We start from the raw sequence: 57,671 nt of genomic DNA on the forward strand, positions 1-57,671 counted from the left end.
CTCGCCAACTGGCACCTTTCGCTCTCTGAGGTGATAAAGACGGCGACGATCGGCGAGGGTGAACTGCTGATAGCAAAGCGACATGCCAAAATCTCCAAAGTGAAGCCATTGAAATTACTGGCATGTCGCACTTGGAAATAGAATGTACCTGGCAGCACATAAGGATCGCATAATAGATATTATGGAACCATAGCACGAACCTCAGACTCCCAAACCCGCTACCGCGACGCGGCAACGTAAGTCGACAACGGATGAACCCGAGCTAAAAAGGAAGCGTGTTGTTAGAGTGGTTGTTCACCATTCCCCGAGAAGTTCAAAGCCGATCAGGACGATGTCGGATGATCTATTGAGCAACTTCAGATAATAGCGGAGGCATCGATAGCGGAATTGCCTCGGAGTAACATCGTGAAATCTCGATTGTCGTCCCAACTTGTACTTTCAGCATTTGCACTGCTCGCCAGTTCGACGCTTGCTTCCGCGGGCGGCTGGCAGACCGACACGCAAGGCACATCCAATTGGCATGTGACGCCGCCAATCGGGCAGTGCAACGTCAGTCGGGCTAGGAACAGAGCAATACGCGCCGGCATTTACCGCAGCGAGATCGTCTATCGCGACGAGAACGTGCTGACCTTCAGAGGGCTGACCATTAACGGGGATCGCAAGGAGATCACCTTCGGAAATGAGTCAAGCTGCCCGGAACTGGAGTCGAGAGACATTCCATAGAGTGCCGGACAGACCATACAGTTAAAGCTGGGCAGTCATGCGGAAAGCGCCACAACTTCGGCGCTCAGCGCATACAAAGCCGCGCTGAGCACTCGAACCATCACTGCAAACCGTCCCACACCTAGGTGAACGCGTAAGGCTTGTAATCCGTATCGTAACCGAAGTAGCGCGGCCCCACCAAGGCGATCCCGGCCGGTGTCTGCCATTGCGGGTTACACGGGAAGGCGAGCGCCACGAGGCGCAATCCATACCGCAAGGAGTCTGCGGTCACGGGAGCCCCCGTCTCAGCCTCCAGCAGCGTGATGAGATCGGGCGTCGTGCAAATTATCTTGCCATCCCGCTCAGCCATCAGGAATTCGTTCTGGAAATCCAGCCTGAAGCCGTGGCCTTTCCAATCGTCGAGACCGTCGAAACGCGCACTGCCCCGGGCAAAGCCACCGATGGTGCGGCGATCGACATCCTTGACGCGGCCGTGGAAGATGATGCTCGCGCCGAGCAACCTGGTGATGGCAGCCACGGGATCGGCATGTGCTGTTCGGGTTTCCCGCAGTGTGCGGCCAAGGTTGACGCATAGCGACAGCGTCCCGCGCACAACCGCCTTCTTGGCCACCTCTCCGCTCATCGGATAGAAGGCGAGCAAGGCAGAACCGCCCATTTCGACAGTTGCGGCGCGCGCCAGACGTTCCGTCCAGCCGTTGCTCACTGTTTCCAGAACCAGTGAATTGCCCTTGTCGTCGCAAAGCACCATCGGCGTTGCCGAGACGCCGTGCAGCGTAAAGGTCTCCATCTGCAGCTCGGGATAGGCACGCCCCATGCCGTCACCATCGACGAGCGGCAGGCCGCTTGCTGCGGCGACAACGAAAGGCGTGGTCGAATTGATCCCACCTGCCTCGCCGCAAAGCACCGCGTCGATCTTTCGCCCCAGCACTTTCTCGAGCTGACGGAAGGCATTCATCAGTTCGTCGCCCTGGGGCAGCTTTTCGGTCATGACGGTCGGAGCGCCCATCATGCAGACGGGCACGACCAGCGCGTCGTCCGGCAGTTCATCGACATCGACAAGCTTTACGGGGCCATGCTTGCGGATCGCTTCCTGCGCCATCAGCTTGCCGACATAGGGATCGCCGCCGCCACCCGTGCCGAGAATGGCGCCGCCGATCGCGATGTCTTCGAGATCCTCTGCATGGATCGTTCTCAACGTCTTCATCATTCCCCCTATCGCGCAGTCTGGCGCGTAACGAGCGGCTCGAATGTCAGCTCCGGAAAACCGAAGGCTTTCGGCCCGACGATTTCGAGTGCGCGCGGCGTTTTCATCAAATCGTGCACCGGCAGGCCGATGACGGCGACGCGCTGGCCATAGCGCAGCATCTCCGTGGTGATCGGCTCACCGGTGTCGATTTCGAGATTCATGATCAGGTCGGGCACCATGATGACCGGCTTCTCGTCGATCCAGAGCACGAGGTTCTCGTTCTGGATGGCGATGCGGGCTTCCGAACCCGTCCAGTCGCCGGTCCCAGTAATGATGGCATGGCCGCGCGCAAAGCCGCCCTTCAGTTCGCGGCGGATATCGACGATCTTGCCGGTGAAGAAGAGCTTGGCGCCGGCGCTTTCAATCACACGCTCGACGACATTCTGACGCTTGGCGCGGGCATCGAGCACCGTGCGGCCGATTTCCAGTGCCTGGCTGACCGTGCCGGGGATGGCGGTGCGGCGGACGAAGTCGCCACGCATCGGCGCGGTGGCGAAGCCGGCCCCTGCCCCCATGGCGACAGCCGTGTCGCGGGCGAAACGCTCGAGCCAGAACATGTCGATGACGTCCTTGAAAACGACGACATTGCCCTTCTCATCGGCGATAGCCGCCGGCGAGACCGGTGCGCCGTAGATCATGTAAGTCGTCATCTGCACCTCGGGGAAGGCGCGACCCATGCCATCACCATCGACGACCGGCAGTCCGGCCATCGCGGCGGCAATGATCGGTTCGATGGAATTGGCGCCGCCGATTTCGGCGGAAATCACTGCCGAAACCTTGACACCCGCGGTCTCCTCGACCGCGCGCATCGCGCGATAGCATTCGCCGCCTTCCTCGATCTTCTCGACACCGACAACGGGCGCGCCGATGCCGCCGACCTCAGCGACCCAGCTGTCCTCTGCAAGCGCCTCCAGCGGTATCACCCGCACCTGTGCGCCTTTGCGTATCAATTCGCGGGCGCGCAGCATGCCGATATAGGGGTTGCCGCCACCGCCGGTCCCGAGCAGCGCTGCACCGATCGACAGCGGCAACAGGTCCTCTTCCCTAAGCAGGTAACCTTCAGCGGGCATTGAGCTCTCCCACAGCCTTGACGCGGATGCGGGTAGCATTGCCCGGCAGATAAGCGAGCGGCACATCCTCGACATCAACGATCTCGATGGAGTCGCGTGCAGCGCCTGCCGCAACCGCTGCTTCGATGGCACGGCTCTTGGCATCTTCGAGTGATTTCTCGCGCCCCATTTCGGCGAGTGCATAGACCCGGTCGACTTCACCCGAGACCTGCGCGATCGCCGCGCCGACGGCGTTGGCGACGCCGAAATGCGATGGTTTGATCACTTCGAGTCCTGCAATCGGCCGATTGACGAGGATGGAGCCACCGCCGACGACAATGACAGGCAAGGGATCGGGAGACAGGCGGGAGCGCTCCACGCAATCCTCGAGCATGTCGTGGATCTTTTGCAGTACGCGCTGCAGCAGATCGGCCGGAAGATGGGAAGCCTTGGCAGGATCGCCGAGTGTCGCGTTGCCGGCAGCAACGGTGATATCGGTCGTCGTCAGCGTCTTTCCGCCGAAGATGAGCGCTTCCGTCTGAATACGGTAGCCGACCGACACGGGACCGACCTTGATGCCGTTCTCCGTTTCGACGACATGCGAACCGCCGCCAAGGCCGATCGAGAAGACGTCGGGCATGCGGAAATTGGTGCGCACGCCACCCACTTCGACGGCGACCGTGGCCTGCCGTGGGAAACCTTTATACAGAGAGCCGACATCCGATGTCGTGCCGCCGATATCGACGACGATTGCATCGCTGACACCCGAGAGGAAGGCCGCACCGCGCATGGAATTGGTGGGACCCGAGGCGAAGGTCAGGACTGGGAATTTCTCGGCGAAGGCGGCATCCATCAGCGTGCCGTCATTCTGCGTCAGGAAGAACTTGCCCTTGATGCCGGTCTCCGCGATCGCCTTGCGGAAGGCATCGATTACATGGGCCGAGAGATCGCGCAGGCAGGCGTTCATGATTGCCGCATTCTCGCGTTCGAGCAGGCCGATGCGGCCGATCTCGCTGGACAGCGTAATATGAGCGCCTGGAAGTGCCTTTTCGAAGATCTCGCCAGCGCGCTTTTCAAAGTCAGTGCTCACAGGCGAGAAGACGGACGTGATGGCGATCGTGTCGATGCCCTTCGCCTTGATGTCGGCGGCGATCTTCAGCAGTTCTTCCTCGTCGAGCGGTGAGATCACCCGGCCGTCGAATTCATTGCCGCCATGAGCGAGATAGGCATGATTGCCGATTGCCTGCTTCAGATCCTCCGGCCAGTCGACCATCGGGGGCAGCGAGGCGGTGGCCGGCAGGCCAAGCCGCACGGCAGCCGTCTGGGCGAGATCACGACGCTGAACGACAGCGTTCGTGAAATGTGTCGTGCCGATCATGACGAAGTCGACCGCGGATGCCTCCATCCCTGAGGCTGCGAGCACGTCACGCAGCGCGTTGACGACACCGCTCATGACATCTGCTGTTGTCGCTGACTTCACGCCGGCAATCACGTCCGGTCCATTCATGATGACGGCGTCCGTATTGGTGCCGCCGACGTCAATACCAATTCTGATCATCAGTCCTAACCTCGTTGGTGACTTGCTTGTTGATCGACTTCCCTGAGCGCCAGCAATTTCTCGGCTGTCGGGATCTCCCCGTCGATCAATGGAATTTTCGGGCGCATCGCCTCCTCCTCCTTCGAAATGACGGGAACGGAGGCGAGGAGAAGCCGGGTATAATCGTGGGATGGGTTTTCGAAGACGGAGGATACCGCCCCCGTTTCGACGATCTGGCCACGATAGAGCACACCGACATTGCCGGCGAAATTACGCATCAGGCTGAGATCGTGGGAAATGAAGAGATAGGTGAGGTCCATACGCCCCGCGAGATCGGTCAGAAGATCGATGACCCGCGCCTGCACCGACACGTCGAGCGCCGAGGTCGGTTCGTCGAGCACCAGCAGTTTCGGCTCGACGGCGAGTGCCCGCGCAATTGCCACGCGCTGTTTCTGGCCACCGGAAAGCTCATGCGGATAACGCTCGGCGAAATTCGCCGGCAGTTGCACCATCTCCAGGAGTTCGGAAATGCGCTGGCGCCTGTTGCCGGAAAAGCCGTGCGCATCGAGCGGCACGGCGACGGACTGGCCGACGGTACGACGCGGATTGAGCGAGGAGCCTGGATTCTGGAAGACCATCTGCACATGCCGCGAATGGTGACGTCTCGTTTTCGCAAGGCCTTCGCCGTCAATCAGGATTTCGCCGGCATCCGGTTTTTCGAGCCCCATGATCATGCGGGCGATGGTCGACTTGCCGGAGCCGCTTTCGCCGGCGAGGCCGTAGACCTTCCCCTTCTCGATCGAGAAGGAAACGTCGTCAACCGCCCTCACCTCGCCGATCTGGCGGCCGAAGGCATTGCGAACGGGAAAGGATTTCGCAAGATTGCGGATCTCAAGCATCGGCGTGCTCATGCGGTGACCTCCCGCTGGAGCGCGTGCCACCCGTCAGCCGCGGAACGGCATCGATCAGGCTGCGGGTATAGGGATCGCGCGGATTGTCGAAGATACCGGCGGTCTCGCCGTGTTCGACAATGGCGCCCTTGTTCATGACATAGACATAGTTCGAGGTCTCGCGCACAACGCCGAGATTGTGGGTGATCATCAGCAGCGCCAGACCGCGCTCTTCAACAAGATCCTTCAGCAGCTTCAGGATTTGCGCCTGCGTGGTGACGTCCAGCGCGGTGCCCGGTTCATCGGCGATCAAAAGCTGCGGTTCACTCAAGAGCGCCATGGCGATCAGCACGCGCTGGCGCATGCCGCCTGACAGCATGATCGGGAAGGCCTGCGTAACGCGCTCGGGATCGCGCATGCGAACCTGTTCGAGCACCTGATGGACACGCACCATGCGCTCCCTGCGCGAGCGCGAGCGGCCGAGACGCTTATCCGCATATTTCAGGATCGTGCCCATCTGGTCGCCAACGGTGAAGACCGGATTGAGCGAACTCATCGGGTCCTGGAACACCATGGACATGGCGGTACCGCGCAGCCGCAGCCGGTCCTTCTCGGGCATGGTGAGCAGATCGGCGCCATCATAATAGATCTCGCCGGATGTGATGCGGGCGGGTGGCTGGCGTAGCAGGCCCATGATCGCCTTCATCGTCACCGTCTTGCCGGAGCCGCTTTCACCGACAAGGGCAACCTGCGATCGGGCCGGGACGTCGAGGCTGACGCCGTGCAGCACGCGGCTGGTGCGGCCATAGGTGGAGAACTCGACCGAGAGATTGCTGACACGCAGGAGAGGGAAACTCATCGGACCTCCTGGACGTCGAAGAGGTCTCGCAGGCCATCACCCAGGAGGTTGAAGCCCAGCGCGACGAAAAGAATGGCGGAGCCAGGCAGAACCGATTCCCACCAGTAATCCGGCAGGAAGGCGGCGCCTTGGGCAACCATCGTGCCGAGATCCGGCGTCGGCGGCTGGATGCCAAGGCCCAGGAAGGAGAGCGAGGCGCCGACGAGGATGACGAAGCCGCAATCGAGCGAGGTCTTCACGGCGATTGCCGAGACGCAGTTCGGCAGGATCTCGCGGAAGAGGATATGGAACTTGCTCGCACCGAGTGTCTCCGCCGCCTCGATGAATTCCTGGGCGCGGATCTGCTTGGTGATCGAATAGATCAGTCGTGTGTGCCATGTCCACCAGAGCGCCGATATGGCAAGCAGCGAATTGATGAGGTTTGGCGACAGCACCGCGGCGACGGCGAGCGCCATGACGAGCGGCGGGATGGCGAGCGCGATATCCGTCACGCGCATGATCAGCACCTCGACCCAGCCTCCAAAATAGCCGGCGAGAATGCCGAGGATGGTGCCGATCGGAACGGCCGTGCCGAGCACGACCAGCGCCAGAAGCAAGGAGATACGCATGCCGAAGATCACGCGACTGAAGATATCGCGGCCGACATTGTCCGTGCCGAACCAGAAGTCGCCTGATGGCGGCAGATGGCGGGCGCGAAAATTGACGGCAGCACCGACATGTTCGGGATGCGGCGTGATCCATGGCGCGAGGATCGCGGCGAGCACGCAGATGATGACGATCGCTGCACCGATGACGGCGGTCGGATTGCGCGAGAAGCGATACCAGTTCTGATAGGCATTCGAGAGGCGTTCGACCTCGATAACAGGCGTATCGGACATCAGCGCCTCCCCCGGATACGAATGCGCGGATCGACAATGCCGACCAGCACATCGATGACGAGATTGACGATGACGAAGAAGACGCCGGAGACGATCACCACGCCCATGACTGCGTTCAGGTCCTTCTGCATGATGGTGCGCACGCCATAGGCGGCCATGCCGGGCCAAGCGAAGACGAGTTCGACGACGAAGGCGTTGCCGATCAGCGATGCGAATTCGAGGCCGGAAATGGTGAGAGACGGAACGAAACTCGGCCGCAACATATATTTGAAGACCCGCACGCGCTCGGGAATGCCAAAGGCACGACTCGCCTCGATATAATCCTGGCTGGAGACGTCGATCATCGAGGAGCGCGTGATGCGGGCGATCTGACCCATGGTCGCCGCGGAGAGCGCGAGCGAGGGAAGAAGGAGATAACGCAGGCCCTCGCCGAAAACGTCCAGCCGCCCATGCAGCAGGGAATCGAGCGTGACGAGACCGGTAATATCGGCACTGAAGATCATGCCTGGCGGAAGGCGCCCGGTCGTCGGCAGGATATGCAGCACATAGCCGGCAAGGATCTGCAATACGAGCGCGAGGAAGAAGCTCGGCGTCACGGCGGAAAAGATCGCAATCAGCCGCACCAGATTATCTGGCCATTTGTCCTTCCAGCGCGCGGCAGCGACACCCAAAGGAACACCGAACAGGAAGGCGATGGTGATCGTGGCGAGCACCAGTTCAAAGGTCGCTGCAAAGGTCTCGCGGATATCGTTGCTGACCGGGCGCTTGGTCAGAAGCGACAGGCCTAGATCGCCGCCGACGAGCCCGGATACATAGATCCCGTATTGCTGGATCAGCGGCTTGTCGAAGCCGAGTGTCTGGCGAAATTGCTCGACCTGCTCATTGCTGGCACGCGGCCCGAGCGCCAATCTCACCGGATCCCCCGGCATGCCGCGAGCGATCGTGAAGATCACCACCGACAGTCCGAAAAGAACAAGCAGCGACCACAAGGCGCGCCTGACCAGGAAGAGGAGGAATTCCAATGTTCCAGCCCTGTTTCAATTCATGATGGAGGATGTGGACGGCCCTTTCGGACCATCCTTTCCGGGCAGTTCGTCATGAGGGTGACACTGCCCGAAACGCGCTCAGCCGTTACTTGCAGGTCCAGCGATAACGGGTGAACTTGTAGTCAAAGGACTGCATCGGCACGGCATGGAAGCCTTCCAGGCACTTGTCCATGGCATGCTGTACCGTCTGCGTTTCCAGGAAGACATCCGGCTGCAGATCGACGATCTTGTGCTGCAATTCCTTGTAGATCTCGGCCTGCTTGGCCTTGTCGGGCGTTTCGCGAGCCTGATCGATCAGGGCATCGATCGCCGGATCCTGCACCCATTCGGCTGAAGCCCAGGTGCCGGCCGCTTTCGAATGATATTGCGTGAAGAACATGGAATCCGGCGAAGGATAGGTCGGGCCGAAAAAGATCTGGTTGACGTTTGGCGTCGTTTCGACCTTGCCGGCAATTTCCGTCACTCGGTTCCAGGGATCGGCCTGCTGTGTCACCTTGAAGCCGAGCTGTTCGAGGTTCGACTGCATCAGCAGGCTGAGCTCTTCCTCGAACTTGGTGCCGGCAACATAGCCAAGCGTGATCGGAATCTCGCCGCCGGCATATTTCGACTGGGCAATTTCCGCCTTGGCAGCCTCGAGATCGTATTTCGGTGCCGGCAGGTCGCTCGCATAATAATCGGCAAAACCTGAAGGCAGGGGACCGTTCAGCTGACCGCCAGGCACGATGACGCTGCGGATCGTGTCGTAGTCGGTTGCATAGGCAAGTGCACGGCGAATATGGATATCGTCGGTCGGCGGTACCTTGGTATTGAGCTTCAGGTAGAAGCCGATCGTCGTATCTTCGCTGACGATGTTGAAGCGGCCCATCTCCTGCAGCGCCTTGTAGGTATCGGGCGCCTGGTATTGGCTGCTCATCGTGAGTTCGCCAGAGGCTGCAAGCGAGCGTACGGTCGCCTCGTCATTGGTGATGATCCAACGCACTTCGTCGATCGGGCCGTCATTGAAGCCCTTGTAGTATTTGGGATCGCGTTCGATCGTCATTGACGCGCCACGGTCCCAGTTCTTCAGGGTGTAGGGACCCGCACCGGCAGTCTTCGTCGAAAGATAGGTCTGGCCGTCATCACTGCCGGCATTGGCCTTGACCACATCGGCATTGACGATGAAGACGGCCGGGACCGTGCTGAGGAACGGCGCGAAGGCTTTCGAGAGGGTGAATTTAACGGTGTGCGGATCGACGGCCACGACCGAACCCGGCTTCAGCACGTCTGCGAAAAGGTTGGCCGGCCCGAGATTGATCTTCAAAAGCCGTTCGAAGGAATAGACGACGTCTGCGGCCTCGACGGGCGAACCATCGCTGAAATGCGCGTCGGAACGCAGTTTGAAGGTCACTTCCTTGGCATCCGGCGAGACCGTCCAGCTCTCGGCAAGCTCAGGCTGCAGGTTGCCGCTGGAATCGACGGTCACCAGACCGTCGTAGAGGTTCACGGCAGCCATATAGTCGGTGTAGTCAGAGATCTTGGCGGGATCAATCGTACCGAAGATCTGAACGGTATTCATGGTCACTGTTGTTTTGGCCGCGGCCGAGCCCGCAAAGCCGGCGGCAAGCACGGCCATAGCGGTAGAAGCAATCAGCTGTAATCTGCTCATGATATCTCCCGGTTCAAAAGTTCCCTGCGACCATTTTGATCGCTTTTGTTGGACCGCCTTGTACCCAGCGCTAAACGGTACGGTCTGCTCGGGAGGGACATCCAGCACTTGGGTTGCCGGTTTGCAGCGTTCCCATCGCTGACCCATCCGATTGTCCGCCAGAGGAGGTCTGAGAAGAAGATTGCATATGCAAAGCAACCTGCTCAACAGATGACGGGTCTAGGTTTTTGTTTAAATGGTCTAGGTTTTGTGTCCGCGGAGACGCCGATCTCGCCCGGATTCTGAATCAGCTGACAAAACCGAGCGCCCTTGCCGCGCTGATCGCCTCCTGCCGGTTGCGGCAGCCGAGTTTGCGATAGACATTGCCGAGATGGAATTTTACCGTCGCCTCGCTGAGGCCTAGGGTGCTGGCAATGAACTTGTTGGCAGCGCCTTCCGAAATCATCAGCAGGATCTTGCTCTCGCGCCGCGACAGGTCATTGCGCCCGCCCGCAGAGCGGCTCGACAACCTTCCACTGTCGCGCAGCTTGCGGATGATCTGCCTGATAGGCAGCGACGTCGCCAGGAAGCCACCGATGCGCTGGTTGTCGATCAACTCCTCCAGGAAAACACGCTCTTCCGAAAGCGGGGCGATTGCGCCAAGCCGGGCGCAATCCTCAAAGATCTTCTGCAGGATGGCACGGGCACGCGTCAGGTTGCGCTGGCGCTTGGCAATATAGGCGAGCCAAATCTGCCCACTCAGACGCTGGCGGTCAGTCAGATGCAGATTGCCAATAATGCCCTCGATCAGATCGTCAAGTCCAGGGCGTGCAGGCTGCTCGTACGTTATCTGGCGCAGCCATGCGAGCGCGAGCGCGATCTCGTCGCGATCATGCAGATGGACAAGCTCTCCGTCATTGCTCACCACCCGGTTCCGGTCGACGCGCGACGTGATTGCTGCAAGGCATTGCGACGCCTCCTGCCAGCGATTTGCATTCTGCAGGATGGCCGCTTCGCGGATTTCGATCATCGCCTGGAACTGGCGGTTGGACACCTGATAAACTCGCCAACGGTCGAGAAAGCTGCGCGCCGCGATCGTCGAGAAATGGTCTCCAAGTGCCTGGCTGCCGTAGTGCAACGCAAATTCCAGCAGGCTTGGCCAGATCTCGCTATGGGAGAAATCGTCGATCTCGAGGCTGAGAAACCGCGCAAGCGGTTCAGCCCGTCCGGTCTCGTATTCGACGCAGGCCTCAAGGAGCAATTGAAGACGCTGATCATTTCGGCTTTCGAATGGAAGCTCGCGAAGACTTTCCGCAGCCCGGAGCGAATGTTTGCGGGCCGCCAGCGCATCACCCATCAAGAGACGGATCAGCGCCTGATGGAGGCTGACATAAAAGCAGAGCATCGGGGCATTGGCGCGCTCGTAATGGTGCATTGCACGTTGCGCCACTTCCTCTGCCTCCGCAAAACGCCGGTTTCGGATGTAGAATTCGAGCACGGAATTGTAGAAGCTGCCGCGAAAAAGATGGTCGTCGAGCGGGAATTCGGCAACGAGCGCGAAGCAGGTTTCCAAGAGCTTTTCGGAGAAGAAATAGTCTTCATAGATGAGCATCAGCAGCCGGAATGCCCTGAATTCCCGAGAAAACACGGCATTCTGGGCAAAGACTGCCTCCGGATCGTTGGCCAGATCGCCGAAACGGTCGGCAAGCAGTCGACGCGCACGCGACACATCCCCGAGTTTCAATGCCTGCAGTGCGAGTGCAAGCACCAGGACTTCGCTTTGCAGCGCGTAGCTTCGCGGAAAACCGGCGAGAATTCGATCATAGGCTTCCGGTCCATGGAAATAGAGGAGGAAGATGCCTTTCGCCTCGGTGAAGACCTTGAGCGCGTTGTCGTATAGGCCAATGCGCTGGAATATCTCGATCGCTCGTATCGGATTGCCATGGCCTGCAAAACTGTCCGCAATCGCCTTGGCGTCTGCCAGCACCTTGATCCGCTCCGCTATCACGGCATCGAGCGCACGATCGATCTCGCTGGCGATCGCCTTTACGCGCAGGCCGTTCTCCGCGACGAGGGGAAGGAAATGGGATTGTTCGCGAAAATCCCCTTTGCCCGTATCCAGAACGATGCGGAGATCGACAAGGACTTCGGGTGGCGCGGATTGAAGAAGCTCGCTTTCGAGGAATGCGCTCAAGCGTTCAGCGCTCAATGTCGGATTGAATGCAATCAGGGGCCACCCGCCTGATGCGTGCATGATTTCAGCCACGCCCTCGGCAAAAATCTCTGTCGCTTCGTGCTGGTCGATCAGCAGAAAAGCTTGGTCCACGACATAGGCCTGACCATAGGCGATAGCCCGCGAGAGGCCTGGCAGCAGCGTATCGGGGCGCTTTGCGATAAAAATCCGCGCCCGAGCCGACAGAAAGGCTTCAGGTAAGGCGGCCGGCTTGCCATGGGGTGGGATATCCCAGATGCAGACCTGATCAGGTCGCCATGCGGGTGCCGTTTCATCGGCGTGAATCTCGGCGCCGAAATGAGCGGCAATCTCATTCAGAGCCGACGTCTTGCCCATGCCGGCGGGCGCGTCGAGAACGACGATCGGCTCGCGGCGCGCCAGAAGAGCATCGAAGACTCGAGGTCTGTGGACCAAATGCTGCACTCAATTCTCTGGGGTGAACATGCGTTCATCAACCCGCTTCACGCATGTCATAGCAGCAGTGAGGTACCGAATGAACTACCTCTTTCTCAGGAGTATTTTGACGATCTACGTGCTGGTCACTTTGCTGCAGAAACCGACCACGTCCTAACTTAGCCGGTATTTTGGGGCCGCACAAATCTTGTGCGTTTTATCTACGCCATTTCACGAATTGCCCATCAGATAGGCATCAGTATGCACTTTCACAGCGCTGAATAAAGCGCGACACACGCCAATCTTTGAAAATCAAACACATACGCGATCTGGCATAGCGCTTGCTTCGAGACAGGTAGAGTTGGTGGCTAGGGTTCCGGCGTTTTCAAAAAAGCGCGACTGGTCCGAGAGCTACTACCGGTGGGGGAGAAATCCTGTCGGGTGCACGGCGGGACAAAAGCCCGGGAGACCTCGTAAGCCAAGGGATTGGCGGCACGATGGTCATTGCCGATCCCTTTTGAAGAAAAGCAAAAGGGGAATTTCAATGCAGACTTTTTCGAAGATCCTTTCCGTAACCGCCCTTTCCGCTTCGCTGGCACTGGCTTTCAGTTCCATCGCCGAGGCCGAGCAGAAGACCGAATTCAAGGTAGCCTGGTCCATCTATGTCGGCTGGATGCCCTGGGGTTATGCGGCTGACCACGGCATCGTCAAGAAATGGGCCGACAAATACGACATCAAGATCGATGTCACCCAGTTCAACGACTACGTGGAGTCGATGAACCAGTATACGGCCGGCGCCTTCGATGCCGTGACGCTGACCAACATGGACGGCCTGTCGATCCCGGCCGCCGGCGGCGTCGATACGACCGCCGTCATCGTCGGCGACTTCTCGAATGGCAATGACGCCGTCATCCTGAAGGACAAGGCGAGCCTTGCCGATATCAAGGGCCAGAACGTCAATCTCGTCGAATTCTCCGTCTCGCACTATCTGCTCGCCCGAGCGCTCGAAAGCATCAAGCTGACGGAGCGCGACGTAAAGGTAGTCAACACGTCTGATGCCGACATGGTCGCTGCCTACAAGACCGCCGATGTCACCGCCGTTGTCACCTGGAACCCGCTGGTCTCGACCATCCTCGAAGATCCCACAGCCAAGAAGGTTTTTGACAGCTCGCAGGTGCCAGGCGAAATCATCGACCTGATGGTCGCCAATAGCGGCGTGCTCAAGGACAATCCGAATTTCGGCAAGGCGCTCGCCGGCATCTGGTACGAGACGGCTGCCCTGCTGCGAGCCGATACTGCCGAAGGCAAGGCGGCCCGCGAGGCCATGGGCTCCGCTTCGGGCACCGATCTCGCCGGCTTCGAAGCTCAGCTGGCCGCCACCAAGCTCTTCGACAAGCCGGCCGATGCCGTTGCCTTCACCGCCTCGCCCGGCCTGCCGAAGACCATGGATCTGGTGCGCACCTTCCTTTTCGAGAAGGGGTTGCTCGGCAATGGCGCGCCGTCCGCTGACGTCATCGGCATTGAAATGCCCGATGGCAAGGTACTGGGCGACACGGGCAATGTGAAGCTGCGCTTCACGGAGACCTACATGAAGGCAGCCGCCGACGGTTCGCTCTGATCGCAATGGCGGCGCGGCTTACCCGCGCCGCCTTCCCTTCACCAGCGGAGCATTTCCCATGCGTTGGATCAACACGAGGCCGAGCCGGGGCACGCAATTTGCCTTGATGCTGCTACCCTTCGTGCTGCTCGTTGTCGCCTATGCCTTTGGCTCGGCCGCACGACTGGCGGAAAATGCCAATGACAAGCTTCTGCCAAGCATTGCCGGCTTTGCCGATGCGATCAACCGTCTGGCCTTCGTCGCCGACCAGCGTACCGGCGAATTTCTGCTCTGGTCGGACACGGGCGCGAGCCTGATCCGCCTGCTCTCCGGCCTCGGCATCTCGACGGCAATTGCGCTCGCAATTGGCATGTTGATCGGCATGCTGCCCTATCTGAGGGCGTTGCTTTCCCCCTTTGTCGCCGTGATCTCCATGGTTCCGCCGTTGGCGCTTCTGCCAATCCTCTTCATCGTTATGGGTCTCGGAGAGACTTCGAAGATCGCCCTCATCGTCATTGGCGTCGCTCCGACGATGATCCGCGACCTGGCACTGAAGGCGCTGGAACTGCCTCGCGAACAGATCGTCAAGGCCGAGACGCTTGGCGGCTCCTCCTGGCAGATCGGCCTGCGCGTCGTGCTGCCGCAGATCCTGCCGCGGCTGATCACCTGCCTCAGGCTGCAACTCGGCCCAGCGTGGCTGTTCCTGATTGCGGCCGAGGCGATCTCCTCGGATTCCGGCCTCGGCTACCGCATCTTCCTCGTCCGCCGCTATCTCTCGATGGATATTATCTTTCCCTATGTCGTCTGGATCACCCTGCTCGCCGTGGTGATGAACACTTTGCTCGACCGTCTGCGCATTGCCGTCTTCCCCTGGTCGGAACTGGAGAAGCAGGCATGAGCGAACTCAGGATCGAAAGGGTCTGGAAGGAATATGGCGACCAGATCGTGCTCGAGGACGTATCGCTGACCGTTGCCTCGCGGGCCTTCGTCGCCCTTGTCGGGCCTTCCGGCTGCGGCAAGAGCACCTTCCTGCGCATGCTGCTTGGCCAGGAACGGCCGACGAAGGGTAAGATCCTGCTCGACGGCGTGCCGCTGCCACCGGAGCCGGGACCGGATCGCGGTGTCGTCTTCCAGCGCTATTCCGTCTTTCCGCATCTGACGGTGCTCGGCAACGTGTTGCTCGGCAAGGAGTTGTCCGCCGCGCGCTACAAGGCCAAGCTCTTTGGCGCGGCACGTCGCAACGCTATCGCGGAAGCGCGCCAGTTGATCGCGGAGGTCGGGCTTGCCGGTTCGGAGGGGAAATATCCGGCCCAGCTTTCCGGCGGCATGCAGCAGCGCCTTGCGCTCGCCCAGGCACTCATCATGAAGCCGAAGGTACTGTTGCTCGACGAGCCCTTCGGCGCGCTCGATCCCGGCATCCGCGCCGAAATTCACACGCTGATGAAGCGGCTCTGGCACGAAACGCAGATGACCGTCGTCATGGTTACCCATGACATGCGCGAGGCCTTCACACTCGCCAGCCGCGTCGTCGCCTTCGAACGCCGTCGCGACCGGCCGGAAGAGAAGGAGCGTTACGGCGCCACCATTACAAAGGACATTTCCATCTGGCCGCCGCGCCTTGCCGGCCAGTCAACGATCTTCAGCCCCGACCGGGACGGCCCGGTCGCTTCCCCGGGGCACAGCCGGGACGACCTGGCACCGTCAGGAGAGATGCAATGATGCATGTAAGACGCTCCCCCGAGGAGATCGCCGCCAATCGTGCGCGCTACGAGGAGCATCAGAAGAAGGGCCTGGAATTCGCCCCCAAGGCCCTGCCCGGCCCAAGCCCGCTGCCGGCGCCGGCCATCGATGCGAACACCGTCATCCACCAGGAGACCATCCCCGGTGGTTGGTACTGGTCGACGAAGCTTTTGCGTGGCGAGGCGATCCGCGTCGATCAGGCCGAAGGCAATTCCACCGTGGCGCTCGTCGCCTGGAATGCCGATGATACGAGCGAGCGGATCAATCTCGTCGATACCGCCAAGGTCCAGTGGACGACGGCGCTCGGCAAGGGGCGCGTGATCTTCTCCGACATGGGCCGCGTCATGTTCTCGATGATCGAGGACAGTTCCGGCGCCCACGACTGCCTGATGGGTGGCTCGACGGCCGCCTCGAACGCAGCGAAATATGCCGGCCAGAAGACCCGAAACACCCGCGACAACCTCGTCCTCGCTGCGGTCAAGCTCGGCCTCGACCGTCGCGATATTCCAGGCATCCTCAATCTCTTCGCGCCAGTGCGCCTTGCCGAGGCCGGTGGCTTTGGCTGGCAGGGCAAACGCTCCAACAGCGGCGATTACGTCGAGTTGCGTTCCGAAATGGACATGCTGGTCGGCTTATCCAATTGCCCGCATCCCCTCGATCCGGATCCGACCTACCAACCGAAGCCTGTTGTCATCACCCGCTACAAGGTGGCGGCTCCGGCTGCGGATGATCTTTGCCGCACGGCTACGGCCGAAGCCGTACGCGGCTTCGAAAACAACGCCCTGATGCAGGCTTGAGGAGAGAACGATGTCCGATTTCATCCAGACCTCCCCTGCCCGCAGCGTTCAAAATGCCGCCCAGGATCATTTCATCGCGGCCGAAGCGCCGTGGTCCGGCATCGTGCGCAAGGGCCAGACAATCCGCATCGAGGACAGCTACGGCCAGCAGGCGATCGACACGCTCTTCTATCGTGCCGATGATGTCTCCGAGCGCTATTCCAATCAGGATACGATGCGCATGCAGGGTGCCGCCTATATCGGCATCGGTACGAAAATCGTGTCGAACGAAGGCAATGTCATGCTGACCATGACGGCCGACAGTTGCGGCCGCCATGACACCTCGGCCGGCGCTTGCTCCTGCGAGAGCAACACCGTGCGCTTCGGCCATGGCACAAAATATCTCCACGCCTGCCGCGACAATTTCGTGCTTGAAGTCAGCAAGCACGGCATGGGCAAGCGCGATATCGTGCCGAACATCAACTTCTTCATGAACGTGCCGATCAAGCCGAATGGCGAGATGACAATCGTCGACGGCATTTCCGCGCCGGGTGACTATGTAGAACTCGTCGCCGAGATGGACGTGCTCTGCGTCATCTCCAACTGCCCGCAGATCAATAATCCCTGCAACGGTTTCGATCCGACGCCGATCCGGGTGCTGATCTGGGATGGCGAGGACTGACATGTTCAAGAAAGTCCTGATCGCCAACCGAGGCGAAATCGCCATCCGGGTCATCAAGACCCTGAGGCGCATGGGCATTGCGTCGGTCTCCGTCTATTCCGATGCCGACCGCTTCGCCAAACCCGCAATGGTGGCCGATGAAGCAATCCGCCTTGGGCCGGCACCGGCGAGCGAAAGCTATCTCAATGTCGATGCCGTCATCGCCGCCTGCAAGGCGACGGGGGCGGAAGCAGTGCATCCCGGCTATGGGTTTCTCTCGGAAAATATCGGTTTTGCCGAGCGGCTCGCCGCCGAAGGCATCGCCTTCATCGGCCCGCGGCCCGAACACCTCTCCGCGTTCGGCCTGAAGCATACGGCGCGCGAACTCGCCAAGGCGAGCGGCGTTCCACTCCTGCCCGGCACCGGCCTGCTCTCGAGCGCCGATGAAGCGCTCTCGGCGGCAGAAACGATCGGCTATCCCGTGATGCTGAAAAGTACGGCCGGCGGCGGCGGCATCGGTATGCAGCTCTGCGCTGATCCCGAAAGCCTGAAGGCATCCTTCGAAAGCGTGCAACGCACCGCGCGGGCAAGCTTCGGCGATGCGCGCGTCTATATCGAGCGTTTCGTGGCGGAGGCGCGGCATGTCGAGGTGCAGATCTTCGGCAATGGCAAAGGCAAGGTCATCGCGCTCGGCGAGCGCGACTGCTCGCTGCAGCGGCGAAACCAGAAGGTGGTCGAGGAAACCCCCGCTCCCGGTCTTTCGGCTGCAACCCGCGCTCGCCTGCACAAGGCAGCCATCGACCTCGGCTCGGCTGTCTCCTACGAATCCGCCGGTACCGTCGAATTTATCTATGATCCCATACGTGAGGAATTCTACTTCCTCGAGGTGAACACCCGCCTGCAGGTCGAACATCCCGTTACGGAAGCCGTGTTCGGCATCGACCTCGTCGAATGGATGATCCGCCAGACCGCCGGCGAGGACGTGCTTTCGGGCTCCGAGGCGCTACAGCCGGAGGGAGCAGCGATCGAAGTGCGCGTCTATGCCGAGATGCCGCATGCCGATTTCCGCCCGAGTGCCGGCCTGCTGACGGAGGTTGTCTTCCCCGAAGATGTCCGCCTCGATGGCTGGATCGAGACCGGCACAGAGGTGACGCCTTTCTACGATCCGATGCTCGCCAAGCTGATCGTTTCCGCCGAGGATCGTCCGGCGGCAATCGAGAAGCTGAGGGCAGCACTCTCTGGCACGTCGATATCGGGTATCGAGACCAATCTCGACTATCTTCGCGCCATCGCAGGCTCCGAGCTTCTCGCCAGCGGCAAGGTGGCCACCACAGCGTTGCGGGACTTTTCCTTCGTGCCTGACGTTATCGAGGTGATCGCCCCGGGCGCGCAGTCGAGCATTCAGGAATTGCCGGGCAGGCTCGGCCTTTGGCATGTCGGCGTGCCGCCGAGCGGTCCGATGGACGAGCGCTCATTCCGGCACGCCAACCGTCTCGTCGGCAATGGTGATATGGTCGCGGCACTGGAACTGACGGTCTCCGGCCCGGTGCTGAGTTTCCATACCGACACGGTGGTTGCCCTTGCCGGCGCGAGGATGGCGATGAGCGTCGACGGCGTGAAACTGCCGCATGACGAAGCCGCAACAATCCGCGCTGGCCAGATCCTCTCGATCGGCAGCATCGATGGGCCAGGGCAGCGAGCTTACCTCGCCGTGGCGGGCGGTTTTTCCGCTCCCGTCGTGCTGGGCTCCCGCGCCACCTTCGGGCTCGGCCAGTTCGGCGGCAACGCCACCGGCACGCTGAAGACCGGCCATGTGCTGCATCTTGCCCGTCAGGCCACCGCCGAACCGCCAAAGCCACCAATCGAACCAGCGGAATTGACGCGCGAATGGGAGGTCGGCGTTGTCTACGGTCCGCATGGCGCGCCTGATTTCTTTCAGGATGGCGATATCGAGACGCTGTTTTCGACGCGCTACGAGGTGCATTTCAACAGCGCCCGCACTGGCGTACGCCTCATCGGTCCCGCGCCGAAATGGGCGCGCAGCGACGGCGGCGAAGCCGGCCTTCATCCCTCCAACCTGCATGACAATGCCTATGCGATCGGCGCGATCGATTTCACCGGCGACATGCCGATCATCCTCGGACCGGACGGGCCAAGCCTCGGCGGCTTCGTCTGCCCGGCGGTGATCGCTCGCGACGAGCAATGGAAGATGGGCCAGTTCAAGCCGGGCGATCGCATCCGCTTCCATCCCGTCACGCGGTCTGAGGACCCGATTGCCGGGCCGATCGTGCATCGGGCGAAAGAAGAGACAGGCTCGCCTGTTATTGGCAAGAGCGACGGCGGACCTGTCTCTGTCGTCTACCGCCGCCAGGGTGATGACAATCTGCTGGTCGAATATGGACCGATGACGCTCGATATCGCCCTGCGGCTCAGGGTACATCTCTTGATGCAGGCCGTATCGCAGGCCCGCCTGCCCGGGATCATCGATCTCACGCCCGGCATCCGCTCGCTGCAGATCCACTATGACGGTACGGCATTGACCCGCAAACGCCTGCTCGGTTTGCTGGCGGAGATCGAGGCGAGCCTGCCGGCAGCCCAGGACGTCAAGGTGCCGAGCCGCATTGTGCATCTGCCACTTTCCTGGAACGATCCGGATGCGGAACTTGCCATGCGCAAGTATCAGGAACTCGTCCGTCCGAATGCGCCCTGGTGCCCGTCCAATATCGAGTTCATCCGCCGCATTAACGGGCTGGCAGACGAGCAGACCGTACGCGACGTCGTCTTCGATGCGAGCTATCTCGTGCTCGGCCTCGGCGACGTCTATCTTGGCGCGCCGGTCGCAACACCGGTCGATCCGCGCCACAGGCTGGTGACCACAAAGTACAATCCAGCCCGCACCTGGACGCCGGAAAATGCCGTCGGTATCGGTGGGGCCTATATGTGCATCTATGGCATGGAAGGCCCGGGCGGATACCAGCTTTTCGGCCGCACCATCCAGGTGTGGAACACCTGGCGGCAGACACCGGTCTTTGCCAAGGGCAAACCCTGGCTTTTAAACTTCTTCGATCAGATCCGCTTCTTCCCCGTCAGCCACCAGGAACTGACGGAGGCGCGCAATGCCTTCCCGCATGGCGGCTATCCTGTGAAGATCGAGGAAACGGAATTCTCCTACGCCGCATACGAGAAGGAATTGCAGGCGAATGCCGTCTCGATCGGGACCTTCAAGGCTCGCCAGCAGGCCGCCTTCGACGCCGAGCGCCAGCGCTGGAAGGAGGCAGGCCTCGACAGCTTCGTTACCGACGAAGGCACCGGTGAAAGCCCTGACGGAGATATCCCCGAAGGCTGCTTCGGCGTTGCCAGCGCCGTGCCCGGTAATATCTGGAAACTTCTGGTCGAGCCGGGTGCACCGGTCGCGGCTGGCGACACGCTTGCCATCATCGAATCCATGAAAATGGAAATCAACGTCACCGCACATGCGCCGGGCCGCGTTCGCGACCTGCGTGCCGGCCCCGGACGAAACGTCAAAGCGGGCGATATCATTGTTGTTCTGGAGGAATGCTGAACCATGCTGCCGACCATTCTTGATCTGACAAGCCTTCGCGCAGCCTATGAGGCAGGCAAAAGCCCGCTCGATGTCATCGAGACCGTCATTACGCGTCGGGCCGCCTCGAAGGATCCGGCAATCTTCATCACGCCGACGCCTGATGATACATTGCGGGCCGAAGCACGAGCTCTGATGGAACGTGCACCCGAGCCGAACAGCCTGCCGCTCTGGGGTATTCCCTTCGCGGTGAAGGATAACATCGACGTGGCGGAGCTGCCGACCACCGCCGCCTGCCCGGCTTTCGCTTATAATCCCGAGAAGGACGCAACTGTCGTCGCACGACTGCGGGCGGCAGGTGCGATCGTAATCGGCAAGACCAATCTCGACCAGTTCGCGACCGGCCTCAATGGCACACGCTCGCCCCATGGAGCGCCACGATCGGTCTTTGACGCCGACTATATTTCAGGCGGTTCGAGCTCGGGTTCGGCGGTGACGGTGGCATCTGGCCTCGCCACCTTCGCGCTTGGCACGGATACGGCCGGTTCAGGCCGCGTGCCGGCCGCCTTCAACAATCTTGTCGGCATCAAGCCGACCCCGGGCCTGCTGTCGAATACCGGCGCCGTGCCAGCCTGCAAGAGCGTCGACTGCATCACGATCTTCGCGCCGACGGTCGGCGACGGGGTCGCGATCCGCAAGATTGCCGAGGGCTTCGATGCCACCGATGCGTTTTCGCGGCGTGCCAAGCCGGCAACTCTTCCGGTTGCCGGTCTGCGGCTCGGCGTTCTCGACGGCGCGGAGCGGGAATTCTTCGGCGATGCCAATGTCGAAGCGCTCTATGATCAGGCAATCGAGCGCGCCAAAGCGCTCGGCGCGACGATCGTTCCCTTCGATTATGCGCCCTTCCGTGAGGCGGCTTCTCTCCTCTATGACGGCCCATGGGTTGCCGAGCGCCTAGCAGCCGTCGAGGACTTTCTGGCGAGTAACGCCGACGATTTCGATCCCACGGTTCGCAAGATCATCGAAGGCGCGAAAGGCAAGACGGCAGTCGAAGCCTTCAACGGCCGCTACAAGCTCGAAGATCTCAGGCGCCAGACGGAAGCCGAATGGGCAAAAGCCGATCTGCTGCTGCTGCCGACGGCACCGACGACCTACAAGGTTGCCGATATGCAGGCCGATCCGATCGTGCTCAACGGCCGGCTTGGCCGCTACACGAACTTCGTCAACCTGCTCGATTGCGCCGCGATCGCTGTTCCCGCCGGATTCGGCGACAACGGCCTGCCGGGTGGCGTGACGCTGATTGCGCCAGCCTTCACTGACGATGCGCTGGCTCCCCTTGCCGATGCGCTGCACCGCGCTGCCGCCGCCGGCATGGGCATCGATCGCGCTGCGGTTATCCCTGAGCAGAGCCGCGTCGCCTCATTGACAGACGATACTATCGCCATCGCCGTGGTCGGTGCACATCTGACAGGCATGCCGCTCAATCACGAACTGACCACATTGGGCGGCACGTTGGTAAGGGCCTGCCGCACAGCAGGTGATTATCGCCTCTTCGTGCTGCCTCATACGACCCCGCAGAAGCCCGGCCTCGTGCGCGAACCGGGACATGACGGTCTCGGACTAGAGATTGAGGTCTGGGCCTTGCCCCCAGAGGGCTTCGGCCGTTTCGTTGCCAAGATCCCTGCCCCGCTTGGTATCGGCAAGGTCACGCTGGAGGACGGTTCGAGCATATCGTGCTTCCTCTGCGAAGCCCATGCTGTGAAGGGGGCCGAGGAGATCACGGCTCTCGGTGGCTGGCGGAGCTATATGCGCAGCAAATCGGCCGCCTGAACCGGAGGGGTACGGCAGTGAAATTCATAGTTCGGCTGCTGATGAATGGACTCGTGGCGCGTGCGGGCGCGCTACGAGGTCGACCTGTCATCTTGGTCCGCAGCCCGCTCCATGGCCGAGACGGGTCGAAATGACGGCCGCCGACCTGACGATCAGGCTAGTTATTATCGTGCAGTGCACGAGCGCGCGATCCAATAAAACGCCCGGACCACATCCGCGACACTCGCTTCAATCCGGCCAGGCGTAAATCGTGGCTGGACGAGCGACGCCTTTGAGCGGAAAAATGCCGGCTTTCTCGAAACGGCCTGGCGCCTGCAAAACGAAATCGGCGGATGCCAGCAGGCTGTGGCCGATTTCGTCGGCCAGCTTCTCCATGCGCGCCGCCTCATTGACCGCCCTGCCGATGGCGGTGAAGTCAAGGCGGCGAACCGCTCCGACATTCCCATAGAACACTTCGCCGACGTGAAGGACGATATCCACAAGAAGCTCCGGCTCTCCCGCTTCCGCTCGCCTGCGATTGACATCAGCATTAGCGTTCATGGCAGTTCGCGCCGCCGATAATGCGCGGTCGCATGCCTCGGCCGGGTTGTCGATATCGGCAGGGAAGACGGCGAGCAGACTGTCGCCCATGAACTTCAGGATCTCGCCGCCCTCCTGCTCGACCGGCGCGCCGATCGCCTCGAAGTGTTCGTTGAGCCAGGCAACGATGCGCTCGGGCTGATGCTGTTCATTGAGCGAAGTGAACTTCTTGAGATCTGCAAGAAGGATCGCGGCATAGACCGCGGTGCCGTCGCCGCGCCTGATATGACCACTCAGGATACGTCCGCTGGTCCGCGTGCCCGTATAAACAGCCAGCACATCGCTCGCAACCCGTGTGGTAGCGATCCGGCAGCAGGCGAGTGACAGCGCCGGGACCAACCTCTCCAGATCGGCAATCAGCCTGTCCGAAAAGCCATCGGGGTCATCAACGGCGATCGAGAAGCTGACACCCGCCAGCGCCGTATCGCCGGGGAATGAAACGAGCTTCATCAGATAATCGGTAGCCCCGAGCTCCGCCAGCTCAGTCAGCAGTGGAATCGGCGGAACATCTGGTCCCGGCGGCAATCGCCAGCGGGCATATTGCAGATTGTTTTCCAGAAGGTAGGAGATGGGAGAGCGCCGGAACAATTCCTGACCTGCTTCATCATGCCCTTGTACTTCCGTCGAGAAGCCGGAAGAACGATACCACGCAAGCGAAAATCCCCGCTGCAGGGGATCGATCGACGGCATCGCTATCGACGCCCGAAGGATCGGATATCCGAGATCCGTCAGTCGTTCCGCAACGCCCTGCAAAATGGTCTCAATGGTATCTGTCGATAGTCCTTCGGCGATGATCCAGTCGATCAGTTCCTGCAAGCGAGGCATAGTCACGTCCTTCGGCCTCCGGATTTTTTGGAGGTCTGCCGTTCTACCGCAATTTTATGAATGGTCCATCAGTCGTGTCATTCCCGGGCTTCGGGCATCATCGTTGCAAAAAATCTAATGCGCGCCGATTGAAGCAAAATGCGTGGAACAAAATCGACGCTGCTGCGTAATTCCCCTCTGGGACGCAAAAGAACCTGTTATCGCGCTAACAAGAAGCACAACCCCACTTCGAGGAAGGAAAGGAACGTGTCTATGACCGTACGGACTGCTGATGTTGTGCCGCATGACGATCACGTGGTTACGGCCAAAGAGGCCCTGGAGGGACTTTACCTAAGGCTCGAAATGGAGGCGGAGGTCCGGCTCGTTGCCGCGGCATTGCGCGCCGGTTGGACGGCAGACGAAGCCCTTGACGCGATCGACCAGCTTCGAGCCGACGATATCACGCATTAAGGTTCCCTGACGCGGCGTTAGGCGTCGTGGCGGCTGAAAGTGCCGCCCCCGCTCCGCTCAGTTTGCCACCAGATGCCCCGGCGACACCTCACGGTATCCGAGCGGCTTGATCTTGTATTCGACGGGCCGGATCGGGCTCTTGATCTCGTCATTGGCGACAGCCCGCTTTTCGCGACGGCGATCGGGATCGGGGACCGGGACGGCTGCCATCAGCTTCTTGGTATAGTCATGCTGCGGATTGCCGAAGACGGCGGCGCGCGGGCCGATTTCGACGATTTCGCCGAGATACATGACCGCGACGCGGTGGCTGACGCGCTCGACGACGGCCATGTCGTGAGAAATAAACAGAAATGCGAGATTGAGGCTCTGCTGCAAGTCCAGCATCAGATTGATGACCTGCGCCTTGATCGACACGTCGAGTGCCGAGACACTCTCGTCGGCCACGATGACCTTCGGCTCCAATGCAAGTGCACGCGCGATGCAGATGCGCTGGCGCTGTCCACCGGAGAATTCATGCGGGAAGCGTGAGGCCATGTCGGGCGTCAGGCCGACCTTGACGAGGAGGTCCGCGACCCGCTCCTTGGCTTGCCTGGTCGACCCCATCCTGTGCTCGAGATAAGGCTCGGCAATGGCGTCGCCGACGCGGATGCGCGGATTGAGGCTGGCAAAGGGGTCCTGGAAGATCATCTGCACGGTCTTGCGCATCTCGCGCATGCCCGCCTTGCCGAGCGCCAGCACATCCTTGCCATCGGCAATGACAGAACCGCTCTGCGCCTCGATCAGCCGCATGATTGCGCGTCCGGTTGTCGACTTGCCGCAGCCGGATTCGCCGACGAGCGACAGCGTCTCACCGGCATGGAGATCGAAGGAAACGTTCTCGACCGCGTGGACGCGACCAGTCAGCTTGCCGAAGAGGCCGGAATGAATGTCGAAGCGCTTAGTGAGGTTTTTCACCTCGAGCACCGGGCGAGATGTTGCGGCGACCGTATCGGCCGTTTCGACCGGGATGTTTGATTCTCCCGTTGCCGTATTGACGACGGGGAAGCGCAGCGGCCGCTGGTAATTTTGCATCGAACCGAGCACCGGCACGGCCGACAGCAAGGCACGGGTGTAGGGATGTTTGCCGCGATGGAAGATATCGGGTGTCACTCCCGTTTCCACCTGCTCGCCGCGATACATGACGACGGTACGATCGGCGATCTCGGCAACCACGCCCATATCATGAGTGATGAACAGAACCGACGTCCCCTCCTCTTCCTGCAACATCTTGATCAGATCGAGGATCTGGCCCTGAATCGTCACGTCGAGTGCCGTCGTCGGTTCGTCGGCGATCAGGAGCTTCGGCCGTGAGGCAAGCGCCATGGCGATCATCACGCGCTGGCGCATGCCGCCGGAGAAGCGGTGGGGATATTCGTTAAAGCGCGAGACAGCCGAAGGAATGCGCACCTTTTCGAGCAAGCGGATCGTCTCGGCGCGTGCTTCTGTCTTCGACATCGGCCGGTGGCACAACAATGCCTCGGAAATCTGGTCGCCGATCGTGAAGAGCGGATTGAGGCTCGTCATCGGTTCCTGGAAGATCATCGCGACATCATTGCCGCGAACCTTGCGCATCTCGCCTTCCGGCAGCGCCAGAAGGTCGCGCCCGCCGAGTATGATCTTGCCTTCGATGCGACTCGAATCCGCCTGCAGAAGGCGCATGATCGATAGCGAAGTCACGCTCTTGCCGGAGCCGCTCTCGCCGACGATCGCGACCGTCTCTCCCGGTGCAACATCGAAGGAGACATTGCGAACGACCGGCTTCCAGGCGCCATCGACCAGAAACGATGTCGTCAGGTTCTGGACGGAGAGAACCGGCTCCGCCGTTGCGATGGATTGTGCCTGGATGCCTGTCATGATCGCTTCCTTAGAATTTGCGCCTTGTATCTCGGATCAATCCGGCCACTTCAGCACACCTTCAAAACGTCGCTTGCTTCGGTTTTCGATCGGCGTCGCGATGATCTCGTTGGAGGCGCGCGCCTTGTCGAGCTCCTCGGCCAGGCGGCTGGCGACGATCTTCTCCTGGCCCGGGTGCAGATTGCAGGGATCGAGGTAGAAGTAGCGATGCTCGACTTCATGATCGCGCACGATGATCGGCGGTGAGCCGCGGCCAAGCGCATCGGCGAGGTCCCAGGCGGTGATATGGGCCTCATCGGTATCGATGATCACGCGCATGCGATCGAGCGGGTTATTGGTCGGGTCCGGCTCGATCAGTGCGGTCACGCCGGGGCGACCATCGAGCGTCTGCTTCCAGAGGTTGAGATAACCAGTCTCACGCTCGCGAATACCGGCGTGGTCACGCTTTTCCCAGGCTTCGAGCGCTGCCATGACGCCGAAGATGCTTTCCTTGCCGACCTTCATGCCACGGCCGATGCCCATATTCTGCAGGAAGGCATTGCGCACCAGCTCCTTCTTGCCGGCGACGATGCCCGAGGTCGGGCCGCCCAGGAACTTGTGGCCGGAATAGAGCGCGACATCAGCCCCCTGCTCCAGGAATATCCTGAGATCATATTCCGAGGCTGCATCGACGATAACAGGAACGCCCTTGGCATGGGCAATCTCGACGAATTCCTTGAGGTTCAGCAGGCCGTAGTCAACCACGTGATGCGAAACGACATAGACGGCGGCGGCGGTCTTTTCGGTAATCGCATTCTCCATATGGAAGCGATGGGTGGATGTCGCCTGGCCGACCATCACAACCATGCCGCCGGCAAGCCGGATCGCCTGATCGACGGGTGCGCCGTAGCTCACAATATGGCCCATCTGGACGAGGACTTCATTCTTCTCCGGCACTACATCCGGCAGCTTTTCGATAGCGAGCAGGTTGTTGCCGGTGATGGCACCAGCGACGGCAAGCGAAATGCCTGCCGAGCAGGAGGCGGTCACGAAGCCCGCCTCGCCGCCGGTCAGCCGCGCGATAGTCGCGCTCGCCTTGCGCTGCAAATCGTTGACCTCAACGAACTGCGGCAGGATCGACGACATAGCGGCGATGGCCTCGGGAACGACGATCGAGGCGCCGAGGCTGGTCATTGTGCCGGAAACGTTGATGACCGGGCGAAGGCCGATCGATGTGCGGATGTCCTCAGACATGGGTGTCTCCAATTTCAATCTGTTGGGCAGGAGCAATCATGCGCATCCTCATTAATCCCTGAGCGCGACGATGGCCTCGATTTCGACGGTGATGTTTCCTGGCAGCGATCCGAAGCCGACGGCAGAGCGGGCATGCTGTCCGACCTCGTCGCCGAAGACATCGATGAAGAGATCCGAACAGCCGTTGATGACCGAGGGATGATCGACGAAATGCGGTACGGCATTGACCATGCCGAGCAGCTTGACAATACGCTTGACACGCGAAAGGTCGCCGAGCGCCTCATGCATGACGGAAAGCAGATTGATGCCGGTGAGCTTTGCATGCGCGTAGGCCGCTTCGACGCCGACCTCGGCGCCGACCTTGCCGACATGCATGAAGCCGTCCGGCTCCCGGGGGCCCTGCCCCGACAGGTAAAGCATGTTGCCCTCCTGCACATGGGTGACGAAATTAGCGATCGGCGGGGGTGGGGCCGGAAGCTTGATGCCGAGCGCTACTAGCCGCTCGTAGGGCGACGTGCTGGGCTGACCTGTGGTAACGGGCGGGCCGGCGGTGGCGGAAGACTGGTTCACGCAAACTCCTGTGATGCTATGTCTTGTGTTCTGGTCTTACCGGTAGGAATAACCGTGGCTGTGGCGCACCAGCTTGCGGGCACGCGGCACGTAGCGGCTGGAGGTGAATGCCTCGTTGCCCAGCACCGCATATCGCGGCTCGAAGAGCTTCTTCAGCACCGAGACGTCGCCATTGGAATCGGTGGCTTCGAGGTCGGAATCGACGAGATCGAAGATCGTGAACTCGGCGGTAGCACCAACACTCAGACGGTTTTCCATCGACAGCTTGATGACGGATGCCGGCGCATGGGTCACAGCATGGATCACCTTGTCGAAGGGCATGCCGACCGACAAGAGCTTCGACATGGTCGTTGCCAGATCCCAGACCGGGAAGTTCATCGAATGACCATGCAGGTCGGTCGAGATCGAATATGGCAACAGGCCACGGGCGATTGCCGCTTCCGCCACCTTGAAGGAGAAGGAGGCACCGCCATGGCCGATGTCGAGGCGGATGCCTTCAGACGCGCAGCGCTCAGCGAGATTGAAAAGGTCTTCGTCCTCCATGATGCTCGAACCGGCCTTGCCGTTGAAGCAGTGGGTGACGACATCGCCGGGGCCGAGGATTTCCAGCACTTCATCATAAAGCGCAGGCGGCTCGCCGACATGCACCATCATCGGCACCTTGAGTATCTTGGCGATTTTCTTGCCGAGCTTGACGGGAGTGACACCCCAGGAGCCGGTGATCACATGGCTGGCGCGCACCTTGATGCCGACGATGTGCTCGCTGTTTTCAGCGTAGCATTCGAGGATGCGGTCGAGGTCGATATCCCTGATGTCGCGCAGTTCCGCAACACGATTGCAGGCAACCAGGCCGATGGAACCGAGATTGAGGAAAGCCTTGATGCGTTCCTTCGACGGCTCGATGATATATTCGCGGAAACCGTGGAAATTGGCCTCACCAGCAGAACCGGCATCGACCAGCGTCGTCACACCACGCTCAACGCCGCATTCGGACGGGCGGATGGAGATGTCGGTGCCACCATGCCAGATATGCACATGCAGGTCGACCCAGCCGGGCGAGACGAAGGCACCCTTGCCGTCGACGCGCGCCACGTCATCGGCCACAGCCAGGGACGGGCCAAGCTTGGCAATCTTGCCATCGGCATCGACCAGAATGTCGATTGCCCCATCAGGCGTGCCGGCACCGAAGCCAACAGGCTTTACGTTGGTGAGGAGGAGCGGCTTGCCCACTTTTTCACCGGTCATTTAAAGGTCCTTTCGAAGTTTGGGATCGAGCATGTCGCGCAGACCGTCACCGACCATCTGGAGCGAAAGCACGGAGAGAATGATGGCGACGCCCGGAAACAGCGTCATCCAGTCGGCCTGACCGATATATTGCCGGCCAGCGGCAATCATCGTGCCCCAGGTCGGGATTTCCGGGCTGACGCCGAGGCCGAGGAAAGAAAGGCCGGCCTCGGCGAGCATGGCGCTGGCAAAGAGGAAAGTCGCCTGCACCATGATCGGCGAGAGCAGGTTCCTCAGCACATGACGCGTCATGATATGGAAGGTCGAGATCCCCAGCGCTTGTGCGGCCTCGACATAAGGCAACTCGCGGATAACAAGCGTCGAGGCGCGGACGATGCGGGCTAGACGCGGTGCATAGACGATCGACAGCGCAATGATGACAGTCGTCAGCGACGGGCCGAGAGCCGCGACAAGCGCAATCGCCAGCAGGATATCCGGGAAGGCCATCATCGCATCAATCAGGCGAGCGATCGGCGTGTCGAGTTTCTTGAAGAAGCCCGCAAGCAGTCCGAGCGTGACCCCGATCGCCGCCGAAAGTGCGACGACCGCGACGCCTACGAGGAGCGACAGGCGGCCGGCGAAGATGGTGCGCGACAGCACATCCCGGCCGAACTCGTCCGTGCCGAAGAAATAAGTCCCGCTCGGTGGCTTCAGACGGTTGATGATCGAGAGCTTCGACGGCGAATAGGGTGCAACCCATGGCGCCAGGATCGCCAGCAGCACGAAAATTGTGAGAATGAGCAAGCCAACGGCGACTGTCTTGCGCTTTAAAAACTGGCGGATGAATTTGCGGCCTTCACTTTCGGCCGGTTTGATCGCGATATCCGTCATCAGTAGCGCACCCTCGGGTCGACGAGCAGGTAGAGCATGTCGATCGCAAAATTGATCAGCACATAGAGCGCGGCGATCACCAGAAGCGCTCCCTGGATAACAGGATAGTCGCGACGCAGAACAGCCGAGACCACCAGATTGCCGACACCCGGGAGACCGAAGACCGTCTCGGTTACGACAGCGCCAGAGATCAGCACGGCGGCGGTGAGACCCAGAACAGTCAGAATCGGGATCAGTGCATTCTTCAGCGCGTGCTTGAGGATAACCCTGCGCTCGATCAGGCCTTTGGCGCGAGCCGTGCGGATATAATCATCACCAAGGACGTCGAGCATCGAGGCGCGGGTGAAGCGCAGGATGAGCGCCGAGGAGACAATGCCGAGCGCGAAGGCAGGCAGCGTCAGGTGATACATGCGATCGAGAAATGTCGAGCCAGGCCCGCCGTATCCGGAGACCGGAAACAGACCGAAACGCACGGCAAAGACCTGCATCAGAATGAGGCCGAGCCAGAAGCTCGGAATGCTCGCGGCAAACATCGCCAGCGTCGTTGCCGCCTGGTCGACGAAGGAGCCGCGGCGGTAGGCGGCGTAGATGCCGATCGGAAGCGCGATGAGGCTGGCGATAACAAGCGAGAAGATCGTCAGGAAAAAGGTCGGTTCGGCGCGATCGAACAGCGCAGACGTCACGGGCATGTTGAGGAAGATCGACTGTCCGAGATCGCCCTTCAGCAACTGGCCGATATAATAGAGATATTGCACGCCGATCGACCTATCGAGGCCAAGGCTGGCCCGCAGATCGGCGATGTCCTGCGGCGTCGCATCGGGGCCGAGCATGACGGCAGCCGGATCGCCGGGGGTAACGCGCACGATGACAAAGACGATGGTGACGACGAGGAACATCACGACAATCATGCCAAGCAGGCGCTGAAAAATGTAACGTATCATGAAGTCTGTCCCGGTGCCGGACGGGCACGATGGAAGAAGGATACCGGCGCAAGCGCACCGGTATCCTTCGATGGAGCGTTACTTTTTGACAGATGCGTTCCAGAAATACGGCCACGGAGCCGGATCGACACCTTCGAGCTTGGTCGATTTCGCCGAGACGGCATTGAAATCGCCGATCTTCATGTAGGGCAACTCGTCATACATGGCCTTCTGGACGTCGGCCCACAGTGCCACGCGCTTCTGCGGATCGACCTCTGAAGTGAAGGCATCGACGACGGTCTTGCGCGCCGGCGTATCCCACCAACCGGGCGAGCTTGGAGACAGCGACCCGATCAGCGCCGGTTCTGGCAGGAAGGGGCTGTGGGTGATGTAGATATCCCAGAGCTTCGGATCGGTGCGGCGCTGTGTCAGCGTTGCCCAGTCGACGACCTGCAGGTCGACGGCAAAGCCGGCTGTCTTCAGATATTCGGCCGCAACCTGCGCCATCTTGTAATGGAATTCGTACTGGCGGCTGGTCAGAATGCGGATCGGCTCGCCATTATAGCCGGCCTTCTTGGCTGCTTCGGCGGCGCCTTCTGGATCGGCGACATTGTAATTGCCTTCGACGCCTGCATTGGTATTCCAGACATACGGCTTGGGATAGATGTCGCCGTCGAGCGTGTAGAAATCCGTGCTGCCGAAGGCGGCGGCGAGCATGTCCTCCATGCTGAGCGCCTGGCGGATTGCTTTGCGAACCTCGACATTCTTGGCAAGGCCTTCCTTCGTGTTGAAGACGAAGACCGGATAGCCGAATGGCTTCAGGATGACCGGCTGCGACGCGCTCGATGCCTTCAGTTTATCGAAGGATTCGACCGGGATCGAGTCGACATAATCATACTGGCCGGAAACGGCCGCCTCGACGCGGGTGTTTGCATCCGGAACCGGTACGAAGCGGATTTCGTCGAGATACTGGTGGCGCGCGCCGCCGTAACCGTCGCTCTCGCCATCGCGCGACTTGTAGCCATCGAAACGGACGAGCTGGATGTACTGGTCCGCCTTGCGCTCCTTTAGCATATAGGGGCCGGTGCCGATGAATTCCTTCATCGGTTCATCCTGCTTTTCAGCAGGGATGATGATGGCGGCGGAGTTGTTGAAGGCGAGCAGCGAGGTCAATGGCGCATAAGGCTGCTTCAGCGCGATCTTGACGGTCGCCGGATCGACGGCAGTGATGGAATCGATGAAGCCTGCGACCTGTTTGCCCCGCGAGGCGATCTTCATCCAGCGGCTCAGCGAGGCGACGACGTCTTCAGACGTCATGTCGGAGTTATCGTGGAACTTGATGCCGGTGCGCAGCTTGATCGTATAGGTCTTACCATCGGCGCTGATTTCCGGCAGGCTTTCAGCCAGAAGCGGCGTGACATTCCACTTCTTGTCGAAGGTGTAAAGTGTTTCGAAAATATGCTGCGTGACGATGCCGACGAGGTCGGCAGTCGAGGACATCGGGTCAAGCGTCGGCGGTTCGCCGATCGTTGCGACGTTGATAACACCACCCTTTTCCTGGGCCAGCAAAGTTGTCGGCAATGCGACCAGCGCAGTGCCGAGAAGGAATGCGACAAGTGTCTTCATTTTATGCTCCCGGTTTAATGTTCCACAATTATGTTATGTCGGTTTTTATAATAGAATAGCGACGGAAGTGGCCCTGTCAATCGGGAAAGCGGCTCCATCGGCAGAAATGAATAGGCGCGCGGGCGGAACCGTAATCGTCGCAATTTCATGCTGTTTCGCAACGGCACAGGCGAGTCCGCCATTGCGTGCGACGCGCTTGATCTGCTCGAGCCGTAGCCCAAGACGATTGAGTTCATGGGAGATTTGTGCGGCCGATCACTGCCAACAACGAGCCCGATCTTGGCGTCGCGCCTCGATCTTATGGAGGCGCAATCTGGAATTAAATGGGCCGCGGGTCGCGCATCCATCTCGCTCTTTAAGCGTTTCGGCATTCACTCAGAGGAAGGTAGGCCATGTCGGACTTAAGTCCGTGTTGGCCAGCGCGCAAAAAAGCTAGAACGCGATTGTGTTGCTTTTTATCGAGGACATTGAGGTGCACCGAAGGCGGACATCGGTATCCTTTCTCTAAAACGGTGCATGGATGGACATCATTCTTGGCGCATCGATTTTCTATAGAGGCGTTGCAAAAATCCAAAGTAACCGCCACTCGCCGAACTGAACAATCAAAGTTCTGAACTTTAAATTCCAGAAAAACGAAATATGTCATCTGCTGGAGAAGTCATGAAGAAAGCGCTTATAGCAGGCGGAGCTGGTTTTCTCGGATCACATTTGTGCGATAGGCTTTTAAATCGCACCGACATCGAAAAGCTGGTTGTTGTTGACAATCTTTGGACTGGCCGTGAGGCGAATATTTCCCACATCCAGGATCCCCGCTTCCATTTCGTGCAGTCCGACGTGGAAGAGCTTCAGACTTCGGACAAGTTTGACGAAGTATACCACCTTGCCTCCCCGGCCTCGCCGCCGTGGTACATGAAAGAACCCAAGAGAACTATCTCGGCAAATCTCATTGGAGCCTTTCGTCTTCTGGACCTTCTGAAAAAAGGAGGCCGCTTCTGTTTCACCTCTTCCTCAGAAGTCTACGGCGATCCGCTGGTCTCGCCGCAGCCTGAGTCTTATAAGGGCCAGGTCGATTGCACCGGGCCACGCTCGTCCTATGACGAAAGCAAACGCTGCACAGAGTCCTTGCTGTTCGAAATGCAGCGCACGCAGGGTCTGGACCTTAAAATCGTTCGACCCTTCAACGTATATGGACCAAGGACACGGCCGGACGACGGCCGAGCCGTCTCTAACTTCGTCGCCCAGGCCCTGACCGGCCGCCCCATTACTGTGTTCGGGGATGGCCTGCAGTCCCGAAGCTGGGGTTACGTCGATGACATCATTGATGGCTTTGCACGCTACTTCTGGATGAACGAAACGGATTACAGGGGTCCGCTTAACGTCGGGAACGATCGGGAGATCTCAGTCCTGGAAGTGGCTCAGTATGTCTCGCGCCTGATGGGCGGGATTCCGATCGTCTTCGAGCCTTCGCCGCCGCACGATCCGACAAACAGACGGCCAGATCTGAGGAATGCGAACTACGTGATGCCCGAATGGTCGTGCGCGATCAGCTATGAGGAAGGCGTTGCAAAGACTCTGGAATGGTTCAGGCAGGAGATGAAAATAAATGCGACAGAGGCTGCCCAGGCGGGCTCCCGCCGGCTGGCCTAGGCAGGACGCTGAACAGTTCCCCGGCATCTGGCGCAGAGTGTAATAATGAGTGACGCCATACCGCGTGACATGAAAGACAACGTCTTTCCCGTGCCCATCCGATACCTCGATCTTTCGTCGGATGACGTCAGTGCGAATGCCCCGGCGATCGGCGCCGGGCTCGTCGTCTTCGTCTCCGCAGGCCTTCCCGTCGGTCAGGCCTATATCGAGGGGTCAGAAAACCCTGGCGCCCTGGCTGCGCGCGCAGTGTCGCCGGAGAGCATCGAACACGCTCGGAATGTGATGCACGCGCCGATCAGGAACCGCGACGTCAGCCTCCTGATCTGCACCAAGGATCGGCCGGACGAACTGGCCAGATGTCTCGCGTCAATCCCCAGGCAGTCCCTGCCTCCAGTTGAGGTAATCGTCGTCGACAACGCCTCAGCCGGTGATGGAACGCGCCGCGTGGTGGAGGCGGCCGGCGCGACCTATGTGCGCGAGAATAGGGTCGGGCTGGACTTCGCTCGCAATGCCGCCGTGCGCGCGGCAAGTACCGAGTTCGTGGCCTTCACGGATGACGACGTGGTCCTGCATGAACATTGGCTGGAAAACCTGATGAAGGCCTTTGACCGGCCCGAGATTGGATGCGTTACCGGCCTTGTCCTTCCCGGAGAGCTCTCCACGCCCGCGCAACTGATATTCGAAACCCATTGGGGATTTGGCAGAGGCTATAAACGTCAGGACTTCGGTCAAGACTTCTATCGTCAGAGCGCACCATACGGGGCGCCTGCCTGGCTGATCGGCGCTGGTGCAAGCCAAGTATTCCGCCGCCAGGTATTCGACGATATCGGATTGTTCGACGTGCGGCTGGATATGGGTGCGGCAGGGTGTTCGGGCGATTCCGAATTCTGGAATCGACTTCTCCATCACGGCGGCACCTGTCGCTACGAGCCGACCGCGGTTTCCTGGCATTTCCATCGCAAGGAGATGAAGGGGCTCGCCAAGCAGATTCGCCAATATATGAGCGGCCATGTGGCGGCCCTGCTGATCCAGTACCAGAATACCGGAAACCGAGGCAATCTGCGGCGCATCCTCTTAGCCATGCCCCGGTATTATCTTCGAAAGTTGAGGAAACGGCTGCCGAGGGGAGCAACCTCGGACAACTTCTTTCTGAAGGAGGAAATACTGGGATGCCTGAACGGTGCCTGGTATGTCCTTCGCCGCTGGAAGATGCCGGCATGGTAACCGCATCAAAGCCGGACATATCGTTCCTTATCCCCGCCTACAACGCGGCAGAAACTCTGGCCGACTGCTTGGGCAGCTTGCAAAAACAGTCGGTGTCGAACTGGCAGGCGGTGGTCGTCGATGACGGTTCGAAAGACGATACCTGGGAAGTGCTCGAGGGCTTTGCGCAAGCGGATAGCAGGATCCTGATCCACCGTCAGCCGAATGCCGGCGCATCCGCGGCGCGTAACGCGGCCGCCGGATTTGCAACCGCTCCCCTGCTTTGCATGCTTGATGCGGATGACTGGCTGGACCCTGTTTTCATCCAAAGCATGCTGCCAGTTGCCGCCGATGGCCAGCAACCGATCATTGCCTATTGCAGCCATCGCCGTGTCACGCCTGATGGCCGGATGCTGGGTGTCGAAATACCCCCTGACCTCGCAGGCGACAGGGCAAAGCGGGAATTCTCGTCCTTCTGTGCCCTGGCCATTCATACGGTGGTCTTTCCCAGAGACCTTTTCATCCGGCTGGGCGGCTTGGATGTCGAACTGCAGACTTGCGAGGAATGGGATCTCTGGCTCCGTATGGCTTTTGCGGGAGTTTCGTTCCAGCAGGTCGAAAGGTGCCTTGCCTTTTATCGCATGAAGACCGGCTCTCTCTCTGGTGATCCGCTGAAAATGCTGAGGGATGCAATCCGTGTCACCCGCAGGGCGCAAGCGCTGCGCCTGAAAGAGGGGCTGTCGCCGGATGATGAGGACGCCCGATGGACGGCGCCTGCGCTCGGTCAATTGCGAATGCTCGCCTGGGCCACCTCAGTCAACCTCTGTGCGGGAGACGAACTTGCCGCGCTTGCAGAGCTTCTGCCCGAATTTCCCAACGCTTCCGGCTATGAGAATTTCCTGACTGAAGTGATATTGCACGGATTGCAGATCGGCCTGAAAGCAGCGCGCCCGGCCGATCTCGTCGATTTGCTGGAGCGTTGGAAGCCGGCATTCCTCGATCTCGTACAATTGCTAGAGCGGCACTCCCTGCCCGGAACCGGGCGCCGGGTGGAAGAGCTCGTTGTCTGGTCAATCTCGGCACCCGACATGTCTCGCTCCTTCGCGCTCGGCCATCTGCAGGTGGCTGCCATCGACATCGACAAGCTGGCCTGGATCACCAAGATTGATGGGGCCGATACGCTGCTGCTGCACGTCTTTGCTAGAGGGCTATATATCGGATCGCATGTCGGCCCCTTGTGGGGAGATCTCTCGGTTCGCACTCAAGTTCGCCTCATTATCGATGAATTGCAGGCCGAAGATCGGTTACCCACACCTTTAACGTTCTCCTATGCCCGCTCCTGGACGGCCGGAGCCGTTCGCAATATGAGGGCTTTCGGCAAAATTGTGCGACAGCGCAGCGGGCGACGGCGGCAGATCAAACATCTCTTCAAAAAGGTACATCTGACCGCGCTCGTCGAAACTGCAGCTAGAAGACGAGGGAATAATGACGCATGCTTGCTGGAGACGGAATCCGACTATCAGCAACGGCTTGCCACCCCTGTCGTCGCGAGGACCGACGAGTCCTCTGAAGCGAGAGGCGAACAAACGGCCCTGCCTGAGGCAACGACGAAAAAGGAATATTGGGAACGTTTTTTCGAGCGCCCGGATCCCTGGAACTATGTCTCGGTATACGAACAGGTCAAATACGAGCAGACGCTGAGCCTCATTCCGGATGGGGTCGAAAAAGCCCTGGAGCTTGCCTGCGCGGAAGGGCTGTTCACGGTAAAGCTTGCGCAAAAGGTCGGCTTCGTGATGGCTGCGGACATTTCCAACCGCGCTGTGGAAAGGGCAGCCGAGAGATGCCGCGATCTTCCAAACGTGGAGCTTCGCGTCCTGGATTTCGTAGAAAACGAACTTCCGCCCGAACAGGATCTGATCATCTGTTCTGAGGTCCTCTACTTCATAGACGACGAGGCAAGCCTGGAGCAGGTATGCCGGAAAATCGCGGCCTCCTTGAAACCGGGCGGCTATCTTGTCACGGCCCACGCCCATCTCCGGCGCGACGAGCCCGGCAGAACCGGTTTCGATTGGAACAATCCCTTTGGCATGGGCACGATCAGGAAGGTCCTGTCAACCTTGCCTGATCTCGTTCTGGAAGAAACGATCGAGACGGAGCTTTATGCCATCCATCGGTTCGCAAAGCGCAATGCGGCAATACCGGTCGTGCATATCGAGCCCCATGGTGTACCGCTCGATGCGAACGTCGCCAAATACATTATCTGGGGGCCCGCCGGCGTCGACAGCGAGACCGCAAGGACGAATGAGGTCGTCACCTCGGTTCCGGTGCTCATGTATCACAGAATCGCACTCGACGGACCGGACTCGCTCCATCGCTTTCGGGTCGCACCGGAAGCCTTCCGTAAACAGATGCAGTTCCTCCGGCGGCAGGGCTATTATGCGCTGACGGCCGAGAGCCTGACCAACCTGTTGCGTGAGGGCAAGCCCATCCAGGGGCGACCCGTCGTTCTGACCTTTGACGATGCCTATCTCGATTTTCTCACCGATGCCTTCCCGATCCTGGCTGAAAGCGGGTTCAGCGCAGACGTCTTCGTGGTAACGGATAAGGTGGGCGGCAGGTCGGATTGGGATGCCGGTTACGGGGATACGGCACCGCTGATGTCCTGGGCCGATATCCAGAGCTTGCACCGACAAGGAATCCGTTTCGGGTCCCATCTTGCGTCTCACAGGCCGGCAAGTTCGCTGGACAATGCTACATTGATGGGCGAAGCGGTCCTTTCGCGCGATGCGCTGGAAAGCCGGCTGGGCGAGGCCGTGATGTCCATCGCCCTTCCCTTCGGTTCCACCGATTTCCGCGTTCCTGGCATTCTTGCTCAAGCCGGTTACGAGATCGGCTTTTCAACAAAACCCGCGAGGACGAGCTTCTCGGACCACCCCTTATCCCTGCCACGCCTTGAAGTTCGCGGGGACCGTCCTCTCCAGGCCTTCGCCGAGCTGATGAGCCAACCCGACGCCTTCATTGGATAGCAAACCATGAACGTCGATTCGCTCCCCTTGGTCACGGTCGTTATTCCTGCCTATAACGCTGCGAAAACACTCGCGAATACACTTCGCAGCGTATCGAACCAGACCCATGAATGCCTCGAAATTCTCGTGGTCGACGATGGTTCTGAGGACGGAACCTACGAACTGGCCAGCGAATATCGCCTCCAAGATTCGCGCATCAGGGTCCTGAGACAAGAAAACGGCGGCGTGGCACGCGCCCGCAACCTGGCAATCCGCGAAGCGGCCGGCAGCTATATTGCCCCGATCGATGCCGACGATCTCTGGCATCCCTGCAAAATCGAATTGCAGCTCCGAGCGCTTGCGGGCCTCCCCGACGGGCATGGGGTCGCCTACAACTGGTACGCGGCCATCGATGTGAATGACGTGATTTTCGCCCATTCAAAACCTGTGCTTTACCAGGGCTACGTCTTCGAAACCATGGTTCGGGAGAATTTTATCGGTAACGGCAGCACGCCGCTCATGCCGCGTGCGGATGTCCTGGCATGTGGTGGCTACGATCCGTCACTGCGCGATCAGAAGGCGGAGGGATGCGAAGATCAGAAGCTTTATCTGGCGCTGGCCGAAAGGCTGCCTTTCGCCCCGGTCCCTGATTTTCTGACGGGATATCGTTTTACTCAGGGAAACATGTCGAGCAATGCCTGTCGCATGCTGAGATCTCACGCCCTGGTGATGGCAGAGGTCAAAAAACGCCACCCGCATCTTGCCGCCGCCGCCACTACCGCCGAATTCGATACGGCACGGTGGTATTTCCACAAGGCGCTTTCCAGCAAAGACCATGATCAGGTCAGAAAACTGGCGCCGATGATGGCTGGGCGCTTCCCTCTGAGGCTCGCCATTCATGGTGCAGGTCTTGTCTGGCGCTCAGTCGAAGGCCGCGGACGACGATTGGCAAATCGATTGTCAGGACGCGTGACCGGAAAGCGGCCTGCCGCGCCGATGCGGGAAGCAATGACAGTCATCGCTTTCCCCGAGAATGGCTCGTCATTCCGTGACCGTTTTGAAGCGGCGGCTGTTGGACAGACTGGCGTGTTCATGGAACCGCGCGGAGGTGGTGCATGATGACACTGCAAAAATCCGTTTCCGCCAAGCCGACAGGCGCCTTCAATCTGATCGTCGCAGCCCGCTTCCGCGAGCTTCTGAAACTCGTGCCGTCGCTTCGGCTCAAGACGTCGGGGATGGTCGTGGTCGGGATCCTGAGCGGTCTGATGGAAATGGTCGGGATCACCTTCCTGGTGAGCCTCGTTTTTGTTCTCGGCCAGCAGGGCTCCTCTTCCAGTACTGCAATCGCCGGACTTCCTGCATTTTTCGGTGGGTTTGAAACCGCGATATCGAAATCGATGCTGGTCACCATCCTGATCTGCGCGATCATCCTCAGGATCGTTCTGGGTTTCGCCAATTCGATCATCGCGAGCACCGTCAGCCATCAAATCAGTGGCAGCATTCGGCATCGTCTTTATTCAAAAATCCTGACGATCCCATTTCAGCGCTTTCAGCATTACGAACGCAGCGACCTCATGAATGTCATCGCGACGGAATCCTATGCGGTCGCTTCGGCTCACGCGAGCCTGGTTCGCCTTGGTATCAATCTCGGGACCATCGTCATCTTCGGTGCCGGAATGCTCGTGATGGCATGGCCGATCGCCGTGCTCGGGCTTATTTTCGGCGTTGTCCATAATCTGACCCTCGGCCTGTTTGCCGAAGCATATCGGCGTACAGGCGCGGCCGCCATTTCGGCAGTGGAGGACCTGACACAACTAACCTGGACCACGCTGCAGACCTTAAAGGCTGTGAAAAGCTTCGGCCTGGAAAAGCGCCACGAAAGCATTTTCGATGCGCTTTCCACGGATGTCGGGAAAACCTGGTCCCATTCCGACCGGATGAGTGCGGCAACCTCGCTTTTGAGCGAGGTGCTGACATTCGGGGTTATCCTGACGATTATCCTGTCTTCGCAATTTCTGCCGGTAGACTTCCGAGCAGCATTGTCGGCGACCATCCTTCTTTACAGGCTTCAACCGTATATCAAGGAGTTTGATTCCCAGATCCTTGGCCTGCATGCCCTGGAGGCACCTCTACAGAACGTGCTGGCGATAATTTCCGAGGCGGACGATGCCAGACAGGTCGCCTGCGGAGAAAAACTCCAACATCTGCAGAAGGAAATCGCTTTCCATGATGTCTCCTTCTCATATGAAGGCAGCAGCGTTTCTGCCGTCAGCCGAGCCAGCTTCTCCATCAGGACAGGAGAGACGACCGCGCTGACCGGGCCAAGCGGCTCCGGCAAGACAACCATCCTCAACATGCTGCTCGATCTCATCCAGCCGAGTGAGGGGCGCATAACCTTCGACGGCAGGGATCTTTCGACCATCGAACGATCGAGCTGGCTGCGGCTATTCTCGATTTCGGGCCAGGACGTCGAATTGATGGAAGGTACGGTCCTCGACAACATCCGGTTCCGCCGCGAAATTTCCGAGGAAGATGTCCGCTGGGCGGCAGATGTGGCTTGCGCGACTGAGTTCATCGAGAAACTGCCTTCCGGCTTCGATGAATGGCTGGGCGATGAGGCGATAAGGCTTTCGGGCGGCCAGCGGCAGCGCATTGGCCTGGCGCGTGCACTCGCCGGCCGGCCTGAGATACTGCTCCTCGACGAAGCCACCAACGCGCTTGACGAGGCGACCGAGGCACGGGTGCTTTCCCTTCTGCTCAGGGAATATCAGAGCCGAACACTGATCATCGTCAGCCATAGATCGTCCGTCGCCAGCCTGATGAAGCATCAGATCTGTCTCGTCTCGCCAGCGGTATAAGGAATAATCAATGGATAGAGGAGACGCTTTTTACTCCACCCAGCCCTTGGTTTCGGTGGTCATTCCGGCCTTCAACGCTTCCGCGTATATTGAGCGCACGCTTCGATCCGCTGCGCGCCAGACCTATGCCGCCCTGGAGATCATTGTTGTCAATGACGGCTCCACGGATGACACGGCACAACTGGTCGAGCAGATAGCGATGATGGATTCACGCATCCGCCTCCTGTCCACACCAAACCGCGGTGTCGCTGCCGCAAGGAATACTGGAATCAGCGCATCATCAGGTCGATTTGTAGCATTCCTCGACGCCGACGATCTCTGGCATCCGACGAAAATCGAGAAGCAGGTCAACGCTCTCAATCGCTTATCGCCGCGATGGGCTGCGGTCTATGTGCTGCATTATATCGTCGATCAGGACGACGAGATCATTGGGCTCGGCGGATCCAAAATCGCAAGGGGCTATATCTATGCCCGGCATCTGAATTTCAAATATATAGGTAACGGAAGCGCGCTTCTCGTGCGACGGGACGTTGCGCTTGAGATCGGTGGGTTTGATAGCTCATACGCAGCTGCAGGTATTGGAGGCTGCGAAGACGTCGATTTCGAACTCAGGCTTGCCGCACGTTATTGCATGGAAGTCGTTCCCGAACGCCTGGTGGGATACAGAAAATATCCCGGCAACATGTCGTCCAATTACACGCGAATGGCTCAAGGTCTTCTGGAAGTAATCAAGCGCTCGATCGCCGCAAATCCGCAGCTTCCGAGATACGCAGCCAGAAGCGCTATCGCGCTTACTCAAAAATATGCATTCCGGCAGTACAGAAAGGCGGGGAATCTGCATCTGTCAATGGTGACCGCTTGGCGGATTTTTCAAAACCCGCGTTTTATGCTCAGTCTCGTAAGGCAAGCCATCCTGCTTGTCATGAAGCAGCGCCATGCTCCCAAGCCAGGAATGGTGCATGACATGTTGAGCAAATCGAAATTCGACGAACAGATCATCCCTTCGCCTGTAGAAGGCCCGGAAGAGACCCTGTCGTCACGACGTCATCTGATGCGACTGACTGTTGTGGATGCCAGGCTGAGTTCAATCCGTGAGAGCGATGAGCGGGTAGACTTCCCCAGCGGTGAAATCGCCACAAGACCGCCTGACCCCTAATGACCATCGGGCGGAACGTCGGCTTTGGGCGTGACGTCCACGATGTTCTTGCGATGGAAGATGAAGAGGCCCGCGAGAACGATGATGACGGAACCGATCAAAATCTGACTGTCCGGCAATTCGCCGAAGAAAACATAGCCAAGCACGATTGCCCAGAGCAGCAGGCTGTATTGCAGCGGCGCAAGCAGGGAGGCCGGGGCAAGCTTCAGCGCGCGCGTGATCATCATATGGGCGCTCCCCGCGACGATGCCTAGCGCCAGCATCGCGACGAAGTCGAGGGCGGACATGGCCCGCCAGTCGCCCACGCTTAGGATTAGACCGGTGACGAGGGCACCGACCGTCTGCCATGTCACAAGCGTGGCGTCACCTGTTTGTCGCAGCCGACGGCCGAGGATCAGCGTCAGCGCGAAGGAAAGGCTGCCGATCAGGCCGAAGATCGACGGCCAGGATAACATCTCCGTCGAGGGTCTCAGCGCTATCACGACGCCGATAAAGCCTATGATGACGGCGAGCCAGCGGCGCCAGCCGATCGTTTCGCCGAGGAAGAAGTGCGAAAGGGCGGCTACATAGATGGGGCCGGCCATGTAGAAGGTCATGACGTCGGCGAGCGGAAGGTAGGCGACCGCGGCATAGAAAAACGCGACATCCCCTGTCGTCAGGATCACCCGCAGGATCTGCAGGGGCACACGCTCGACCTGAAATAGCGAGCGAGGTCCTTGCCTGGCAATCATCGGCGCAAGGATCAGAAAGGAGCCGAGCGAACGGATCACCAGGACCTGACCGACCGCGAAGCTCGCCACCAGCCATTTGCCCATGGCGTCGTTGAGCGAAAACAGGAAATCGCCGAAAAGCATCAGCAGCACGCCGAAGAGTACCGTGTTTTCCGCGGTGCGGCTGATGCGCAAATTCATGATTCGTCCCAATTGGTTAGGCTTTCCTTCTGCCATAGAACTTCATCCTGGCGCCGTCGATTGCTGGCAGGCGATTTTCATCACCGATCTCCTATCACGCCGGGGAATTCGACACCTGTCCGACGCCGTCAACAGCATCGATCTCCGCGACACAGCCGTTAAAGTGATACTTTAAGAACCGGCGAAACAATCGGTATCAATTGTCGGCGCGATCACATTGAAAAGACTGCACACTTCTCCCCTTCCTCACATGGTCGTCTTGTGGCAATGGTGATACTCAACCTACATAAAGACATCATGAAAGCGATTTCAGGCACCAATCTCGAGCAGGCCAAGTCACACAACAGGCGTGTCGTGATTGAGGCTATCCGTACCAACGGTCCGCTGTCGCGCGCCGCGATCGCCCGTATGACCGCGCTGACGGCGCAGACGGTCTCGAACATCGTCGAGGAATTGCAGCGTTCTCACCTGCTCGTGCCAGCGAAAGCGCAGAAGCTTGCGCGTGGCCAGCCGATCATTCCCTACTCGATCAACCCGCACGGTGCCTATTCGATCGGCCTCGAACTTGGCCGCCAGCGTGCCAGCGGTGTGCTGACCGATCTCTCGGGCGCCGTCTGTGCGCGCATCGAGCGTCATGTAGAACATCCCGATCCCGAACAGGCGATGCCTGTCCTCGGTTCTATTGTCGAGGATCTGCAGCAAGCTTTCTCCTTCGATCGCAACAGGCTGCTCGGTGTCGGCATGGCCCTACCCGGCCGCTATGCGGAGGGAGGTGTCACGTCGCTCAGCCCGCAGAACCTGCCCGGTTGGCAGGACTTCCCTGTCGGCTATGAGCTGGAACGGCGCGTCAAGGTGCCGGTGCTTGTCGAGAATGACGCAACGGCGGCTGCCATCGGCGAGCGCCTGCATGGTGTTGCCCGCGGCTTCAGTAGCTTCGTCTATCTTTTTCTTGCAGGCGGCGGCGGCATCGGCGCCGGCATGTTTCTCGATGGGCACCTCTACAAGGGCAGCCGGCAGAATGCCGGCGAGATCGGCCACATCATCGTCGAGCCGCATGGCCGGCTCTGCAGCTGCGGCAAGCGCGGGTGCCTCGATCGTTACGTGTCGCCGACTGTCGCATATGAATTCATGGGCATTGCGAATGCTGAAGAGCTTTTGCCAGATGAACTCGATGCGCTGATCGCCAAAGGCGGCGAAGGTCTGGATGCCTGGCTGGACCAGGCCGTCCAGCCGCTGCGGCAGACCGTCGATTTTCTGGAACTGGCCTTTGATCCGCAGACCATCGTGCTTGGGGGCAGCATATCGACATCGCTGATGCAGCGGCTCGCCGAGCGGCTGGAGCCGCTGCACATTCCGATCGACCCCAACCAGAAGCGGACCATTCCTCGCGTCATGATCGGCATGACCGGCAAGGATACGGCAATTCTCGGCGCCGCCGCCCTGCCGATATTTTCCGAAACCAATCCGCGCTTCGACGTTCTGCAAAAGCCGCTCGGCTGAGCCGAGGCTCATTGGTCAGGTCGCCGCCACAGCTCCGATCGAAAAGAAGATGTTTACGCAGCGGTCATCGAAAGTATCGATGACCGCCCTATCGGCGCCCTCAGGAGGCAGACGGCCTCGCATCGGCTTGGTGCGGACGACGGGCCAGAGGTCGCGCAAAGATGACCACGTTCCCGAGAAGTGTCAGCGCCAGGCCGATGAGGCCTAGACCGCTCCAGTGGTAACCCTCGAAAACAGTCGATAGCGACAGGGCGACGATTGGGAACAGGACGGTGGCATAGGCAGCGCGTGAGGAGCCGATGCGCGACACCAGCATGAGATAGGTGGTGAAGCCGATCACCGATCCGATCGCCGCGAGATAGAGCAGTGCGGCAAGATAAGTGATGTTGGGCGGCGCCACGATCGGCGTTTTCGTCACGGCAATGAGGAAGAGGAGAATGATCGCGCCATAGGTCATGCCCCAGGCATTGGCGGCAAGCGGTGAGATTCCGGCCGCGCTGTTTCGACGCGATGCCATGTTGCCCAGCGAGAAGAACAGCGTGCCAAGCGCCGCGAGCCCGATCCCTTTCAACGTGCCCATATCGAAATCGACGACAACGTCCTGCCCGAAAAGGAGGAGAAGGCCGGTTGCTCCGAGCGCGGCTGCGAGAAGCGTGCGGCCTGTAATGCGGTCGCCGAAGAAGAGGCGTGCATTGACGGCATTGTAGATCGTTGCGAGCGAGAAGATCACGGAGATCAGTCCGGACGGGATAGAGGCGGCTGCGTTGTAGAAGCAGATGAAATTGAGGCTGAACAGGCAGAGCGCTTGCGCAAGAATGAAAGGCTGATCGCGCAAGGCGGGGAGCTTGAGCCGCCGCATGACGGCCAGGATGGTGACGAGGATCATCGCTGCGACCGCAAATCTGTAAAAGACCGAGACCAAGACCGACACGGGGCCGACCTGCATCGCAATGGCGATCCATGTCGTCCCCCATATAAGGACGGTCGCGATGAAGAGAGCGGCATTTGCCATGGAGTGATCCTCGTTTTCCCGACCGATAGGCGAACCGTGAGCAGGCCTCTTGCAGATTCTTGCTATGAAATCGATCTGCCCGGACTTCCGGCTCGCCATGCGGGTCGTCCGCCGGTACTATGCACACGGCATGGTCAGGTGTGGGGAAGAATTGGTGAAATATAATCACCTGTCGGTTTTCAGGTTTTTGTCCGCATCTCCCACTGCGCGGATGTCACAGTCTATGGATTTGGGGTTCGGGCGATCAGCTGCCATCTGGAGCAATGCACACGACAGGATGAGCTATCAGCGGCCGAACGGTCATACGTTCAGTCTCTATCTCAGGGGCGGCGCCGGAACGCGTCGTCTGGATGGCAGCCCTGCAGCGCGTGGCCGTCCGGGAGTCCTGTGCATCATGCCACAGGAGCACTCCTCCGAATGGGAAATCACCGACTTCTCCCAATTCGTCCATCTGTATGTTCCCGACGATCAGATGCGCCGGATGTTTGCGGAGATGTTTGACCGCGATGCTCGGCTTATGGCCCTTCCCGAAGTGACCTTCGCAGATGCACCCGCCTTGGCGCGTACGCTTCTTCAGATGACGAAAGCGATGGTGGCGGGCAGTCATCTGCAGGCTGAAGAAGCGATGACACAGACGATCAACGATTTCTTCGTTGATCCGCGTTATGGAGGGATGCGTCCCTGCACGATCAGCGGCGGGCTCGCTCCTCATGTGCGGCGCCGGAGTCTGGAGTATATCGAGGCCCATCTCGATGAGGCAATCCGCTTGCAGGATCTGGCGGCGATCGGGCAGCTCAGCGCCTTTCATTTTCAGCGGATGTTCCGAGCAAGTTATGGTGTGTCCCCGCATGGCTGGGTGGCCCACCGGCGTGTCGAGCGCGCCAAATCGTTGCTATGCGGCACGGACCCAATCGTGCAGATCGCTTCGGCCTGCGGTTTCAGCAGCCAGAGCCACATGACACGGGCATTTAAGCTGGGCACAGGCGTCACACCCTCTGCCTACCGGCAACGACAGTGAAGTCCCTTCGCTTGACAAGTGTTCGTTGTGGCGAGACGGCAGCCTTGATCTCTGACGGATAACGCCGGCGCTGGTACTTCCGCTGTTTTCGGCCGGGTACCCATAGCTATCGACGCGGATGCCTGCGCACTTCTCTTTTCCGAAACCAATCCGCGCCTCGACGCCTGCAAAAGCCGCTCGGCTAAACCGAGCGCTCTTCGGCCTTCCAGACCTCACTTCACCGCGATGACGACCTTGCCTTTCGCGCGGCCCGTTTCCACATAGTCCAGCGCCTCGTTGGTTTTCTCGAACGGGAAGACCCGATCGATGACGGGGCGAATAGCGCCTGTCTCTATCAGCGAGGTGATCTTGCCGAGCTGAGCGCCGTTTGCGGTCATGAAGAGGAAAGAATAGCCGATCCCCCGGCGTTTTGCTTTCCGCCTAATGCCGAAGCTCAAAAGGCGCATGACTTGCTGCAGCAGCCAGCCCGAGCCGTTCTCCTTGGCGAAATCGGGATCGGGCGGACCTGATATCGAGATCAGCCTGCCGCCCGGCTTCAGGACGGCGAGCGACTTTTCCAGCGTATCCTTGCCGAGGCTGTTCAGCACGACGTCATAGCCCTTCAGCACCTTTTCGAAGTCGTCCTTCTTGTAATCGACCACCACGTCGGCGCCGAGGCTTTTCACCAGATCGATGTTTGCCGTGCTCGTGGTCGTCGCAACATGGGCGCCGAGATGTTTGGCAAGCTGGATGGCAACCGTGCCGACGCCGCCGGAGCCCGCATGGATCAGTATCCTCTGTCCCTTCTGCAGTTTGGCACGCTCGACCAGAACCTGCCATGCGGTCAGCGCCACCAGCGGAATCGACGCGGCCTCTTCCATGTTGAGATTGGCGGGCTTCAGTGCGACATCGGCCGCATCGATGGCGATATACTCGGCGAACGTCCCGATGCGATCCCGGCCAGGCCGCGCGTAAACCTCGTCGCCCGGCTTGAACTGCCGGACATTCGCCCCGACCCGGACCACGACGCCCGCGACATCATTGCCGAGCACCAGCGGAAGCCGATAGGGCAGAATGAGCTTGAATTCCCCGTCCCGGATCTTGGCATCCAGCAGGTTCACGCTGACGGCATGGATCTCGACCATCACGTCGTTTTCATGCAGTTGCGGTTCGGGGCTGTCGCCGAGCCTGAGGGCGCCGCCTTTCTTGTAGCGATCGATCAGGAATGCTTTCATTGGACGAACTTTCGTTTCTGTGGTGAGCCGACACAGCGACAAGGAAGGCTCAGTCGGGAAGCTTGTTGAATTTCCTGAGGTTCCTGTCGACGAAGGACTCGGGCAGAAAGCGGCGGATAAAGCGCACCTGTCCGGCGGCTTTTCCGGCCGTGTAGCGTCTCTTTGGCGATGGCGCGTTAGCGGCTCGGACGACAATTGCGGCCACCACTTCTGGTGCATCGCCCTTCGAGACGATTTCGCGCATCAGTTTTTCGGCGTCGGCGCGTACCTCATCATAGATGGCAAGCGGCCGGTCCGGCCGCGTGATGTTCTCCTCGAAGGAGGTGCGGGTGACGCCCGGTTCGACGAGCACCACGCGGACGCCTTGCGTGCGCACTTCGTGATCAAGGGATTCCGAATAGCCTTCGATCGCGTGCTTGGTTGCTGCGTAGAGCGCGTTGAAGGGTGCCGGGATCAGCCCGAGGATCGAGCTCAGGTTGACGATCCGGCCGCTACGTTGCCGCCGCATCACCGGCAGCACCGCATTCGTCATCCGTATGGTGCCGAAGACGTTGACGTCGAATACGGATTTCGCCTGCGCCGTCGTCGATTCCTCGGCGCCACCAAGCAGGCCGATCCCGGCATTGTTGACGAGAAGATCGATCCGCCCTGCCCGGCTCAGAACCTCGTCAACGACGCCCTGCACGGATTGATCGTCGATGACATCGCAGATCAGCATCGTGATCCCGTCGGCGGTATCGGGCATCGACCTTCGGCTGGTGCCGAACACACGGTAACCGTCGCGCCGCAGCGCTTTCGTCGTCACCAGCCCGATGCCGGAGGACGCCCCGGTGACCAGGGCAATGCCGCGTTCTCTCTTGCTCATCTCTGCCTTCGTTTTGTCATGGAACATCGATGCGCTTTCTGTTACTATTAAATTGATAGCAAGTCACTACTAAAAAGATATCGACATGAAAAAACTTTCGGATCAGCCCTGCCTGATCGCTCGCAGCCTGGCCCTCGTGGGCGATGCGTGGAGCATGCTGATCATGCGCGACGCCCATGCCGGGTTGACCCGTTTTGATGATTTTCGAAAAAGCCTCGGCATTGCCCCGACGATGCTGACGGGGCGGCTGTCATCGCTGACGGAGGAAGGGCTGCTGGAAAAACGTCGCTATTCCGAGCGCCCGCCGCGCGACGAATATGTGCTGACAGAGGCCGGCCGCGACTTTTTACCAGTTCTGTTTGCGATCGGCGCATGGGGCCGCAAGCACCGCGGCGGCGGCGAAGTCACCCGCTTCTTCGATGCTGAAACCGGAACCGAGATCGATCCCGTCACCATCGATCGCGCAACCGGCGCTCCTGTTGGAACCCGCCCCATTCGCATTGCCGAACCCGGATGCGCCGCTCCACCGCAGGATCAACAGGACTGACTGCCGACGCAGGCTTGCTTCGGTGGGTCTGCGACGCTCAAGCTCGCAGCTTGAGAGCAATGTCCGTATCCATTGCCATCACCGTCTCCGGTGATGGCAAAAAATGATCCTCAATCCTAACCCGAGCTTACGACTGCTGCAGCCCGTAGAGCAGCGGCATCAGCCCAGCGAGCGCCCTGAAACGCTCCCACGACTTGGACGACGGTTTCGTCCAGCCCGTTTCGGCAAGCGCGGACAGGCGAGGAAAGACCAGCCGATCGAAGACGGCGCGATCGGTCATCGGTTCGGACCAGATGCAGGCCTGAATGCCGCGAAGTTTCTGCTTCTGGGTTTCCGTCCAGCCGCCGACCGGGTCGAACGTATAGATCTTCTCAGCATCCGACGTGCCGGCCCAACTGGCGCCCGGCTCATCCCAGTCGGGCCGCAGCGCCATGTCGAGATAATAGACCTGCCCCGGGCAGACGACGATCTCATAGCCACGATTGGCAAGTTCGGCCGCGACTTCGACATTACGCCAGCTGCAAAGATAGCTCTTCGATTTGTCGATGACGTCGCCATGCGCCGCTTCTTCCCAGCCGCCGGTAATGCAGCCCTTGGAGGCGAGGAAGTTCTGAATGCGCTTCAGGAACTCTGCCTGCAGGAAGGCCGCACCCGAACCATGGATATCATCAGCGCCATGCGTATTGGTGATGACGTTCAGGCGCTTGGCATGCGCATCGGCAACCTCATCACCGGCGAGGGAACGCAGCTCCAAGAGCGCCTCCGGCGAGCCCGACCATGCGCCGAGCGGCACTTCGTCGGCGCCGATGTGGATGGTCTTGAAGGGGAAAAGCTCGATGAGTTCCGAAAAGATCGTTTCGATGACCTCATAGGTCTTTTCTCGGGCGGGATTGATGCAATTGTCCGGGAAGCCCTGAACCGAATAGTAGCTGCCGGCCTCTTGCGGATCGCGCAGTTCCGGTACGGCCTGCAGCATGGCGTAGCAATGGCCTGGTATGTCGATCTCCGGCACGATTTCGATGCCGAACCCTTGTGCGTAGGCGACAATCTCGCGAATGGCAGCCTTGGTATAGTAGCCGCCGGTGCGGGCCGGGCTGGAGCCGAGCAGCGGCGGCAGGGCAAGACCGTGACCGCGCCACGCACCGATTTCGGTCAGTGCCGGATAGGCATCGATCTCGACGCGCCAGGCTTCGTCATCGGAGAGGTGCCAATGGAAACGGTTGAGCTTGTTCCAAGCTAGCACCGCCATCAGCTTCTTGATTTCTGCCTCGCTATAGAACTGGCGGGCAACATCGAGATGCAGCCCGCGCCAGCCCATCGACGGCTCATCCACAATCTCGCCCGAGGCGGGGAACTGGAAGGTTCTCGGATGCAGGCGCGCACCGCGCCAGATCTGCCCGAGCGTCACAAGGCCGTAGAGAAAACCGGCGCGACTGCTCGCCTCGATGGTGATCGCCTCGCCTTCGAAGCTCAGCCGATAGGCTTCGGGGCCGAAACCGGCAGTCTTCTTCAAGCTGACGCTTGAAGCGCCTTCCGCGGCAGTGCGGATGATGCCCTCGACAGCGAAGAGATGGTCGACCAGCGCCTTGAAGCTGTCGGCAGCCGCTTTTGCGTCCGGATCGTCGGCCTGCAGCGAAAACCCGGCCGGCAAGGGCTGGCGCGAGCCGACGGCGACGTGGTTCGGCCAGGGAATGATTGAAACCTGAACGGGCACAGTGGCAGGTACCGGAAAGATCTCCGCGCCACGCTTCAATGGTGCATTGCTGGCGGAAGACCGCGTCGGCTCGAGCCCAAGCGAAACTGTGCTGCCGTCGGCAAAGGCCAGATAGGCGCTCGTTGCACCATCCGTCCAATGACGGAACTGCCAGCTCAATGCATGGACGGAAATCGTCCAGGTCTCGCCCCTATCGAGAACGAAGCCTTCCGGAGGATGAAATTCGGTGAAATTTGACAGCCTTTTTGAAACCGTCGCACCCTCGACGCGACCGGCGGGATCGACCCGCCCGGGGCCGCTGACACAGAGTGAGAAGCCGGATAGCGGCTCGGCATTGAGGTTCTTGAGCTGCAGGACATAGGAAAAATCCTTGCCCTCGGCCGGCGGATTCCAGACTGTTTCGAGCCGCAGGGCCTGAGGTCGCGGTGTGGACATGATCGTTTCTTTCTATTCGTATTGTCGAAATCAGGACTTCAGCATGCCGGCATAGATGCCGGGAGCGGAATCGGGGATCGCAGTTGCGCCGACGGCTTTTTCGTAGAAGGCGGATGGGCCGACATCCCCGATGATCGCGTAGCCATAGCCCATGGTTTTCAGGTCATTGAGGCTGGCAAAGAGCAGCGCCCTGCCGATGCCAAGCCCGCGCAGGCTCTCGTCGACACCGGTCGGTCCGAAGAAGTCGGGTGCGGTCGCCTCGTGGCAGGAAAAGCCGACAAGCTTGCCTTCGCGCGTGGCGATGAAACAGGTCGGCGGCTGGCGCGTCATCGCAACCGTTGCCTCGCTTGCCCAGGCTTCGCCGAAATGCTCGTCGATCCAGCGGACAATCAGCTTCAGTTCGGGGGGCAGTGCCCGGCGGATGGTGACACCTGCCTTTGCCATGGCGTCGGGTGACTTTGTGTCCTGCGGAAGGGTCGACAGGTTGACGAGATAATCCATGAAAGACGTCCTGTTAGCTCGGCGCGCCGAGCGCGCGCATGAAATGATTGGGACCGATCTGCTCGATCACGGTGGATTCCGGGCGGCTGAGTGACCGGACGCGCTCTGCCTGTTCGAGGAAGCGCGCGCTGCCGCCGGTCACGAAGGGCCGTCCGCCGTCAGGCACTGCGGAGAGCAGCAACTGGGTATAGGGATGACGCGGACTGGAGAGCACCGTTTCGGTGTCGCCCCATTCGACCATCTGACCGGCAAACATCACGACGATCTCCTCGGCCACGTGGGCCGCCGTCGCGATGTCATGGGTGATATAGAGCATCGCCAGTTCGTTCTCCTGCTTCACCCAGGCGAGCAGATCGAGAATATCCTTGCGGATGGAAACATCGAGCATCGAGGTCGGCTCGTCAGCGACAAGCACGCTCGGCGACACCGCAAGCGCCCGGGCAATGTTGACGCGCTGCCGCTGGCCGCCCGACAGCTCATGCGGAAACTTCTGTTTCGACACGGCCGGGTCTAGGCCGACGCTTTCCAGCAATCCCGTAATGCCATTCTCAAGGGCGGTCCGCGACGTGTTCTGGCTGTGAAGCTGCAGCGGCCGGGAAAGATGATGGCTGACGGTGAAGGCGGGGTTGAGCGACGAGAACGGATCCTGAAAGACCATCTGCACGTCCCTGCGATAAAGACGCTCGTCTTTTGCCGTCCCCTGAGCGGTCAGATCCTGCCCGTGAAAGAACAGCTTGCCGCCGGTCGGCCGGTCGAGACGCGCGATGATGCGGGCGCAGGTCGTCTTGCCGCAGCCGGATTCGCCAACAAGTGCCAGCGCACGGCCGGGAAAGAGCGAGAAGGAGACGCCCTTCAGCGCATGTACCGGGCCGAACTGGCGCCTGATCTCCTCAAGCCGTATGACGGCTCCGGCCGGGGACAGGTGTGCCTCGGACTTCATGCCAATGCTCCTGAAAGATGGGGCTTGCTCGGAAGCTGGGGAATGGCGTTCCAGAGCTTGCGCGTGTAGTCGTGCAGCGGCGCCTGGCTGACCTGCCTGACATCGCCGACTTCGACCAGTTCGCCCTTCAGCATGATGCCGATACGCTGGCAAAGCTGCGCCATCAGATGCAGGTCGTGGGTGATGAACAGTACCGAGAAACCGTAAGTCCGCTGCAGATCGACGACCTGTTCGAGGATCTCGCGCTGCACGACGACATCAAGTGCCGTCGTCGGCTCGTCCATGATGATGAGCTCCGGCCTCAGCGCCAGGCAGATGGCGATGACGATGCGCTGGCGCATGCCGCCGGAAAACTGGTGCGGATAATCGCTGATGCGCTGCGGCGGTATGCCGACGAGCCGGAACATCTCCTCGCCGCGCGCCCGTGACTCCTGGCGCGAGCAGCCGGTGTGCCGGTAGAGCACATCGTGGAACTGTGCCTCAACGCGCATCAAAGGATTGAGCGAGTTCATGGCGCTCTGAAAGACCATGCCGATGCGCTTCCAGCGGATCCTCTGCAGCTCCCGCTCCGGCATTTTGAGAAGATCCTGCCCGTCCATCCGGATGCTGCCGCCGCTGATCCAGGCCGGGGCCTTGGAAAGCCGCGTGATGGCATAGGCGATGGTGCTCTTGCCGCAACCGGATTCACCCGCCAGCCCGAAGACCTCGCCTCGAGCGATACTGAACGACACATCCTTGACGGCGCGGAACTCGCCCTTGTCGAGCAGGTAGTCGACGTTGAGCTTTTCGATTTCCAGCAGATTGTCGCTCATCGGCCGACCTCCAGTTGACGGTTGCGGGCTCGGGTCAGGCGGAACCAGCGCGACAGCGCCGGCCCGGAGCGAAGCTGCGGATTGGCGATCTCGTCGAAGGTGAAATTGAGCAGTGCGAGGCCAAGGCCCGTCACGGCAATGCCGACCGCCGGGACACCGACATCCCACCAGGCGCCGACCATGATCGCCGAAGCGTTCTGGGCGTTATAGAGCATGGTGCCCCAGGACACTTTCAGCGGATCGCCGAAACCGAGATATTCGAGCGTCGTCTGCGCGACGATCGCATAGATGATGCTGCCGACAAGGTTGATACCGATTAGCGGTGTGAGGTTCGGCAGGATCTCCACGAAGATGATCCGCCAGGCGGGCTCGCCGATCATTTTCGATGCGGTGACGAAATCGCGATTGCGCAGCGCCATCGTCTGCGACCGTGTCATGCGGGCACCCCATGGCCACGAGGTCAGGGCGATGATCGTCATGATCGTCATCGGCCCGACCGTGCCGGCAAAAGAAGCAAGCAGGATCAAGAGCGGCATGTTCGGAACAACGAGTACCGCGTTCGTTGCGAGATCAAGGGCGGCATCCGTCTTGCCGCCGACATAGCCGGCGACGAGGCCGATGGCGGTGCCGATCACGGTGATCGCGATGCCCGTCGCAAAACCGACGGTGAGCGAACTGCGCGCACCCCAGACGAACTGGCGATAGACGTCGCGCCCCATCTTCGTCGTGCCGAGCACATGCTCGATGGACGGAGGCTGGTGAGAGCGGCCGACACGGGCGCCGGGTTCGCCGGGCGCAATGATCGGTGCAGATAGCGCCATGAGCCAGAGAGCGACTACAATGATGAGGCCGGCGACGGCCTTCTTCTGGCGAAGGATGGATCTCAGCGTGAAGCCCATTACACAGCATCCCGCAGTCGGGGGTCGATAAACCCGTAAATGATGTCGACGAGGAAATTGGCCCCGAGCGTTGCGAGCGTCATCAGAAGCAGCTGACCCTGGATGACCGGATAATCGCGGGCAATGCTCGCCGTATAGAGCGTCAGGCCGAGCCCCGGATAATTGAAGACGATCTCGGTCACGATCGAACCGCCGAAAACAGCGCCAAGCATGAGGGCAAGGTTTGTCAGGACAGGAAGCATGGCGTTGCGCGCGCCATAGCCGAACATCACGTTAAGATGACTGAGACCCTTGGCGCGGGCCATCGTTACATAGTCCTCGCCGAGGATCGAGATCATCGACGAACGCATGGTCGTCTGGAATTCACCGATCAGGAAAGGCGACAGCGTCAGTACCGGCAGGATGGCATGCATGAAGACGCTACCGGCAAAGGTGAAGTTGAACGCAGGATCGAGATTCGGGTCATAGGCGTAACCGACCGGAAACCAGCGCAGCGAGACGCCGAAGACGAAAAGCGTCGTCAGCGCGATGATGACAGGCGGAACCGAAATCATGATGACCGATAGTGGCGAGACGATCGTGTCGAAGCGGCCACCGCGGCGCCATGCCGAGACCGCGCCAAGCACGACGCCGATGCAGAGCGAAAAGATGATGGCGGTCACGACGAGGAAAATGGTCCAGATCGTCGAGCGGGCGAGAACCTGAACGACGGTCTGAGGATAATATTTGACCGAGACGCCGAGATCGAAACTCGCAAGCCCCTTCAGATAATCGACGAATTGCAGAAGCATCGGCTGATCGACGGCACCGAAGCGAACCTTGATCGCCTCAACCGCTGCGGGTGTGGCCCGCGGTCCGAGCTGGGCGACCATCGCATCGACGGGTGTCCCCGGCATGAGCCGGGGAAGAATGAAATTCATCACGATGGCGAACGCCAGGGCGACCGCATAGACGCCGAGGCGCCGTCCGGAAACACGCATATCCCTTCCCTCGCCGGTCTTATTGGACCGGCTTCAGGCGCAGGAGATGCATAAGGCGCATCCGGTTGTTGTCATGATCTTCCGGGTTCATGACCGGATCCTTGTCGGTCACCCAGCCGGTGAAACGCTTGCTCGAAAACTGATACCAGGTCGGTCCGTTGAAGACAGGCACGACCGGGAAGTCATCTGCAACCAGCAGCTGGATATCGTTGAAGATCTTCTTGTGATCCTCATCCGATGTCGCCTTCAGATACTGATCGAAAAGCGCATCGAGTTTCGGGTTCGAGTAGCGCGAGGGAGCACCAGTGATGCGCCCGCCATAGGCGGTCGAGAGGTTCTGGTAATAGCCGCGGAAAGGTGTGGCGCCATCGGCGCGCGAGTTCATGACGACCTCGAAGCTGCCATCGAGAATCTGCTTGCGCCATTGTTCGTATTCGGGAGTGGCAACCGAGGCATTGATGCCGGCCGCACGCAGGCCTTCAACGGCGATCTGCACGGCGTCGATCCAGTCCGTCCAGCCGTTTGGGACGATGATCGGAAAAGTGATCGGCTTGCCGCTGGGGCTCGTGCGGAAACCGTCCGCACCCTTCTTGTAACCGGCATCGTCGAGGATCTTGTTGGCCTTGTCGGTATCCAGGCCCATGAAGGCATCCTTGTCGCCTTCAGCCGCCTTGTTGCTCCAGCCTTCAAAACGCGGCGGCAGACCGGAGGCGTGCTCGTTGACAACCGGATAACCGAAGCCCGCAATATCGACCATCGACTTGCGGTCCATGGCAAGGCTGAAGGCGTGGCGGAAGTTGAGGTCCTTATAGGCTTCCAGATTGCCCTCATCCTTGGTCTTGAAGTTCATCTGGAAGGCAACGGTCTCGGCCGGCGGCTGCCAATAGCCGTTATGTTCGGCGTCGAGCGCCACGAATGTCTTGTCGATCTCGGGAATGAAGGAGCCGATCCAGTCCATATTGCCCTCGGGCAGGATCGCGAGCATCTGGTCGTTGCCGGAAATCTGCGGCAGGCGCAGGCAATCGACATGCAAAGAGGCTGCATCCCAATAGTTCGGGTTGCGGCACTGCTCATAAACCTGCGGTGTGAAGCGGCGCACTTCCGTCATCGGACCGGAGCCAACCGGCTTCTCGTTTCTGAATGCCACGGGATCGGAAACATCCTTCCAGACATGCTCGGGAACGACGGCGAGGTCGGCCAGCGATTCCGGGAAGTCGGAATTGACGGCCTTGAGCTTGATCGTCACCTCAGTCGGCGAAGGCGCCTCGACGGATGCCACGGTTTCGCCGACACCAACGGTATCGAGCGCGGCATTCTTCAGCATCAGATCGATCGTATATTTGACGTCCGCCGATGTCAGCGGCTGGCCGTCCGACCATTTCACGCCCGGGCGCAGTTCATAGGTGATCGACTTCATGTCGTCGGAAAACTTGTAGTTCGTGGCAAGGCGCCAGACCGGCTTGCCACCGTCCTGTGCGTTGAAGATGACGAGCGGCTCATAGATGAAATCCATGGTGCTCTGCCGGCGGCCGGCAAGGTCGAACGGATTGAAGTTCTGCACCCAGCTCGTCTGCTCTTCGATGTGCATTGTCAGGACGGCTTCGGCGGCCGAAACAGCCG

General features: G+C 60.0%; 46 protein-coding genes and 1 riboswitch (1 of these 47 running past the window's edge). Of the genes, 18 read left to right on the top strand and 28 right to left on the bottom strand.

What is annotated here, in order from left to right:
• Positions 1-405 precede the first annotated feature (405 nt).
• Positions 406-723, top strand: a complete 318-nt coding sequence (locus AB4Z13_RS20580; RefSeq protein WP_113319982.1) for a hypothetical protein — start codon at positions 406-408, stop codon at positions 721-723.
• Positions 724-844: 121 nt separating this feature from the next.
• Here AB4Z13_RS20580 and AB4Z13_RS20585 read toward each other — a convergent pair whose 3' ends face one another.
• From AB4Z13_RS20585 to AB4Z13_RS20625, 9 genes are all read right to left on the bottom strand, one after another.
• Positions 845-1,930, bottom strand: coding sequence for a DUF917 domain-containing protein (locus AB4Z13_RS20585; RefSeq protein WP_442206660.1), 1,086 nt, complete (start codon positions 1,928-1,930; stop codon positions 845-847).
• A gap of 5 nt (positions 1,931-1,935) precedes the next feature.
• Positions 1,936-3,039, bottom strand: a complete 1,104-nt coding sequence (locus tag AB4Z13_RS20590; RefSeq protein WP_439017972.1) for a DUF917 domain-containing protein — start codon at positions 3,037-3,039, stop codon at positions 1,936-1,938.
• Positions 3,029-4,576 carry a hydantoinase/oxoprolinase N-terminal domain-containing protein gene (locus AB4Z13_RS20595; RefSeq protein WP_442206661.1) on the bottom strand — a complete coding sequence of 516 codons (1,548 nt, stop codon included), beginning with the start codon at positions 4,574-4,576 and terminating at the stop codon, positions 3,029-3,031. The genes AB4Z13_RS20590 and AB4Z13_RS20595 overlap by 11 nt, the downstream gene beginning before the upstream one ends.
• 5 nt (positions 4,577-4,581) lie before the next feature.
• Positions 4,582-5,466: an oligopeptide/dipeptide ABC transporter ATP-binding protein gene (locus AB4Z13_RS20600; protein ID WP_442206662.1), complete on the bottom strand. Its 885-nt coding sequence runs from the start codon at positions 5,464-5,466 to the stop codon at positions 4,582-4,584.
• The gene (locus AB4Z13_RS20605) at positions 5,447-6,304 is read right to left on the bottom strand and encodes an ABC transporter ATP-binding protein (RefSeq protein WP_442206663.1); all 858 of its coding nucleotides are present in this window, start codon (positions 6,302-6,304) and stop codon (positions 5,447-5,449) included. Before AB4Z13_RS20605 ends, AB4Z13_RS20600 begins: the two co-directional genes overlap by 20 nt.
• On the bottom strand, positions 6,301-7,182 hold the full coding sequence (locus tag AB4Z13_RS20610) for an ABC transporter permease (protein WP_113319987.1): 882 nt from the start codon (positions 7,180-7,182) through the stop codon (positions 6,301-6,303). The genes AB4Z13_RS20605 and AB4Z13_RS20610 overlap by 4 nt, the downstream gene beginning before the upstream one ends.
• Positions 7,182-8,204 carry an ABC transporter permease gene (locus tag AB4Z13_RS20615; protein ID WP_442206664.1) on the bottom strand — a complete coding sequence of 341 codons (1,023 nt, stop codon included), beginning with the start codon at positions 8,202-8,204 and terminating at the stop codon, positions 7,182-7,184. Before AB4Z13_RS20615 ends, AB4Z13_RS20610 begins: the two co-directional genes overlap by 1 nt.
• 109 nt (positions 8,205-8,313) lie before the next feature.
• Positions 8,314-9,873: an ABC transporter substrate-binding protein gene (locus tag AB4Z13_RS20620; protein ID WP_439017967.1), complete on the bottom strand. Its 1,560-nt coding sequence runs from the start codon at positions 9,871-9,873 to the stop codon at positions 8,314-8,316.
• A 286-nt stretch (positions 9,874-10,159) separates the two neighbouring features.
• Complete coding sequence (locus AB4Z13_RS20625; RefSeq protein WP_442206665.1) at positions 10,160-12,508, bottom strand: response regulator transcription factor; 2,349 nt, start codon at positions 12,506-12,508, stop codon at positions 10,160-10,162.
• A gap of 327 nt (positions 12,509-12,835) precedes the next feature.
• Positions 12,836-12,948, top strand: a riboswitch (guanidine-I (ykkC/yxkD leader).
• Positions 12,949-13,022: 74 nt separating this feature from the next.
• On the opposite strand from AB4Z13_RS20625, the gene AB4Z13_RS20630 reads away from it, so the two are divergent.
• From AB4Z13_RS20630 to atzF, 7 genes are read left to right on the top strand one after another with little or no spacing between them, the layout of a single operon-like run.
• Positions 13,023-14,096, top strand: a complete 1,074-nt coding sequence (locus tag AB4Z13_RS20630) for a putative urea ABC transporter substrate-binding protein (protein ID WP_442206666.1) — start codon at positions 13,023-13,025, stop codon at positions 14,094-14,096.
• Between the two features lie 58 nt (positions 14,097-14,154).
• Complete coding sequence (locus AB4Z13_RS20635) at positions 14,155-14,973, top strand: ABC transporter permease (protein WP_113319991.1); 819 nt, start codon at positions 14,155-14,157, stop codon at positions 14,971-14,973.
• Positions 14,970-15,794 (top strand): ABC transporter ATP-binding protein, encoded by an 825-nt coding sequence (locus AB4Z13_RS20640; protein ID WP_113319992.1) that lies wholly within the window; start codon positions 14,970-14,972, stop codon positions 15,792-15,794. Before AB4Z13_RS20635 ends, AB4Z13_RS20640 begins: the two co-directional genes overlap by 4 nt.
• Positions 15,791-16,612 (top strand): urea amidolyase associated protein UAAP1, encoded by an 822-nt coding sequence (locus AB4Z13_RS20645; protein WP_113319993.1) that lies wholly within the window; start codon positions 15,791-15,793, stop codon positions 16,610-16,612. The genes AB4Z13_RS20640 and AB4Z13_RS20645 overlap by 4 nt, the downstream gene beginning before the upstream one ends.
• A gap of 10 nt (positions 16,613-16,622) precedes the next feature.
• On the top strand, positions 16,623-17,273 hold the full coding sequence (locus AB4Z13_RS20650; RefSeq protein WP_113319994.1) for an urea amidolyase associated protein UAAP2: 651 nt from the start codon (positions 16,623-16,625) through the stop codon (positions 17,271-17,273).
• Between the two features lies 1 nt (position 17,274).
• Positions 17,275-20,814 carry an urea carboxylase gene (uca, locus tag AB4Z13_RS20655; protein ID WP_442206667.1) on the top strand — a complete coding sequence of 1,180 codons (3,540 nt, stop codon included), beginning with the start codon at positions 17,275-17,277 and terminating at the stop codon, positions 20,812-20,814.
• A gap of 3 nt (positions 20,815-20,817) precedes the next feature.
• Positions 20,818-22,623 carry an allophanate hydrolase gene (gene atzF / locus AB4Z13_RS20660; protein ID WP_442206668.1) on the top strand — a complete coding sequence of 602 codons (1,806 nt, stop codon included), beginning with the start codon at positions 20,818-20,820 and terminating at the stop codon, positions 22,621-22,623.
• A gap of 228 nt (positions 22,624-22,851) precedes the next feature.
• Here the strand turns inward: atzF and AB4Z13_RS20665 are convergent, their stop codons facing one another.
• Entirely contained in the window at positions 22,852-24,027 is a 1,176-nt protein-coding gene (locus AB4Z13_RS20665) for an adenylate/guanylate cyclase domain-containing protein (RefSeq protein WP_442206840.1), read from the bottom strand.
• Between the two features lie 252 nt (positions 24,028-24,279).
• On the opposite strand from AB4Z13_RS20665, the gene AB4Z13_RS20670 reads away from it, so the two are divergent.
• On the top strand, positions 24,280-24,477 hold the full coding sequence (locus tag AB4Z13_RS20670) for a hypothetical protein (protein WP_113319998.1): 198 nt from the start codon (positions 24,280-24,282) through the stop codon (positions 24,475-24,477).
• Positions 24,478-24,534: 57 nt separating this feature from the next.
• Here the strand turns inward: AB4Z13_RS20670 and AB4Z13_RS20675 are convergent, their stop codons facing one another.
• The 7 genes from AB4Z13_RS20675 to AB4Z13_RS20705 form a co-directional block, all read right to left on the bottom strand.
• On the bottom strand, positions 24,535-26,370 hold the full coding sequence (locus AB4Z13_RS20675; RefSeq protein WP_442206669.1) for an ABC transporter ATP-binding protein: 1,836 nt from the start codon (positions 26,368-26,370) through the stop codon (positions 24,535-24,537).
• Positions 26,371-26,406: 36 nt separating this feature from the next.
• Positions 26,407-27,603 carry an aminotransferase class V-fold PLP-dependent enzyme gene (locus AB4Z13_RS20680; RefSeq protein WP_442206670.1) on the bottom strand — a complete coding sequence of 399 codons (1,197 nt, stop codon included), beginning with the start codon at positions 27,601-27,603 and terminating at the stop codon, positions 26,407-26,409.
• 51 nt (positions 27,604-27,654) lie between these two features.
• Positions 27,655-28,173: a RidA family protein gene (locus AB4Z13_RS20685; protein ID WP_442206671.1), complete on the bottom strand. Its 519-nt coding sequence runs from the start codon at positions 28,171-28,173 to the stop codon at positions 27,655-27,657.
• A gap of 36 nt (positions 28,174-28,209) precedes the next feature.
• Entirely contained in the window at positions 28,210-29,418 is a 1,209-nt protein-coding gene (locus tag AB4Z13_RS20690; RefSeq protein ID WP_442206672.1) for an amidohydrolase/deacetylase family metallohydrolase, read from the bottom strand.
• Positions 29,419-30,288 (bottom strand): ABC transporter permease, encoded by an 870-nt coding sequence (locus AB4Z13_RS20695; RefSeq protein ID WP_442206673.1) that lies wholly within the window; start codon positions 30,286-30,288, stop codon positions 29,419-29,421. It abuts the gene before it with no gap.
• Complete coding sequence (locus AB4Z13_RS20700) at positions 30,288-31,229, bottom strand: ABC transporter permease (protein WP_442206674.1); 942 nt, start codon at positions 31,227-31,229, stop codon at positions 30,288-30,290. The genes AB4Z13_RS20695 and AB4Z13_RS20700 overlap by 1 nt, the downstream gene beginning before the upstream one ends.
• 78 nt (positions 31,230-31,307) lie before the next feature.
• Positions 31,308-32,834, bottom strand: coding sequence for an ABC transporter substrate-binding protein (locus AB4Z13_RS20705; protein WP_442206675.1), 1,527 nt, complete (start codon positions 32,832-32,834; stop codon positions 31,308-31,310).
• A gap of 660 nt (positions 32,835-33,494) precedes the next feature.
• Here AB4Z13_RS20705 and AB4Z13_RS20710 point away from each other — a divergent pair.
• The 6 genes from AB4Z13_RS20710 to AB4Z13_RS20735 are packed head-to-tail and all read left to right on the top strand — an operon-like array spanning position 33,495 to position 42,703.
• A complete protein-coding gene (locus AB4Z13_RS20710; protein WP_442206676.1) occupies positions 33,495-34,481 on the top strand; it encodes an NAD-dependent epimerase/dehydratase family protein in 987 nt (328 codons plus the stop codon).
• Between the two features lie 45 nt (positions 34,482-34,526).
• Entirely contained in the window at positions 34,527-35,705 is a 1,179-nt protein-coding gene (locus AB4Z13_RS20715) for a glycosyltransferase family 2 protein (protein WP_442206677.1), read from the top strand.
• Positions 35,699-38,710, top strand: coding sequence for a glycosyltransferase (locus tag AB4Z13_RS20720; RefSeq protein WP_442206841.1), 3,012 nt, complete (start codon positions 35,699-35,701; stop codon positions 38,708-38,710). Before AB4Z13_RS20715 ends, AB4Z13_RS20720 begins: the two co-directional genes overlap by 7 nt.
• A 6-nt stretch (positions 38,711-38,716) precedes the next feature.
• Positions 38,717-39,808 carry a glycosyltransferase family 2 protein gene (locus AB4Z13_RS20725; RefSeq protein ID WP_442206678.1) on the top strand — a complete coding sequence of 364 codons (1,092 nt, stop codon included), beginning with the start codon at positions 38,717-38,719 and terminating at the stop codon, positions 39,806-39,808.
• Entirely contained in the window at positions 39,805-41,547 is a 1,743-nt protein-coding gene (locus tag AB4Z13_RS20730) for an ABC transporter ATP-binding protein (protein WP_442206679.1), read from the top strand. The genes AB4Z13_RS20725 and AB4Z13_RS20730 overlap by 4 nt, the downstream gene beginning before the upstream one ends.
• A 10-nt stretch (positions 41,548-41,557) precedes the next feature.
• Entirely contained in the window at positions 41,558-42,703 is a 1,146-nt protein-coding gene (locus tag AB4Z13_RS20735; RefSeq protein WP_442206680.1) for a glycosyltransferase family 2 protein, read from the top strand.
• Here AB4Z13_RS20735 and AB4Z13_RS20740 read toward each other — a convergent pair.
• A complete protein-coding gene (locus AB4Z13_RS20740; protein ID WP_442206681.1) occupies positions 42,700-43,614 on the bottom strand; it encodes a DMT family transporter in 915 nt (304 codons plus the stop codon). The genes AB4Z13_RS20735 and AB4Z13_RS20740 overlap by 4 nt on opposite strands.
• A gap of 297 nt (positions 43,615-43,911) precedes the next feature.
• On the opposite strand from AB4Z13_RS20740, the gene AB4Z13_RS20745 reads away from it, so the two are divergent.
• Positions 43,912-45,114, top strand: a complete 1,203-nt coding sequence (locus tag AB4Z13_RS20745; RefSeq protein WP_113320012.1) for an ROK family transcriptional regulator — start codon at positions 43,912-43,914, stop codon at positions 45,112-45,114.
• Positions 45,115-45,214: 100 nt separating this feature from the next.
• On the opposite strand, the gene AB4Z13_RS20750 is transcribed toward AB4Z13_RS20745, so the two are convergent.
• On the bottom strand, positions 45,215-46,126 hold the full coding sequence (locus AB4Z13_RS20750; protein WP_442206682.1) for a DMT family transporter: 912 nt from the start codon (positions 46,124-46,126) through the stop codon (positions 45,215-45,217).
• Between the two features lie 277 nt (positions 46,127-46,403).
• On the opposite strand from AB4Z13_RS20750, the gene AB4Z13_RS20755 reads away from it, so the two are divergent.
• On the top strand, positions 46,404-47,144 hold the full coding sequence (locus tag AB4Z13_RS20755; RefSeq protein ID WP_442206842.1) for a helix-turn-helix domain-containing protein: 741 nt from the start codon (positions 46,404-46,406) through the stop codon (positions 47,142-47,144).
• Between the two features lie 212 nt (positions 47,145-47,356).
• Here the strand turns inward: AB4Z13_RS20755 and AB4Z13_RS20760 are convergent, their stop codons facing one another.
• Positions 47,357-48,358, bottom strand: a complete 1,002-nt coding sequence (locus tag AB4Z13_RS20760; RefSeq protein WP_442206683.1) for an NADP-dependent oxidoreductase — start codon at positions 48,356-48,358, stop codon at positions 47,357-47,359.
• 49 nt (positions 48,359-48,407) lie between these two features.
• Entirely contained in the window at positions 48,408-49,223 is an 816-nt protein-coding gene (locus AB4Z13_RS20765; RefSeq protein WP_442206684.1) for an oxidoreductase, read from the bottom strand.
• 85 nt (positions 49,224-49,308) lie between these two features.
• On the opposite strand from AB4Z13_RS20765, the gene AB4Z13_RS20770 reads away from it, so the two are divergent.
• Positions 49,309-49,770, top strand: coding sequence for a winged helix-turn-helix transcriptional regulator (locus AB4Z13_RS20770; protein WP_025668273.1), 462 nt, complete (start codon positions 49,309-49,311; stop codon positions 49,768-49,770).
• A 127-nt stretch (positions 49,771-49,897) separates the two neighbouring features.
• On the opposite strand, the gene AB4Z13_RS20775 is transcribed toward AB4Z13_RS20770, so the two are convergent.
• The 7 genes in view from AB4Z13_RS20775 to AB4Z13_RS20805 are tightly spaced (at most 30 nt apart) and all read right to left on the bottom strand, a layout consistent with a single transcriptional unit that may run on beyond the window.
• The gene (locus tag AB4Z13_RS20775) at positions 49,898-51,919 is read right to left on the bottom strand and encodes a beta-N-acetylhexosaminidase (RefSeq protein ID WP_442206685.1); all 2,022 of its coding nucleotides are present in this window, start codon (positions 51,917-51,919) and stop codon (positions 49,898-49,900) included.
• Positions 51,920-51,949: 30 nt separating this feature from the next.
• Positions 51,950-52,420 carry a GNAT family N-acetyltransferase gene (locus AB4Z13_RS20780; protein WP_007823411.1) on the bottom strand — a complete coding sequence of 157 codons (471 nt, stop codon included), beginning with the start codon at positions 52,418-52,420 and terminating at the stop codon, positions 51,950-51,952.
• Between the two features lie 13 nt (positions 52,421-52,433).
• On the bottom strand, positions 52,434-53,360 hold the full coding sequence (locus AB4Z13_RS20785) for an ABC transporter ATP-binding protein (RefSeq protein WP_442206686.1): 927 nt from the start codon (positions 53,358-53,360) through the stop codon (positions 52,434-52,436).
• On the bottom strand, positions 53,357-54,172 hold the full coding sequence (locus AB4Z13_RS20790) for an ABC transporter ATP-binding protein (RefSeq protein WP_442206687.1): 816 nt from the start codon (positions 54,170-54,172) through the stop codon (positions 53,357-53,359). The genes AB4Z13_RS20785 and AB4Z13_RS20790 overlap by 4 nt, the downstream gene beginning before the upstream one ends.
• The gene (locus AB4Z13_RS20795) at positions 54,169-55,071 is read right to left on the bottom strand and encodes an ABC transporter permease (RefSeq protein ID WP_442206688.1); all 903 of its coding nucleotides are present in this window, start codon (positions 55,069-55,071) and stop codon (positions 54,169-54,171) included. Before AB4Z13_RS20795 ends, AB4Z13_RS20790 begins: the two co-directional genes overlap by 4 nt.
• The gene (locus AB4Z13_RS20800) at positions 55,071-56,051 is read right to left on the bottom strand and encodes an ABC transporter permease (RefSeq protein WP_310390206.1); all 981 of its coding nucleotides are present in this window, start codon (positions 56,049-56,051) and stop codon (positions 55,071-55,073) included. Before AB4Z13_RS20800 ends, AB4Z13_RS20795 begins: the two co-directional genes overlap by 1 nt.
• Before the next feature lie 19 nt (positions 56,052-56,070).
• A protein-coding gene (locus tag AB4Z13_RS20805) for an ABC transporter substrate-binding protein (protein ID WP_442206689.1) crosses the window boundary here: on the bottom strand, positions 56,071-57,671 show its 3' portion. Its footprint extends 94 nt past the window's final position; only the last 1,601 of its 1,695 coding nucleotides appear in the window; its start codon lies beyond the right edge, outside the window; its stop codon occupies positions 56,071-56,073.

It is taken from the genome of Rhizobium sp. YAF28, assembly GCF_052113285.1.
GTDB lineage: Bacteria > Pseudomonadota > Alphaproteobacteria > Rhizobiales > Rhizobiaceae > Rhizobium.

Bases quoted from the DNA above. Each gene is read 5' to 3' on its own strand.
- AB4Z13_RS20585 (WP_442206660.1), bottom strand. From the start codon at position 1,930: ATGATGAAGACGTTGAGAACGATCCATGCAGAGGATCTCGAAGACATC.
- AB4Z13_RS20590 (WP_439017972.1), bottom strand. From the start codon at position 3,039: ATGCCCGCTGAAGGTTACCTGCTTAGGGAAGAGGACCTGTTGCCGCTG.
- AB4Z13_RS20595 (WP_442206661.1), bottom strand. From the start codon at position 4,576: ATGATCAGAATTGGTATTGACGTCGGCGGCACCAATACGGACGCCGTC.
- AB4Z13_RS20600 (WP_442206662.1), bottom strand. From the start codon at position 5,466: ATGAGCACGCCGATGCTTGAGATCCGCAATCTTGCGAAATCCTTTCCC.
- AB4Z13_RS20605 (WP_442206663.1), bottom strand. From the start codon at position 6,304: ATGAGTTTCCCTCTCCTGCGTGTCAGCAATCTCTCGGTCGAGTTCTCC.
- AB4Z13_RS20610 (WP_113319987.1), bottom strand. From the start codon at position 7,182: ATGTCCGATACGCCTGTTATCGAGGTCGAACGCCTCTCGAATGCCTAT.
- AB4Z13_RS20620 (WP_439017967.1), bottom strand. From the start codon at position 9,873: ATGAGCAGATTACAGCTGATTGCTTCTACCGCTATGGCCGTGCTTGCC.
- AB4Z13_RS20630 (WP_442206666.1), top strand. From the start codon at position 13,023: ATGCAGACTTTTTCGAAGATCCTTTCCGTAACCGCCCTTTCCGCTTCG.
- AB4Z13_RS20635 (WP_113319991.1), top strand. From the start codon at position 14,155: ATGCGTTGGATCAACACGAGGCCGAGCCGGGGCACGCAATTTGCCTTG.
- AB4Z13_RS20640 (WP_113319992.1), top strand. From the start codon at position 14,970: ATGAGCGAACTCAGGATCGAAAGGGTCTGGAAGGAATATGGCGACCAG.
- AB4Z13_RS20645 (WP_113319993.1), top strand. From the start codon at position 15,791: ATGATGCATGTAAGACGCTCCCCCGAGGAGATCGCCGCCAATCGTGCG.
- AB4Z13_RS20650 (WP_113319994.1), top strand. From the start codon at position 16,623: ATGTCCGATTTCATCCAGACCTCCCCTGCCCGCAGCGTTCAAAATGCC.
- uca (WP_442206667.1), top strand. From the start codon at position 17,275: ATGTTCAAGAAAGTCCTGATCGCCAACCGAGGCGAAATCGCCATCCGG.
- atzF (WP_442206668.1), top strand. From the start codon at position 20,818: ATGCTGCCGACCATTCTTGATCTGACAAGCCTTCGCGCAGCCTATGAG.
- AB4Z13_RS20665 (WP_442206840.1), bottom strand. From the start codon at position 24,027: ATGCCTCGCTTGCAGGAACTGATCGACTGGATCATCGCCGAAGGACTA.
- AB4Z13_RS20670 (WP_113319998.1), top strand. From the start codon at position 24,280: ATGACCGTACGGACTGCTGATGTTGTGCCGCATGACGATCACGTGGTT.
- AB4Z13_RS20675 (WP_442206669.1), bottom strand. From the start codon at position 26,370: ATGACAGGCATCCAGGCACAATCCATCGCAACGGCGGAGCCGGTTCTC.
- AB4Z13_RS20680 (WP_442206670.1), bottom strand. From the start codon at position 27,603: ATGTCTGAGGACATCCGCACATCGATCGGCCTTCGCCCGGTCATCAAC.
- AB4Z13_RS20690 (WP_442206672.1), bottom strand. From the start codon at position 29,418: ATGACCGGTGAAAAAGTGGGCAAGCCGCTCCTCCTCACCAACGTAAAG.
- AB4Z13_RS20695 (WP_442206673.1), bottom strand. From the start codon at position 30,288: ATGACGGATATCGCGATCAAACCGGCCGAAAGTGAAGGCCGCAAATTC.
- AB4Z13_RS20700 (WP_442206674.1), bottom strand. From the start codon at position 31,229: ATGATACGTTACATTTTTCAGCGCCTGCTTGGCATGATTGTCGTGATG.
- AB4Z13_RS20705 (WP_442206675.1), bottom strand. From the start codon at position 32,834: ATGAAGACACTTGTCGCATTCCTTCTCGGCACTGCGCTGGTCGCATTG.
- AB4Z13_RS20710 (WP_442206676.1), top strand. From the start codon at position 33,495: ATGAAGAAAGCGCTTATAGCAGGCGGAGCTGGTTTTCTCGGATCACAT.
- AB4Z13_RS20715 (WP_442206677.1), top strand. From the start codon at position 34,527: ATGAGTGACGCCATACCGCGTGACATGAAAGACAACGTCTTTCCCGTG.
- AB4Z13_RS20720 (WP_442206841.1), top strand. From the start codon at position 35,699: ATGGTAACCGCATCAAAGCCGGACATATCGTTCCTTATCCCCGCCTAC.
- AB4Z13_RS20725 (WP_442206678.1), top strand. From the start codon at position 38,717: ATGAACGTCGATTCGCTCCCCTTGGTCACGGTCGTTATTCCTGCCTAT.
- AB4Z13_RS20730 (WP_442206679.1), top strand. From the start codon at position 39,805: ATGATGACACTGCAAAAATCCGTTTCCGCCAAGCCGACAGGCGCCTTC.
- AB4Z13_RS20735 (WP_442206680.1), top strand. From the start codon at position 41,558: ATGGATAGAGGAGACGCTTTTTACTCCACCCAGCCCTTGGTTTCGGTG.
- AB4Z13_RS20740 (WP_442206681.1), bottom strand. From the start codon at position 43,614: ATGAATTTGCGCATCAGCCGCACCGCGGAAAACACGGTACTCTTCGGC.
- AB4Z13_RS20745 (WP_113320012.1), top strand. From the start codon at position 43,912: ATGAAAGCGATTTCAGGCACCAATCTCGAGCAGGCCAAGTCACACAAC.
- AB4Z13_RS20750 (WP_442206682.1), bottom strand. From the start codon at position 46,126: ATGGCAAATGCCGCTCTCTTCATCGCGACCGTCCTTATATGGGGGACG.
- AB4Z13_RS20755 (WP_442206842.1), top strand. From the start codon at position 46,404: ATGAGCTATCAGCGGCCGAACGGTCATACGTTCAGTCTCTATCTCAGG.
- AB4Z13_RS20760 (WP_442206683.1), bottom strand. From the start codon at position 48,358: ATGAAAGCATTCCTGATCGATCGCTACAAGAAAGGCGGCGCCCTCAGG.
- AB4Z13_RS20765 (WP_442206684.1), bottom strand. From the start codon at position 49,223: ATGAGCAAGAGAGAACGCGGCATTGCCCTGGTCACCGGGGCGTCCTCC.
- AB4Z13_RS20770 (WP_025668273.1), top strand. From the start codon at position 49,309: ATGAAAAAACTTTCGGATCAGCCCTGCCTGATCGCTCGCAGCCTGGCC.
- AB4Z13_RS20775 (WP_442206685.1), bottom strand. From the start codon at position 51,919: ATGTCCACACCGCGACCTCAGGCCCTGCGGCTCGAAACAGTCTGGAAT.
- AB4Z13_RS20780 (WP_007823411.1), bottom strand. From the start codon at position 52,420: ATGGATTATCTCGTCAACCTGTCGACCCTTCCGCAGGACACAAAGTCA.
- AB4Z13_RS20785 (WP_442206686.1), bottom strand. From the start codon at position 53,360: ATGAAGTCCGAGGCACACCTGTCCCCGGCCGGAGCCGTCATACGGCTT.
- AB4Z13_RS20790 (WP_442206687.1), bottom strand. From the start codon at position 54,172: ATGAGCGACAATCTGCTGGAAATCGAAAAGCTCAACGTCGACTACCTG.
- AB4Z13_RS20795 (WP_442206688.1), bottom strand. From the start codon at position 55,071: ATGGGCTTCACGCTGAGATCCATCCTTCGCCAGAAGAAGGCCGTCGCC.
- AB4Z13_RS20800 (WP_310390206.1), bottom strand. From the start codon at position 56,051: ATGCGTGTTTCCGGACGGCGCCTCGGCGTCTATGCGGTCGCCCTGGCG.